Source organism: Bradyrhizobium ingae, assembly GCF_055791185.1.
In genome coordinates, this window is record NZ_JBVUBB010000015.1 from 56,482 (window position 1) to 111,679 (window position 55,198).

Below are 55,198 nucleotides of genomic sequence, written 5' to 3' on the forward strand. Positions count from 1 at the left end.
ATGATTACGTCGGCGATCTCTCGGAAACGGTTGCGCTGATGTGGCCGAAGGGAGTCGTCAACGACGACAGGCAATCTTTCCTGGGCCACCCCCCTCCCCTGCCCTCCCCCGCAAGGGGGGAGGGAGCGCAGCGGCGCGCGGGGCTGCCGACAAACAAACTAGTTGGCACCGATTCAGAAAGTGGTGGACGCGCGGTCCTCACCGTTCCCTCCCCCCTTGCGGGGGAGGGTCAGGGAGGGGGGTGCCCCGGGGGAGATGCCTCCGAGACGCTCCGCTCGCGCAACCGCAACAATCCGCCTCCTCCTACCCTCACCGAGGTCGTCACCACGCTGCGCACGCTCGGCAAGACCGAGCTGCCCGCGCAGCTTGCGCACTGGCTCGACGAGCTCGACGAGACCGGGCGCTGGGCGCTGCTAAAACTCGTCACCGGCGCGCTGCGCATCGGCATCTCCGCGCGTCTGGCAAAAACCGCGGCGGCCGCGCTCGGCGACAAGGACCCGCATGAGATCGAGCTGATCTGGCCAGGTCTTGCTCCGCCCTATCTCGACCTGTTCGCCTGGCTCGAGGGCCGCGCGGAAAAGCCCGTCAACCGCGATCCCGCGCCGTTCCGCCCCGTCATGCTCGCGCATGCGATCGAGGACTCGGATTTCCAAAGCCTCGATCCCGCCGACTACATTGCCGAGTGGAAATGGGACGGCATCCGCGTGCAGGCGGTCGCTGGCCGCGACGAACGCGGACACATTACGGTGCGGCTCTATTCACGCACCGGCGAGGACATCACGGGGAGCTTTCCAGACCTTGTCCCGTCACTGCATCTGCCCGGCGCGATCGACGGCGAGTTGCTCGTCGTGCGCGACGGTCGCGTACAGAGCTTCAACGTCCTGCAACAGCGCCTCAATCGCAAGGTCGTCTCGCCAAAGCTGATCAAGGATTTTCCGATCCACCTGCGCGCCTACGATTTGCTCGGCGACGACGAGAACGATCTGCGCGAGCTGCCCTTTGCCGAGCGGCGCGCGCATCTCGAAACCTTCATCAAGAAGCTCGGCGATGTCAGGATCGACCTGTCGCCGACCGTGCCCTTCGAGAACTGGGATGTGCTGACCGCCGCACGTGCCGACCCTGCGAGCGCAGGCGCCGGCGAGGACGCGGAGGCCGTCGAAGGCGTGATGCTGAAGCGGCGCGATGCGCCCTATCTGCCGGGCCGGCCGAAGGGGCAATGGTGGAAGTGGAAACGCGACCCGCACATCATCGATGCCGTCTTGATGTATGCGCAGCGCGGCCACGGCAAGCGCTCGTCCTATTATTCTGACTACACCTTTGGCGTCTGGACCGAAGGCCAAGGCGCCGACGAGCTGGTGCCGGTCGGCAAGGCCTATTTCGGCTTCACGGATGAGGAGTTGCTCCAGATCGACCGCTTCGTCCGCCGCAACACCACGGAGAAGTTCGGACCCGTGCGCCATGTCGTGCATGAGCCCGACAAGGGACTGGTGCTGGAAGTCGCCTTCGAAGGCCTGCAGCGCTCAGCGCGGCACAAATCCGGCGTCGCCATGCGCTTTCCCCGCATCAGCCGCCTGCGCTGGGACAAGCCGCCGCGCGAGGCCGACCGGCTGGAGACGCTGGAAAAGATGCTGAAGGCCGAGGTGGCCGAAGCCGAGGCATAGCCCGGGAAAGTGGTCCCGCCGCCGGCCAGCGCAAAGCCGGCGAGCATATATGCACAGAACCCGCAATCGGCCCCGGCGGCGGTCCCAGAACTTGCACGATGCCGGGATCGACATCGCACCGCGCTCTTATGGGTCGGGCGCATCGGGATGAGAATTGATGGGCGTTCACACATCAATGAAGATGCGCATTTACCTTACCACTTGTTGCTTTCCGGCGACGCGCGAGAAGCCTTGGGCTCACCAGCTATAGCGCACGACGCCCTTGCCGGCGTAGGAACGCGTGACGCCAGAGAACTCACCCTCGAAGCTTGTGGCGGCAGACCAGCCATTCAGCCACTTCTTCTCGGCGGATGCACTCACCAGCGCGGAGTCTGCAGCTTGTGCGGCGCCGTTGACGACGAAAGTTACGGCGGGCAGCGTCTGGAAGGTCGCGGCAACGGAGCGGTCCGGATTGAAGTCATGGGCCCAGGCGAAGCGGCTGCGCAGCGTGAGAATGCCATCTCCCATCGCAAATGATTTGTCGGTGCGAATGCCGAGTTCGCTGCGGGTGTCGGTGACGCTCTTGGCGCCATAGGCCTGCGCGAAAGTGGCGGCGCCCGAGACGACGGACTCCGCATAAGCAGGCAGATCGAACGTGGTGAATTGGCCGGCGGTATAGGGCGTGATGCCGATGCTGCCGTTCAGCCACTGCGCGACGAAACGATAACCGCCTTCGGCGCGGCCGGAATACGCGCTCGCATTGAACGCTGCGTGCAGGCGATCGACGCCGAAGACGGTGACGGTTCGGTCAGTCGTGACATCCTGCCAGCCATAGGCCAGCGCTGCTGAGACATAGGCTGGGCCTTCGACGTGGCGCAGATAGGCGCCGGCCTGGAACAGGTCGGAACGCCCGCCGCCGACACCGTTGACGCCAAAGCTTGTTCCGCCGCCGGCCAGCGCGAAGCCGACCAGCGTGTTTGCCGAGAGCCGGTAATCGGCTCCGACGGCAGTCCCAACGACGCGGCTCGTCGTGTCGCTTGATCCGACGGCCGTGTTGCCCGCGGTCGATTGCGAGCCGCCGAAACCCGTCGCCCACACGCTCCAGTGCGGATCGTGAGCGCCTTGCGGGGGCGCCTTGGTGAACATGGCGAAAGCATCGGTCAGCTTCGTCGCATTGGCGCCGGTGTTTTCGTCGGCATATCCTGGCGCTCCCGGCGACGGTGCCGCATCGTTGCGGGCAAAGGGATCGGTGAGCAGGCCCATGAACTGCGTCATGGCGGCAAATGTCGTCTGCTGCGATCCGGTCGCGCTCTCGCCGGAAGCCTGCGACAGCGCACCCACGAGGTTGCTTCCGGTCAGGCCAAACAGCGATTGAAAGCCCGATGACAGAGTGCCGCCATTGTTGAAGACATTACTGATGGAATCCGCGACCTTCTGCTGGTTGGTGCCGAGATTGCTGCCGCGGCCGAGCGAGGCGCCGATGGTCAGGAAGACGTCGGTGGCGCTGTAGCTCAGCGTTTCCGAGAAGTTCGGGTTGGTGCCGCTCGCGCCGCTGAACGTGGTGCCGCCGAAGCTCGACGCATGCAGGATGTCGTATGTGGTCTTGGTGGCGTAGGTCGCCGACGCGAAGTTCGCAAGGACCGTACCGTTGAGCGAGGCCGTCCCCGACACATTGGCTATGCTCGCGGTCGAGGGATTGAGCGCGACCTGATAGGTCGCGCCGGACTGCAGCACGAGACTGCCGCTGATGGTCATGGCGCTGCCGGGCGCACCTGGCGTTCCCGGCGCCAGCACGCCGCCGTTCGCAACGGTCACGTCGCCGAGGGTGCCGCTGCCTGCCAGCGTGCCGCCTGAATTGACCGTCGTCGCGCTGCTGGCGATCGAGCCCTCCACGTCGAGGACGCCGGCGTCGACGGTCGTTGCGCCGCTATAGCCGTTGGTTGCCGTCAGCACGGTGGTGCCGCTGAGATTGAACAGCGAGCCCGTCCCGTCGATCTCCGTCGAGAAGACGTAGTTGCTCGAGGTGTGATTGAAGACGATGCTGCCGTCGCCGGCGCCGAACTGGATGAGAGCCGCATCCACATATCCCGGAGCGGCAGCGGCGCTTCCTGCCGCGGCGCCGATGTTGATCGCTCCCGTCGATCCCGCATTGGTTGCGACATAGATACCGCCGGAGCCGTTGCCCGTCATGACGGTGCCGCCGTCGGAGAGGGTCAGGGTGCCGGTCCCGGTCGCGCCGTAGGGATCAGGATAGACGCTCCCGATCGAGATGTTGCCATCGGCCTTGAGCAGCGAATTGGCGCCGGTCACGTTGACCGTGGCGGTGCCGTTCACGCCGATGAAGACGACCCCACTGCCATTGGGATCGCAGCACGCCCGGGATTCCGACCACACCGTTCCGCCATTCGAAATGGTCATCGTCGTCACCGAACCGGCGGCGGCCGAGAGACCGAGCTGAAAGCCGGTGTCGAACAGGGAGTTCGCCCCGTCCACGGTGATGGTGCTGGTCGTGCCTGACGCAAGCCCGCTGTTGAAGTTCGAATAGACCCGGACCGTCCCGCCATTGGTCACGGAAATGACGGCATTGGCGCCGCTGACGGTCGCGATGTTGAGATCGCGATACCCCATGTAGAAGGCCGAATTTGCTCCGTCCACCGACAGTGTGCCTGTTCCCGGAACGGTCGCAACATAGCTGTAGTAGTTGGTATAGACCTCACCGCCATTGGAGATCGCAAGAGTGCCGTCGACTGTCACGCCGTAGTAGTAGTACTGCCATGTACCCGACACGGTCGTCGTGGTGCCACTAGGAATGGTCTGGGCCACGGAGGGCGCCGCGACAACGATTGAGGTTGCCAGGAATGCGGCCCCGGCCGACGCGCGCGAAATCGATTTCAATCTAACCATGCCCCCCGGCGCCCCTTGCCAAAGGTTCCGGCATCGAATTAGTTGGAACCTGTGGTTCGAAGTCCTTGGCACGGCGCCCGCCTGGAGTCCTGACGGGCCGGTGATAGCAATCTGAAATTTTTCTGATATTCGCGCGCCCCGCTAAGACATTGTGGAGACAGGGTGTTTCGTTTCGCCGGTTTTGAGCTTGATCCCCTGCGCGCGCGCCTTCAGGGATCCGATGGCGAGCCGATCCGGCTTCGGCCGAAGCCGTTCGACATGCTCGCGCTGTTCGCGGCCAATGCCGGCCGCGTGCTGAGCAAGCAGGAGCTGTTCGAGGCGATCTGGCCCGGCGTCCATGTCAGCGACGACAGCCTGTTCCAATGCATCCGCGAGCTGCGCACCGCGCTCGGCGACGACCAACGCCAATTGATCCAGTTGGTGTCGGGCCGCGGCTACCTGTTTGAGGCCAACGTTGTCACAGTGTACAATGATACCGCAGACAATGCGGAGGCGACCGGCGGGGCCGGGACCACTGACAAGGCTACTGACAACCCGGTCGTTGCATCGGTAATTGGGCTCGCGCCGGCCAACGCCCCGGTCTCGTCCTCGGACAAGAGCGAACCTGCCGGCAAGCGCTTCCGTTTCGGCCTCCGAAGCGCTGCGGCGCTGGCGATCGCGGCTGTGATTGGCGCTGCGGCCGGCATTGCCGGCGCGGCGCCGTTCTTCGCGCCCGATCTCGTGTTCGCGCGAAAGACGCCCACGGTCCTCGTGCTGCCGATCACCGCAACGGGGACGGACCGGCCGTCGGCCGAGATGGCGGCCAACGTCACCATGCGCCTCACCGAGGGCCTGGCCAGGATCGACCAGCTCCGCGTGCTGGCGCCGCAAGCGGAAGCAATATCGGAGCGGACCGCGCCGCAGTCCGTCGCCGCAAAGCCGCAGGCCGATTTCGTGGTCGGCGGCGAGTTGCATGCCGATGGCCGGAGCTGGATCTTGAAGGCGCGCCTCAGCAACGGCGCGACCGACGAGGTCCGCTGGGCCAACACGATCTCGGTCGGCATCGACGATATCGATGTGTCGCTGCAACAGTCGCGGCTCGCTGCAGGCATCGGCTATCCGCTCGCGCTGCGCCTCAACGCCATGTTCAATTCCGGCACGGCACGCACCATGACGGCCGGCGAGCTGCCCTCCGGCCGGGCCAAGGTCGTGATCGAGCAGGCGATGGCCGCGATCAACCAGACCACGCCGGAGCGCTTTCACACCGCGCAGGCGATGCTAGAGCAGGCGCTGGCCGCCGATCCCGACAATGTCGATCTCGAAGCAGCGCTCGCCGCGCACTGGCTACGCGGCATCCAGATGGCCTGGTACAGTCCGGTCGATGTCCCCGCGGCGAAGCGCAACGCGCAGGTCGCACTCGAGCGCGCGCTGAAGGCGAAGCCGAGCTACATCCCGGTGCTCGACGGCTATTGCCGCTTCCTCACCGCGACCAACCGCTTCATCGAAAGCCTCGTCGCCTGCGCGCGTGCCCTGAGCTTCGATCCCTGGGATGGATTTGCGCTCTACAACATGGGTCTCGGCCAAATGCAGCTCGGGCGCTTCGATGACGCGCTCGCCGCGTTCAAGGAGGCCGATCGGTTCGACACGCCGCAGGTCTCGCGCTGGACCTGGCTGCTCGGGGCCGGTGTTGCATCCGCGCTGATGGATCGCAACGAGGATGCGGTGACGCATCTGAGGCGATCGATCGCGATCACGCCGGGAACGGGGCGCAGCCATGCCGTGCTGGCCGGCGCGCTCCAGCGCCTGGGCCGGACCGACGAGGCCGAGGCTGCGATGGCCAAAGCCATGGAGCTGCGGCCCGGGTCGAACGCCGCCAACATCATCCTGCCGACCGAGAATGCAAGTCCCGTCTTTCTCGACGCGATCCAGCGCCTGCTCAAGTCGGAAGTCGAGGCGGGCCTGCCGGAGCGCTGAGTACTGCGCGGCGACGTCCGGCCTTCGTTCATCTCTCATACATGCAGATTAAAATGCAGTAAGCCGATTGACGGGGGAACGCGGGTTCCCCATCTGCCTCGCCGTGCCCTATAATGGGGATCGAATCCGCCCGGGAGTTTTTTTCAGATGGCCAACGACGTCAGAGATTTGCCGGCCGGCCACAGCGATGGCCTGAACCGCTTTCTCGGTGGCTCGCCGCTGGCGGTCGCATTCCGCCTGATCCTGCTCTCGATCCTGGTCGGCGTCGTGCTGGCCGCGATCGGCTTCGATCCCTGGAATATCATCCACAGCATTCGCCTCTTGTTCCTGCGGCTGTGGGACCTCGGCTTCGACGCGGTCAACTGGTTGTGGCGCTACTTCCTGCTTGGCGCTGTCATCGTGATTCCCGTGTGGTTCCTGTCGCGCCTGTTCGGTGCGCCGCGCGGCCGCTAGGTCGGCAGAAGGAGTGCGCAGCCGATGCAACTCCGCTTCGTCGGCTGCGGTGATGCGTTCGGCTCGGGTGGCAGGGCGAACACCTGCTTTCACGTCACTGGGAAGCAGGTCAATTTCCTGATCGATTGCGGCGCCTCCTCGCTGCCGGCCTTGAAGCGGCTCGAGATCGATCGCGACGAGATCGACCTGATCCTGATCACGCATTTCCACGGCGACCATTTTGCCGGCCTGCCGTTCTTTCTGCTCGATGCACAGTTCTCCAGGCGGACGCGACCACTGGTGGTTGCCGGCCCGCAAGGGATCGAGATGCGGCTCGCGCAGGTGATGGAGGCGCTGTTCGAGCACTCATCGAAAACCAGGCAGCGCTTCGAGCTTTCCATCGTTGCACTCGCGCCGAACGAGAGCCGCAGCCTCGGTGGCGTGACGGTGACGCCCTATCCGGTCGTGCATGGCGAGTCCGGCGGGCCGTTCCTCGGCTATCGCATCGAGGCGGAAGGACGCGTGCTCGGCTACAGCGCCGATACCGAATGGACGGAGGCGCTCATTCCGCTGGCGCATGGCGCGGACCTTTTCATCGCGGAAGCCTATATGTACGAGAAGGTGGTGAAGAACCATCTCAGCCTGAAGACCCTGGAACAGCATCTGCCCGAGATCGGTGCCAAGCGGCTCGTCCTCACCCATATGAGCGACGACATGCTGTCGCGCCTCGATGAGGTGCCGCATCTGGCGGCGGAGGACGGCATGGTGCTCGTGTTCTGACATGCACGCACCGGTCCATCCCAGGGTTACCACAAGGCAGGTGTTCGCCATCGCGGGCCCCGCGATGGTCGCGAACCTCACCACGCCCTTGATCGGTGTGGTCTCGACGTCAGCGATCGGGCGGCTGAACGACGCCGCGCTGCTCGGCGGCGTCGCGATGGCCTCGGTGATCTTCGACTGCCTGTTCTGGCTGTTCGGCTTCCTGCGCATGAGCACGCTCGCCTTCACGGCGCAATCGCTCGGCGCCGGCGAGACGCAGGAGACGAGCGCCATCCTGGTGCGCGGCTTCATCGTCGCGGGCTTGATCGGGGCGGCGCTGATCGCGCTGCAACTGCCGCTGACCTCCGTGCTGTTCGACCTGATGGGCGGCAGCGAAGGCGTGACGCGCGCCGCCAAGACCTATTTCATGATCCGGATCTGGTCGTCGCCGTTTGCTTTTGCCAACTATGTCGTTCTCGGCTGGCTGGTAGGGCAGGCCCGCGCCAATCCGGCACTCGCGCTCCAGGTCGTCATCAATCTCATCAACATGGTTGCGACGATCCTGCTGGTGCTGGTCTACGACACCGGCATTGTCGGCGCGGCGGTCGCCGCGCTGCTCTCCGAGACGATCGGCTTTGTTCTGGGCTTGGCCGTCTGCCGGCGCTACGCCGAAGGCGGCTTTGCCGTTCCCCGCGCTCGCCTGTTTGACCGGGCCAAGCTGATGCGGATGCTGGCGGTCAACTCCGACATCATGGTACGCACCGCAGCGCTGATCGCCGTGTTCCTGTTCTTCACCGCCAAGGGCGCGCGGGCCGGCGACGTCACGCTCGCGGCCAATGCCGTGCTCAACAATTTCCTGCTGATCAGCGCCTTCTTCCTCGACGGCCTTGCCAACGCCGCACAGCAGCTCTGCGGCCGCACCTTTGGCGCGCGCGATGAACGCGGCTTTGCCGATTCGACGCGGCTGGTGCTGCTCTGGGGCGTCGGCTTCGCGCTCGTCGTCGCGGTGCTGTTCGCGCAGTTCGGCCCGGCGCTGATCGACCTGATGACCGCGAGCGAGGAGGTCCGCCGCAGCGCGCGGGATTTCCTCATCTTCATCGTTCTCGCGCCGCTGCCGGGCGTGTTCGCGTTCGGCTTCGACGGCATCTATATCGGCGCGACCTGGGCGCGCGAAATGCGCAATCTGATGCTCGCCTCGCTCGGGATTTTTTTAGGGATGTGGTGGGCGCTGCAAGCATTCGGCAATGCCGGCCTGTGGACCGCGCTGCTCGGCTTCTACGTGGCCCGCGGCGGGTTGCAGGGAATGCGTTATCCGGCGCTTTGCAGGGCGACGTTCCTGTCTTCTCCCTCTCCCCGCTCTTCGCGGGGCCGAGACGAGCATAGCTCGCTCTGAGAGGGTTGGGGTGGGGAGCTGCCTGCGCAATAACGGTGAGAGTGGGATTCGCGGAGAGTCCCCCTCACCCGGAATCCGCGCTGCGCGCGCATTCCGACCTCTCCCCGCAAGCGGGGCGAGGTGAAGAACGCCTCACATCCCGGGCCAATCCTCGGCCGTCAGCGTCGCAGCGTCGGCGCCGACGATCTCGGACAGCGAGTCGCGCCCCGTACGCAGCAGCGTGGAGGCGAGATCGCGCTTGATCTCATCGACGAGGCCGAGACCCTTGTAGACCAGCGACGAATAGAGCTGGACCAGGCTCGCGCCGGCGCGAATCTTCGTCAGCGCCGCGCCGCCGGAATCCACGCCGCCGACGCCGATCAGCGGGAACGCGCCCTCGACCCGCACATAGGTCTCCGCGACCATGCGCGTCGAGAGCCGGAACAACGGCCGGCCGGAGAGACCGCCCTGCTCCTTTGCGCGCATCTGTTCGCGCAGCGTGCTCGGCCGCGCAATCGTCGTGTTCGACACGATCATGCCGTCGACCTTGCGCGAGCGCGCGACATGGACGACGTCGTCGAGCTGGGCGAGGCTCAGGTCCGGCGCGATCTTGAGCAGCACCGGCGTGTCGCCGGCCTTTTCGCGCACCCGTTCGCGCGCGTCGATCACGTGGGCGAGAAGATCGTCGAGCAGCGCGCCCTCCTGCAAGTTGCGCAGGCCCGGCGTGTTCGGCGAGGAGACGTTGACGGTGAAATAGCTCGCGACCGGCGCAAAGGTCTCGATCAGCTTGACGTAGTCGGCGACGCGATCGGGCGAATCCTTGTTGGCCCCGACATTGACGCCGACGATGCCGCCATTCTCTGCGCGGGCCGCAAGGCGTCGCAGCGCGATAGCTGCGCCGTCATTGTTGAAGCCCATGCGGTTGATGACGGCTTCATCGCGCTCCAGGCGAAACAGCCGCGGCCGCGGGTTGCCGCCCTGCGGGCGCGGGGTCACCGATCCGATCTCGACGAAGCCGAAGCCGAGCCGCAGCAGCGAATCCGGTACTTCCGCGCTCTTGTCGAAGCCCGCGGCCATGCCGATCGGATTGGGAAAATTCAGGCCGAAAGCCCGCACCGCCAATTTCGGATCATCGGTCCGCGGCTTGGTCGGCGGCAGGAAACGCAGGCCCTGGATCGCCAGGCGATGCGCATCTTCGGGATCGAGCCAGCGCAGGACCGGCAGCGAGAGAGCATCGAAGGCGCGGATCACGGGGCAAGCTCCGGAATGTCGTGATTGCCGTCGGAGCGCGTGGTGAGATTGATGATCGAGATCACCGCGCCCAGATCGAGCTCGCCATAGAGATGCGGAAACAGCTCGTCGTTGCGCGAGGGCTCCCAGCGCAGGGCATCGCCGAGCGCATCACCGTCAACCTCGACGAGAAACAGCGCGCGCTGCCCGAAGAAGTGCTTTCGCGCGGTCTCCGGAACCTGGGTGGCGGTGGAGAAATGGATGAAGCCGTCGCGCGTGTCGTCCGCACTGCCCCGGTACACGCCCTGCCGCTCGGCCTCCCGCCAGGCCGAAGCAGCGCAAATTTTATAGATCTTGACCACCTGTTGCGGCGTCCTGCTTGTGCTTGCTCGTTGAGTCTCTTGGGGTTTTCGTTCCCAAGGGTCCAAAACCCGGGCGCGACCGTAAAGGCCACAACTTTCGAACTCAAGACTTGCCTGCCGCCTCTTGCACCGAAAACGGAAAACCGGTTGATTTGAGGCTAGTTTTCCTAGGCGGGCCGGATCGAGGATGATCAGACAGGCCAAAGCGCAGAGGATGCTGACTCACGAGCAGATCTGGGGCGCCCTGGATCGGCTCGCGGCGCGCGCTGGCTTGTCGCCCTCGGGGCTCGCCAAGCGCGCAGGGCTCGATCCCACAACCTTCAACAAGTCCAAACGCGTGACCTCCGACGGAAGGGAACGCTGGCCCTCGACCGAATCGATCGCCAAGGCGCTCGCGGCGGCCGGCTCCTCGATCGAGAGCTTCGTGCAGCTGATCGGCGATGGCGCCCGCGACGGCCGCTCGGTACCGCTGCTCGGCTTCGCGCAGGCCGCGGCCAGCGGCCATTTCGACGAGCAGGGTTTTCCCACCGGCAAGGGCTGGACCGAAATCGCGCTGCCGCTCGCTGAGGACGACCACACCTTTGCGCTGGAGGTCTCCGGCGACGGGCTCGCGCCCGGCTATCGCGACGGTGACGTCATCCTGATCTCGCCGGGCACGCCGATCCGCAAAGGCGACCGCGTGGTGGTGAAGACGCGAGCCGGCGAGATGCTGGTGAAGGCGCTGAAGCGCCGCACGGCGAAGTCGCTGGAATTGCAGTCACTCGACGGCGCGCAGGACGAGCGCACGCTTGCGGTCGCCGATGTCGCGTGGATCGCAAGGATCGTATGGGCGAGCCAGTGACGGGGGCGCGCTTAGCCTGATAGGCCGGGGGAGCTACCGCAATCTGCATCGTCGTCCCGGCGAAGGCCGGGACGACAGTTGAGTATGCTTCACGCGCTCCTCGCCAGCGCGCCGTCGATCATGTTGACGGCGTTCTGGATGCCGTAGACGGCGACGAAGGAGCCGAAGCGCGGGCCTTTCTCCTGGCCGAGCAGGACCTGGTAGAGCATGTTGAACCAGTCCAGCGTCACGCCGGGACGGCCGTCCTTGCCCTTCTTGACCTGGTCGAGGAACGGCTCGCGGCGGCCGATCTCGTAGACGACGTTCTGGATGTCCTCGGCGGAGGCGTCCTGCGGCAATTGCGAGAGCGCATCGCGCAGGTCCTGCAACGCGGCGCGTTCTGTGTCGGTCGGCTCGCGGAACTGCTTCGTCGGCGCGACGAAATCGCGATAATAGTTGATGGCATAGCCGACCATCGCGTCCAGCTTCGGATGCGTCTGCGGGCTCACGCCGGGGCGGTAGCGGCCGATGAAGCCCCACAGCGTCTCGGCATTCTCCGCGTTCGACGACGACACCAGCGTTAAAAGAAGCTGAAAGGTGACGGGCATGTCCGCCTTCGGCGGATGGCCGTCATGGATGTGCCAGACGGGATTGCCGAGCTGCTGCTTGGCATCCTGCCGCGGAAAGCCGTCGAGGAATTGCTGATAGTCGTCGACATTGCGCGGGATGACGTCGAAATAGAGCCGCTTGGCCGCCTTCGGCTCCCGATACATGAACAGCGACAGCGATTCCGGCGGCGCATAGCGCAGCCATTCGTCGATGGTCAGGCCATTGCCCTTCGACTTCGAGATCTTCTGGCCCTTCTCGTCGAGGAACAGCTCGAAATTGAAGCCTTCGGGCGGCGTGCTGCCGAGCGTCCTCGCAATGGCGCCCGAGAGCTTGACCGAGTCGATCAGGTCCTTGCCGGCCATCTCGTAGTCGACGCCGAGCGCGACCCAGCGCATCGCCCAGTCGGCCTTCCACTGGCACTTCACATGGCCGCCTGTGACCGGCGTCTCGACCTCTTCGCCGGTATCGGGGTCGACGTAGGTGACGGTGCCGGCGGCGACGTCGCGGCGGATCATCGGCACCTGCAGGACGATGCCGGTGGTCTTGCTGATCGGGAGGAACGGCGAATAGGTCGCGCGGCGGTCCGGCCCGAGCGTCGGCAGGATGATCGCCATCACCTTGTCGTAGGCCGCAAGCATCTTGAGCAGCGTCGCATCGAACCGGCCCGAGCTGTAGTAGTCGGTTGCGCTGGCGAACTCGTAGTCGAAGCCGAAACTGTCGAGGAAGGCGCGCAGGCGGGCATTGTTGTGATGCCCGAACGACGGATACTCGTTGGAGAACGGATCCGGCACCCGCGTCAGCGGCTTGCCGAGATGCGCGGCCAGCATCTCCTTGTTGGGCACGTTGTCGGGGACCTTGCGAAACCCGTCCATGTCGTCGGAGAAGGCGATCAGCCGCGTCTTGATCCTGTCCTCGGTGAGCACGCGGAAGGCGTGACGCACCATGCTGGTGCGCGCGACTTCGCCGAAGGTACCGATATGCGGCAGGCCGGACGGGCCGTAGCCGGTCTCGAACAGCACCTCGTCCTTCGGGCTCTTCTTCAGCCGCGCGACAAGCGCCTTCGCCTGCTCGAACGGCCAGGCGTTGGATTGTTCGGCGAGCGCACGCAGATCGCTCGGGCTGGCGGCAGGATCAATAACGGACATTCAAAGGGCCTCCGGGCCGCGGAAAATAGCGATTTCCGGGCAGAATGCAAAAACGTGGATGCCGTCGCCGGCACTTACTCCCTCTCCCCGTCCTTACGGGGAGAGGGTCGGGGTGAGGGGCTATCTCCACAATGACGGTGAGAGTTGGACTCGCGGAGAGTCCCCCTCACCCGGATCGCATCTGACGACGCAATCCGGCCTCTCCCCGCACGCGGAGAGAGGCGAAGAAGCTAAAACGGGCTCACCGAGAAATACCGCAGCCACAGGTCGGTATAGCGGCCTTTTTCCCAGACGCGGAACAGCGCCCAGTTCAGGGCTTGCCGCAACAGGTCGTTGCCCTTGCGCACGGCGATGCCGACGCCTTCGCCGAAGAACCGGCTCTCGACGAAGGGGCCGCCGGAGAAAGCGCAGCAATCGCCGGAATCCGTGCCGTTGATCCAGAACGCGAGCGAGATGGCGTCGCCGAAGATGAAATCGACTTCGCCGCGGCGAAGCGCAGTGCGCAAGGCCTCGTCGTTGGGATAGCCGTGCAGCTCGGCGTCGGTGAACATCGCCTTGAGATAGGCTTCATGCGCGGAGCCTGCGATGACGCCGACCTTCTTGCCTTCGAGATATTCGGGACGGATCTCCGGCATCACCGCGTCCTTGCGCGAGGCGAAGCGGGCCGGCACGCGGTAATAGGGATCGGTGAAATCGACGCGCGCGCGAAGCTGCGGGCTCACCGCCATGGAGGCGATGATGGCATCGCCCCGGTTGGAGGAGAGCGCGTCCACCAGCGTCTCGAAGCGGCGCATCTGAACGGTGCAAGTGACCTTGATCTCGTCGCACAGCGCGCGGGCGAGATCGACGTTGAAGCCGGCCGGATTGCCGTCGGCGCCGGTATAGTTGAACGGCGGATAGTCGGTCTCGGTCAGGAAGCGGATCACGGTCAGGCGCGACAGGTCCGGCCGTTCAGGACGGCGCCGGGGATCCCAGAAGCCGGGCACGGCCTGCGGGGCCGCTTGAGGCGCGACCTGAGGGGCAGCCTGGGGCGCTGCAGGCGCCGGCTTGGCCGGGGCCTGCGCAACGGCGACGGGCGCCGCCGACAACAGGCAGGCACCGGCCGCCAGCACGATCAGGAAACGGCGGACAGTTCTGAACGATTTCGCCTGTTGCGATGGGGCCATCGGCTTAAGATCAGCGGGATTTCGTTGGGATCGGAGGCCTTATAGACCATCCCGCCGGGAACGCGAGCGCCGATTGCGGTCCGTCCGAGGCCTCAGAGATACCGCTTCAGCTCAGCGGCGGCCTCTTCGGGCGGGCGCTTCATGTTGAACGGCGCGACGAACCTGCCGTCGCGGTCCATCAGGTAGATCAGCGCGGTGTGGTCCATCGTGTAGTCGCCGTCCTTGGTCGGGACCTTCTTGGCGTAGACGCGGTAGGACGTCAGCACCTTGGTGGTCTCGGCCGGATCACCGCTGAGGCCTTCCAGATGCGGATCGAAGCTCGACAGATAGTCCTTCATCGTCGACGGCGTGTCGCGCTCGGGATCGACCGAGATGAAATAGGCGTTCACCTTGTCGGCATCCTTGCCCATCGCGCGCAGCACTTCCGAGATCTCGAACAGGGAGGTCGGGCAGACGTCCGGGCAATGGGTGTAGCCGAAGAAGATCAGGGTCGGCTTGCCGGTCAGGCTCTTGTCGGTGACGGTCTTGCCGTTCTGGTCGGTGAGCGCGAACGGCCCGCCGATCGCGGCCGGCTGTGCCACCTTGCTGACGCCGCCCATGGCCCAGAACATCACGAGCAGACCAACGGCAAGGCTTGCGGCGAAGGCGGTCGCGATCACCAACGGGCGGGCAGTCCGGCTCATCGTGGAGAGAATCCCGTTTTACGGATCAAAAGCAGGCGGACAGGCCGGCTCTGATCACTTCAAAAAACACCTGGTTGCCGTAGTGGAACCACAGCGCCAGCGTGGCGAGCACGGCAAGACCGCCAGCCCCGGCGCCTGCGAACAGCAGCACGGATGGCACCCCGCCGGCAGTGGGCGAATTGTCCGATACGGGATGTGCTGATTGCGTTGGTTGAGCCATGACAATGAGCGGGCGATACGTGCCTGTTTCTGCCACTCAAATAGGCGCTGTCCCGCGCCCGGGCAAGCGCCGTCGGCAAGCCAGGGAACGCCTGCCGGAGATCAGGATGACATCAGTGAAGCAGTTGCCCCCGGGCCGATTCGAGTTCTTCAGCTTGCGGGAGAGCCCGACGCGACGGCCGGTTGGTCGCGGCCTGCACATCCATGTAGCATGGCTTGTACATCGCCTGGAGCTGCTTGCCCCTGAGGAAGATCATGTGGGGGGTGAGACCGCCACGCTGCGAGATCCAGCGTCGCACCTGCGAGGGATACATCGCATACAGCATCTGGGTCGCTTCGGGATTGGTCACGGCGCGGCCGTTGACGCCGAAATCCCAGGCGGCGTGGAAGCCGAGCGTCGCATGCGAGGTTACGCAGATGCGGTCACGCGGGATGGCACCCAGAACGATGGTGCACGCTGAGGCACAGAGCCCGTCGATAATGACGGTCTCGCCGGACTGGCGCAGATCCTGGTATCTGTCGACATAGGTTCCGATACGGCCGCCCCGATCATCCGCGATCCGAACCACCGCGTGAGACACCCCCATACCCGCGAGCAAGAGCACCAACGCGAGCAACCCCGTCAGAACCTTCATGTCCCCCGCCCCAGTCGCATTCGAATCCGCGTGTCAGGTGATGCAAGACGGATGCTAACGTCCGTCGACTCTGTGGTTTTGTCTAGGCGCGCGAGCTGGCTCAAAACAAATTCAAATCCGGTGTTGCGCCCGCGCTGCACTTCGCCGATCACGGCCGCTCCAATCCCAAAGTGGAACAAGTTAACGGATTCTTATGCCGTTCCCCTTGATCTCAGCGACGCCGGCTGACTTCAATCCGGATGATTACAGGGGAACTCAATGGCTGAGCGGGCTGACGTCATCGTCGTCGGTGCCGGACTTGCGGGACTGGTCGCCGCAACCGAGATTGCCGATGCTGGCAAGCGCGTCATCGTCGTCGATCAGGAAGGCGAGCAATCCATCGGCGGTCAGGCGTTCTGGTCGTTCGGCGGATTGTTCCTGGTCGATTCGCCGGAACAGCGCCGGCTCGGCATCAAGGATTCCTTCGAGCTCGCCTTGCAGGACTGGCTCGGCACCGCGGGCTTCGATCGTGACGAGGATTACTGGCCGCGGAAATGGGCAGAAGCCTATGTGGCATTCGCGGCCGGCGAGAAGCGGTCATGGCTGCGCGCTATGGGCCATCGCATCTTCCCGGTGGTCGGCTGGGCTGAACGCGGAGGCTATGACGCGATGGGGCACGGCAATTCAGTGCCGCGCTTTCATGTCACCTGGGGCACGGGGCCCGGCATCGTCGAGCCGTTCGAGCGCCGTGCGCGCGAGGCGGCCAGAAGCGGCAGGCTGACTTTCAAGTTCCGTCATCGCGTCGATGCCTTGAATGTCACAAACGGCACGGTCGACGGCGTGAGTGGAAAAATTCTCGAGCCTGATCATGTCGAAAGGGGCAAGAGCTCCTCGCGCAACACGGTTGGCGACTTCGCGCTGAAGGCGCAGGCGGTGATCGTCGCCTCCGGCGGCATCGGCGGCAATCACGATCTTGTGCGGCAGAACTGGCCGAAGCGACTCGGCGAGCCACCAAAGTTCATGATTTCCGGCGTGCCCGAGCATGTCGACGGCCGCATGATCGGCATCACGGAAGACATCGGCGCACGGCTGATCAACCGCGACCGCATGTGGCATTACGTCGAGGGCATCCAGAACTGGTCGCCGATCTGGCCGCGCCACGGCATCCGCATCCTGCCCGGCCCCTCCTCGATGTGGTTCGACGCCACGGGCACGCGGCTGCCGACGCCGCTGTTTCCAGGCTCGGACACGCTCGGCCAGCTCGAGTACATCATGTCGACCGGCCATGATTATTCCTGGTTCATCCTGACACAGAGCATCATCAAGAAGGAATTTGCGCTCTCGGGCTCCGAGCAGAATCCGGATCTCACGGGAAAAAGCTGGCGCATGACATTGCGCCGCGCCACCAACAAGGGCGCTCCGGCACCTGTGGAAGCGTTCAAGAGCCATGGTGTTGACTTCATTGTGCGCGACAACCTCCACGAGCTCGTGGCTGCCATGAACAAGCTCGCCGGCAATGATCTCCTCAGGCTCGACCATGTCAGAATGCAGATCGAGGCGCGCGACCGTGAGATCGCCAATCCCTTCGTCAAGGACGCGCAGGTGATGAACATCCACAATGCGCGTCGTTATATCGGCGACAAATTGATCCGTACCGCCGCACCCCATCGCATCCTCGATCCCGAGCACGGGCCGCTGATCGCGGTCAAGCTCAACATCCTGACGCGCAAGACGCTCGGCGGCTTCGAGACCGATCTGGACTCGCGCGTGTTCGGACAAGTGGGCGAGGTCATTCCCGGCCTCTACGCGGTGGGCGAAGCCGCCGGCTTCGGCGGCGGCGGCCTGCACGGCTATCGCTCGCTGGAAGGCACCTTTCTCGGCGGCTGCCTGTTCTCGGGCCGCAATGCCGGGCGCGCGGCGGCGAAGGCCGTGGGGTAGCCAATGTTGTGGCGGGTGGGCATCGGAGTTCTTGCTGCGGTGCTGCTGTTCGCCGCCTCGGCACGGGCAGACACGATCGACGTCAACGGCGTGACGCGCACGTTCATCGTGATGCCGGCGCCGACGAAGCCGGCACCGCTCGTCATCGTGCTGCACGGCAAGACCCAGCGCGGCGCCGACATGGTGACACGGACATCCTGGCCCCTGGTTGCCCGGCGCGACTCCTTTGCCGTGGTGTTTCCCGATGGACTGAACAACGCCTGGGCCGATGCGCGACCCGACGCACGACGCGCGGGCCGCGGACCGCCCGAGGGCACCGACGACATCGCTTTCATCGCAGCCCTGGTCGACAAGCTCGTGAAGGACGGTACGGCGGACGCGCGCCGCGTCTACATCACCGGCATCTCCAATGGCGGCGCGATGACCATGACGCTGGCCTGCAACCGCGCCGATCTGTTCGCGGCCGCCGCCAGCGTGATCATGAACCTCACCGAGGAATCGGCCGCCGCCTGCCATCCATCACGTCCGCTGCCGATGCTGATCATGAACGGCACGGTCGATCCGCTGATCCCCTATGACGGCGGCCGCGGCACGAGCTATTTTGCGGCTGACGGTTTCTGGTCGACCACCAGGACGCTGGCATTCTGGCGCGGCGTCGATGGCTGCGAAGCTGGTGATGCCACGGCAACCGACCTGCCCGACAAAAATCCTCACGACGAATCCACCGTGACGCAGATCGGCTCGCGCTGCCCGAAAGGACACGACGTCGTGCTCTATCGCGTCAATGGCGGCGGCCATCGCATGCCCGGGCATTTCCCCGACGCGCATTTCCCAAAGCTCGCGAACGGCCTGCTCGGCCCGCAGAACGGCGACATCGACGGCGCCGACACGATCTGGGCGTTCTTCAGCCGCTTTCCTTGAAGCCGTCGATTTGCATCGGCCACGACGCATGCGTGCCTGGCAACGTATGCGCGCCCGGGGTGGCAGAGCACCGGGCGCTGCGCTAGACAGGGCCGCCATTCCAACAGGAGATCCACATGAGCATTCAGCGTTTTGAGACCGGCCCGCGCATGAGCCAGGCCGTCGTGCACGGCAACACCGTCTATCTCGCCGGTGTCGTCGCCAGCAACGCCGCCGGTGAAAGCGTGACGAAGCAGACCCAGGACATTCTGGCGACCATCGACGGCCATCTCGCCAAGGCCGGCACCGACAAATCGAAGCTGCTGTCGGCGACGATCTACATCACCGACATGAAGACGTTCCAGGAAATGAACGCGGTGTGGGACGCCTGGGTGTCGCCCGGCAACACGCCGGCGCGCGCCACCGTCGAAGCCAAGCTCGCCGCCCCGCAATACACCGTCGAGATCATGGTGACCGCGGCGAAGTAGCACGCGGTGAGATGACCGTTCGCCTGAAGCGCGATGAAACATCATCGCGCTTCAGTTTTTTGCTGGCGCATGACCTTCGAGGTAATCGATTGGCGCACGCAAACCTTCGATAGTCAGGGACAGCCGAACCATCCGGCGCTTTTCGAAGGAGAGCCACATGACCGACGTCACAACCATCGCCCGCCGCTATATCGATCTCTGGAACGAGCGCACGCCAGGCAAACGACGCGAGCTGCTCAGCGAGAACTGGACGGCGGATGCCAGCTACGTCGATCCCTTGATGCGCGGTGACGGCCATGACGGCGTCGACGCGTTGATCGCCGGCGTGCAGCAGCGCTTTCCCGAGTTCAGGTTCAAGCTGATCGGCGAGCCCAATGGTTATGGCGAGCATTTGCGCTTTTGCTGGGGCCTCGGCCCCGACGGCGTCGATAGCCCGATCAAGGGCACCGATTTCGCTGTGCTAAAGGACGGCCGCATCAGGAGCATCACGGGATTCCTGGATCAGGTGCCCGCGGGCGCGTGAGGGGCCGCTGCTGCCACGAGCTCGTCATGGCCGGGACAAGCCCGGCCATGACGAGGTGGAGACATTGCCGCCGAAGTCCATCGTGCTGTTGCGCGGGCGCCACAACGCAGTGGCGGGAATTGCAGGGCGTCAGGCAGCCAACAACCGATACGCCCGCTGTGCGTTCGTCCCAAACGCCTTCTCGCGCACGTTCCCACCAAGCTTCGTCAGGCAATCATCTAGCGCGCTCTTGATCTCGCCGTAGCTTCCCGCGAGCAGGCACACCGGCCAGTCCGAGCCGAAGATAAGCCGATCCTCGCCGAAACATTTGGCGGCGTGCTCGACGTAAGGAAATAGCCGCTCCGTGTCCCAGTCGTTCCATCGGGCCTCCGTCGCAAGGCCCGAGATCTTGCACCAGACGTTGCCGCAGGCCGCGAGCGCGGCGATGCGGTCGGCCCAGTCGCGACTGAAACCTTCTGCGATCGGCGGCTTGGCGGCGTGATCGAGCACAAAACGCGCTTGCGGAAACGCCTGCGCCGTCGCGATCGCGGCCGGTAGCTCGCGGGTGCGGACCAGGAGATCGTAGGTGAGGTCATGCGCGAACACTGACGCAAGACCGCGCTGCGCGTCCTCGCGCAGCAACCAGTCGGGATCGGCCTCGTCATGAACCTGGTGGCGAATGCCGACCAACCTGTCGCCCGCCGGCGCGGCGCGCAGCCGGTCGAGCGTTGCGCCGACCGCAGCGTCGGTCAGATCGACCCAGCCGACGACTCCGACGACGAAGGGTGTCGCGGCAGCAATATGCAAGAACTCCTCGGTCTCTGCGACAGAAGAGCGGCACTGCACCAAAATGCTTGCATCGATGCCGTTCTGTTTGAGAAGTGGCGCAAGATCGGCCGGGCCGAAGGCGCGGCGGATCGGCGCGAGCTCGGCCGCCGCCATCCAGGGATAGTCGGCGCGCGCTGGGTCCCAGAAATGCTGATGCCCGTCGATCACCATCATTCATCCTCCACCCATCAGTGGCGTAGCCTCTCCCGCCTGCGGGGACGCAGGCGGGAGAGCAAGCGCAGGAACGCCGGGGCTGGTAGACGTTCCTACTTCAGGAGTTGCGCGACGTTATCCTTCGTCACGAGATCGAGACCGGTGTAGACGATCTCCGGCACCTTCTGGCCCTTCTTGATGGCGAGGAGCGTATCCATGGACTTCTCGCCCATCTCGAACGGACGCTGGCCGGTGAGCGCGTTGGAATAGCCGTCGCGCAGAAGCTCAAGCTGCATCTTGAGCGTATCGGCGACGACGAGTGTCAGCTTGCCGGAGTCGATGTCCTTCTTGTTCTTGTTGACGAAAGCCTTGAAGCCTTCCGGCGCGAACATCGGCCAGCCGCCGACCGGCACGATCGCGGCGAGGTCCGGCGTCGCGGTGCGCAGGTCCGCCATCTGCTGGACCGCGAGCGTGGAGTCGTCGTTGCAGAAGGTCGGCGAGCCCGCGACCTCGACCCATTTCGAGCCCTTGAGCGCTTCGCGGACGCCATCGACGCGCTCGGCGAGGTTCTTGGCACCTGGACCGCCGGAGACCATGGCATACTTGCCACCCTCGGGCCGGAGCTGGAGCAATTGCTTGCCGAGCGCGAGGCCGAAGTCCTTGTTGTTGGTGCCGATATAGGCGATGCGCTTGGAGCCAGGCGCGTCCGCGTCAAACGTGATGACGGGAATGCCGGCCGCGGCCGCTGCCTCGATCGACTTGGTCATCGCCGCGACGTCGGCAACCGAGATCGCCAGCCCATCCACCTTCTGGGTGATGAAGTCCTGGATGATCTGCGCCTGCGTCGCCGGCTCGTGCTCGATCGGGCCCTTGTAGATGCATTCGACGTTGCCAAGCTCCTTGGCGCGCTTCATGCAGCCGTCGCGCGCGACGTCGAAGAAGGGATTGTTCATCGCCTTGGGCACGACCGCGAACTTGTAGGTTTGGGCAAACGCCGGGCTCGCCATCATCGCGATAGCCATGCCCGCGAGTAGTATCTTCCTCATTACTTCCCTCCACACTTTTAAATGCCTATCCTTTTGAAAACTCCGGAAGGCGGATAGACGATGCATTCGTTGCCCTCCCGGAGTAACTCTTGTCAGGCCATGCGCGAGCGGATCCGGTCCACCAGCACGGCCAGGATGATGATCACGCCGACCAGCGTCTGCTGCCAGTAGGAGTTGACCTGCGCGAGCACGAGGCCGTTGCGGATCACCTCGAGCAGCACGCAGCCGACGATGGCCCCCAGCGGACCGCCGATGCCGCCGGCAAGATTGGCGCCGCCGATAACGGCGGCCGCGATCACGTTGAGCTCGTAGGACGTCGCCATGTTCGCCGGCGCCGACCCAAGCCAGCCGGAGATGATGATGCCCTGAAGCCCTGCGGCGAGCGCGCAGATCACGTAGACTTCGATTTTCACGCGCACCACCGAGATGCCGGTCAATTCGGCCGCCTTCTCATTGCCGCCGAGTGCGAAGACGTGACGACCGAAGGTGGTGTGATGCAGCACCACCGCCATAATGAGGGCGAGGATCACGAGGTAGATGAACGGCGCCGGCACGCCGAACAGGTCGCCGGAGGTGAGCGCGTAGAAATAGTCGGCATCCGGCCCGCCCGGAAAGCTGCCGCGACCATTGGACACGACATAAGCGAGCCCGCGCACGATCGAGAGCATGCCGAGCGTCGTGACGAATGGCGATAGCCCCAGCATCGCGATGCAGAAGCCGTTGATGAGCCCGACGACCAGCGCAACGGCCAGTCCCGCCAGCACGGAGATCACAAGGATCAACCCCGGCACGTTGGCAAGCACCGTCTTGCCGTCCGCGGCCATGTGGACGAACATCGATCCCGGCGCCGACAGCTCCGTCATGACCATGGAAGTGATCATTGCGGAAAAGCACATCATCGAGCCGACCGAGAGGTCGATACCCCCGGTGATGATGACGAAGGTGATTCCGAGGGTCGCGATGGCGATGAAGGAGAAGTTCTTCGCCACATTCTGCATGTTGCCTTCGGTGAAGAAATAGGGGCTGGCGAAATGCATGATGGCGAGCAGCACCAGGAGCGCGAGCAGGACGTAGCCCGTCTGCGTCGCAAACAGACCGCGCTGCCACCATCTGGACTTGCCGACATTGGTGAAGGTGATCGGGGATTCGATCTGGATCGCCATTACGCCGCCTCCTTCGCGCCGGTGATGAGGGCGGTGACCTCCTCGGGACTGGTATCGTGGATCGCCTTGTCCGCACGCTTCTCGCCACGGCGCATCACGACGACGCGGTCGCAGACGGCGAACACGTCCGGCATGCGGTGGGAGATCAGCATCACGGCGACACCCTGCTCCTTGAGGCGATGAATCAGGCTCAGCACCTGCTCGACCTGCCGCACCGAGATCGCGGCGGTCGGCTCGTCCATCATCACGAGCTTTGCGTTCGACAGCCGCGTCCGCGCGATCGCGACCGCCTGGCGCTGGCCGCCCGACATCTGCTTGACGAGATCATGCGGCCGCGTCTCCGAGCGCAACTCGCCGAACAAGTCCAGCGCCCGCGCCGCCATCGCCTTGTGATCGAGCAGCGAGATGGGGCCGAATTTGCGCTTGATCTCGCGGCCGAGGAAGACGTTCGCCGCCGCCGTCAGATTGTCGGCGAGCGCGAGGTCCTGGTAGACCACTTCGATGCCGACGGCGCGGGCGTCGATCGGCCGATAGAAATGCACCGCATTGCCGTCGAAGCGGATCTCGCCGTGGCTGGGACGGAAATTGCCGGCGATGATTTTCACCAGCGTCGACTTGCCGGCGCCATTGTCGCCCATCAGGCCGACCACCTCGCCCGGATAGACCTGCATGTCGACGTCATGCAGCGCGCGGATGGCGCCGAACTCCTTGCCGATCCCGGTCAGTTCGAGGACCGGTTGCCGTGTTGCTTCAACGCTTGTCATCAGGCCTCGCTCAAACGTACCGGTTGACCAGGGATTCCAGATATTCCTGCCGGCCCGACCGCGGCTGCGGATCGAAGCCGGGGGCCAGCGCGCGATCGGCGAGATCGGCGAGCGAGCGCTGGCCGGCCAGGATGGCGCGGCCCTCATTGCCGGCCCAGCCCTGGTAGCGCTCCGCGAGCGGCGTCGTGAGCGCGCTCGCATCCAACAGGTCGGCCGCAGCGAGGAAGGCCCGCGCGCAGGCATCCATCGAGCCGACATGGGCGTGGATCAGATCGTCGGGGTCGATCGATTGTCGTCGGATCTTGGCGTCGAAATTGAGACCGCCCGTGGTGAAGCCGCCGCGGTTCAGCATCTCGTGGAACACCAGCGCGAGCTCGCCCACGTTCATTGCGAACTGGTCGGTGTCCCAGCCAAGCAGATCATCGCCACGGTTGATGTCGAGCGAGCCGAACACGCCAAGCGCCTCGGCAAGCGCAACCTCGTGCTGGAACGAATGGCCGGCGAGGATGGCGTGGTTCTGCTCGATGTTGAGCTTGACGTCCTTGAGCAGGTCATAACGCTGGAGAAAGCCGTAGCAGGTGGCGACGTCGAAATCGTACTGGTGCTTGGTCGGCTCCTTCGGCTTGGGCTCGATCAGGATCGGGCCCTTGAAACCGATCTTGTGCTTATGCTCGACGACCAGGGAGACGAAGCGGCCGAGCTGGTCGAGCTCGCGCCCGATATCGGTGTTGAGCAGCGTCTCGTAGCCCTCGCGCCCGCCCCAGAGCACGTAGTTCTGGCCGCCGAGCCGGTGCGTGACCTCGAGCGCGGCGCGCACTTGTCCGGCGGCATAGGTGAAGACATCAGGATCGGGATTGGTCGCGGCACCCGCCATGTAGCGGCGGTTCGTGAACAGATTGGCCGTGCCCCAGAGCAGGCGCACCTTGGCGGAGGCCATCTTCTGTTCGAACAGATCCGCAATCGCATTGAGGTTGGCGACGGACTCGGCGAGCGAGGCTCCTTCCGGCGCCGCATCGACATCGTGGAAGGTGAAGAAGGGCACGTCCAACAGGCGGAACAGCTCGAAGGCGACATCGGCCTTGGCGCGAGCCATTGCCATCGCATCGCTGCCGTGATGCCACGGCCGCAGGAACGTCTCGCCGCCGAAGGGATCGCCGCCCGGCCAGCAGAACGAATGCCAATAACAGACGGCAAAGCGCAGATGATCCTCCAGCCTGCGGCCGTGGACGATGCGGTCTTTGTCGTACCAGCGGAACGCGAGCGGGCTCTTTTCGTTCGTGCCGCCGTAGGCGACCGGCGCGGTCGCACCGAAGAAATTTGCGGATGCGTTCACAAGGAGAACTCCTTCAGCGCGGGATACAATTTTCGCCACTGATGATAGGCGTCGTCATAGGCGGCAGCGGTGGATGCGCGCGGCACAAAGCTCGCGAGGCGCCGCGGACGGGTGCAGACTTGCGCCGGCTCTTCACCCGTAGCTGCGAGCCGGCCGAGCCGCGCGGCGCCGAGCGCAGCCCCGACCTCACCTTCCTCGACGCGGTGGACGGGAATGCCGAGCACGTCGGCGCAGATCTGCGCCCATAAGGCCGAGCGCGATCCGCCGCCGACCAGATCGACCTCCGAAATCGCCGAGCTCGCGCTGCCGAGCGCGGCGAGATTGTCGCGCGCGGCGAAGGCGACGCCTTCGAGCACGGCCTGGACGATCTGGTCGCGTCCGCTGGCGCCGCGCAGGCCCACGAAGGCGCCGCTCGCCGCAGCATCATTGTGCGGCGTGCGCTCGCCATCGAGATAGGGAAGGAACTTGATCGGGCTCGGACCCTCGACTTTCTCCCCGAGCGGCGCAAGCAGCGTAGTCGTCGGCGTTGCCATCACGCTCGAAAGCCAGGCGAGCGAGGCAGCCGCCGAAAGCATCACACCCATCTGGTGCCAGAGGCCGGGCAGCGCATGACAGAAGGCATGCACAGCGGAGGCCGGGGCCGGCGCGAACCGGTCGGTGACGCGAAAGATGACGCCGGAAGTGCCAAGAGACAGGAAGGCATCGCCGGGCGCGATCGCACCGAGCCCGATCGCGCTCGCCGCGTTATCGCCGGCACCGCCCGCAACCACGACATTCTTCGCCATGCCCCAGCGCGTCGCATATTCCGGCGCGAGCACCGCAGCTACCTCGCTGCCTTCGACGAGGCGCGGCATGTGATGCAGATCGAGTCCCGTGGCGTGCAGCAGCAAAGCAGACCAGCGGCGCTGGCCGACATCGAGCCACAGCGTGCCGGCGGCATCCGACATGTCTTCGACCATCTCGCCGGTCAGGCGATAGCGCACATAGGCCTTTGGCAGCAGCACCTTTGCGACGCGCCTGAAGATTTCGGGCTCGTGCCCCGCGACCCACAAGAGTTTTGGCGCGGTGAAGCCGGGCATCGCCAGATTCCCCGCGATCGCATGTAACGACGGGCAGCGCCGCTCCAGCTTGGCGCATTCGGCATGCGAGCGGCCGTCGTTCCAAAGAATGGCCGGGCGCAGCGGACGGCCGTCATCGCCGAGCAGCGTCGCGCCGTGCATCTGGCCGGAGAGACCGATGCCGCACACTTGCGCGACCTCGCGCGGGTGGCTGGCCGCGAGATCGTCGACCGCGCCGATCGCGGCCTCGATCCAGGCGTCCGGATCCTGCTCGGACCACAGCGGCGCGGGATGCGACAGCGCAAGCTCGCGCGCGGCCGTCGCGACGATCGCGCCGGCTTCGCCCATGAGCACCGCTTTCACACCGGACGTGCCGATGTCCATTCCGAGAAACACTTGTCGTCCTCCCTCTCCGGCCCGGCTGGCGATCTCTGTCGCCTGTCCCGCACGGGCCGTCCTCACACATCCGTTCTGCCTGCTAAAGCGCGATGAGATCAGGATGAACCGTCATCGCGCTTTAGGTTGTTGTTTGCGCATGATCTTTTCGGAAAACCGCTTCACACTTTTCCGGATCATGCTTCAGGGCAAATTGTCCCGCATCACGATGTCGATGCGGATTTTCTCCTGTTCGCTCAAGATCGGCTCGCCGCGCGCCAACGCCAGCAGCACGCGCACGGCGGCGCGCGCCTCGTGCCCGGGGTTCTGCGAGATCGCGGCGTCCATCACGCCCTGCAGCAGCAGTTTTCGCGTGAGCACCGTGACGTCGTGTCCGACGAACACGATCTGCTTGTCCCGGCCGGACTCGACCAGCGCCCTGGCCACGCCCTGCGTGCCGGCGCCGACATTATAGAGGCCGACGATATCAGGATGCTTGGCGAGCAGCCGCGCCAATAGCTGCCAGGAGCGCTCGTCCTCGTCGCGGCCCTCCAGCACCGGCAGCACGCTGAGCTCGATGAACTCCGAGGCCATCACCTGGTTGAAGCCGAAGATACGCTCGGCATGATCGCGCAGGCCCTGCGAGCCCGCGATGATCGCGACCTTGCCGGAGCTCAAATCAGATCTCGGGCCCACGAGCCGCCCGACCAGCGCGCCGGCGGTGCGTCCGGCCGCGATATTGTCGATGCCGACATAATGGTGGCGCCGCGACGACGGCACGTCAGAGACCAGCGTCACCACCTTGGTGCCGCCATCGACGAGATCGTTGATCGCCGCCCGCACGCCGGGATGATCGAGCGCCACGACGGCGATGCCGTCATACATACCGACGAGAGCTTCGAGCGAAGACGCGAGCACGGATGCGTCGAACACGTCGGTCGCGATCATCTCGACCGCGAGGCGGCGTGCCGAGAGCCAGGCCGTCATCTCGCCGAGATAGGACTGGATCTGCTGCATGAACAGGTTCGGCCCCGACGGCATCACGAAGGCGAAGCGCCGGGCGCGGCCGCGGGCGAGCTCGGCGGCGGCGACATGCGGCTGGAAGGAATTGCGCTCGATCGCCTCCTTGACGCGCCGCACCGTATCGGGCCGCACGCCGGGCCGGTTGTGCAGGACGCGATCGACCGTGGCGAGGCTGACGCCAGCCTGGCGGGCGATGTCCCTCAATGTCAGCGCGGTGGGCGCGTCCTGCGTCATGGGCTGAAGGCTAGCAGAGGTTTTCTGAGGTACGCAACTCATTTTGAGGAACGGATTGGGGACGGGCCTGCGTCCCATGGTGGCGAGCCGCCGCGGGTCTCAGCGCCCGGACAGATAGAGCGTCAGGAACAGGCTGTTGCGATCCTCGACATAGCCCTCAAACGGATCACACGGCACAAACCCGTGCGCCCGGTAAAGCGCGTGCGCGGGCTTGAAATAATCCCACGAACCGGTTTCGAGGCTCAGCCGCGCCATGCCGCGGGAGCGGGCTTCTCCGATGATGTGGCCGAGCATGAGCGCGCCAAAGCCGCGCCGGCGCGCGGTTTGAAGCGTATGCATCGACTTCACCTCGCCATGGGAGACGGAGAGCGCCTTCAGCGCGCCGGTGGCAACCAGCGTCTCATCATCCCAGCCGGTCCAGAACGCGACGTCCGCCGCACGCAGGCCGGACAGATCGAGCGCATGCGCGCTGCCCGGCGCCGTCTGCGCCGCCGCGCTCGTCCGGTGATAGTCGAGCAGCGCGATCACGCGCGGATCATTGGTGTCGCCGGTACGGATCTGCATGGCACTTCTCTTTCTCAAGGTTCGGCGACGCTTCAGCATGAACACGCAGCGGCATCAGACTTTTCCGTAGCTTGTGCCGCGCCGGACGACGATGACGTAGCGCGCATCCTGCCGGCTTTCATTCTCGAATGTCACCGCACGCATGACATCGAAGTCGAGGCAATCGCCTTCGCGCAGCCGCAACGCCTTGGCGTCGATATGGACGCAGATCGCCCCTTCAAGCATCAGGAGCTGCTGCGTGAAAGCGTTACGGCCCCACGGGCTGTAGGACACGCGCGCGCCGGCCGGAAGGTCGACGACGATGGTCTCGATGCCGGAGGCAGCATCGGCCGGCGAGGCGTGACGGCGGCGATAGCCGCTCTCGGGATCGCGCCATTGCGGCTGGTCGGCGAGCCGCACCAACCGCTCCGGCGGCTTCTCAGCGAGTGCGACGACGTCGCTCAAGGAGACGTCGAGCGCCGCGCAGAGCTTGTTGAGCAGAGCCGCCGTGGCGCTGCTCTGCGCACGCTCCACCCGCCCGATCATCGCGCGGCTAACGCCGGAGCGTGCGGCGAGTTCGTTCAGGGTCATGCCGGCTTGCATCCTGAGCGTCTTCAATCGGCGACCGATCGCCCGGTCGAGCTTTTGCTGATCCATTGCCTCTCATCCAAACCTTGCCTGGCAACGGACCGCACCCGCCAAGGCATGAAGGAGCTTAACGGGATGCGCGGCGAGCGCCGGGATCGAGAGACTAATATATTAGAATCTTTTGTGCGCGCGAACGACGCACAGCGCGATGGCGCCGGATGGAGATCAGACGCTGGCCAAAGACAGCTTGGAGCAGGCGAAAAGGGGATCGAATCCTCGTATACAGCTTTGAGCTGAATCCCAAAGCTTTGGTCGCGTGCGGAATGCGGCCGATCAATACAAGTTTAGCAAGCTTGTGCTGTAGCAGCAGAAGCCGGCCCTGTGCGAGCACACGAGCGTCTCAGGCCGAACATGATGCACTTCTACGATGCGCGGCTCAGTTGCCGGTCGAGAAAGTGAACCAGCTCATAAACTCTGATCGAGATGTGTGATAGCTCGTTACACACGGTGTGAAGTGTCGTCTCGCCTCTTGAGGAAGCAGATGCCGACGCGATCTTCTAGTCTTCACAAAGTGCGCGCGGCCCTAGTCGTCGTTGGGCTGGTGCTGTTCTGGAATTCGACTGCAGCGCCGCAGCAGGATTCGAGCCTCCTGCAGCAGCGGGAAGCCGGAAGCCTGCAGCAGCGCAAGGCCAAGCTCGAAGTTCAAAAGCTCGAGCTCGAGGCTAAAAAGCTTGCGCTTGAGACCAGAAAACTTGACGATACGCTTGGCTTTTGGGGTCCGCCGGTTCTCACAGCTATCGTTGGGCTTTTTGCCGTTTGCGCTTCCATGTTGGTGGCTCGCCGGAGCGCTCGCGCTGCTGAGCTGGCTGCTCACCGGCAAGCTTTCGCTACTTTGAAGGCAGCCCGTCGGAATCAGAAAGCCGACCTGGATCGAACCACTCACGAAAAGAGGCTCGAAAGTTACCCAGAACTTGTGGCGGCTACTTCACCATTGGCTATCTACTTCCCTGACCTCGCCTCCCCTGTCTCGGCCAATATGAGATCACTCGATCCGCACAAATGCGAAGCTATCGGTCGCGCAATCTCGAAATGGTACTTTCATTCGGGCCTGCTCTTGAGCGGTGAGGCTCGTGATGCCTACTTTCGGGTCGCGTATGCCCTCACACTCGCGTCATGCGCGGAGAAGCTGTATGTCCCGCTCTTCCCCGATGACGCCAAAGAAATAAGTACCGTAAACGTTGATCGGTACCGTGATCTTTTGGGCATCAAGGAACCCGACGACGAGACTGTCGAGAAATGGGGTTTTGGGGCTCCGCCGACGGCAACGGTTGGCGACAGAAAGCTAGAGCCCGCGCACTACAAGTTCAAAGATTATGTGTTTCTGCAGACGTTGAGCAGCCGGCTTCGAACCGCGCTTTCGGAGGATATTGGCAGCCGTCGGCGACCTGCAGAGAAGCCCTCCAGCCGACGCCTCTCAAAAGACGCACTTGCGGCATCACCAATTTAGCACTCTTCCGTGTGGTGCGCTCTATAAGCTCCGATGTAAACCAGCGTAGCCCGGATTGCACTCCGGTGCATGCGGCTACGGCGGATGAGCAAGGCTTTGGAGCGGGCGAAGGGAATCGAACCCTCGTATGCAGCTTGGGAAGCTGCCGTTCTACCATTGAACTACGCCCGCGGAGACGCGTGGTCTGCGCCCTCCTGATTAGCCGAGACGGCGCTTCGCGCCAAGCGCTTTGGCGCCTCTGCCCTCACGCTTCTTAACGTCTTGGCAAGAATCCAGGTGCGCCGGATTGTGGCGGTGTTATGATCCCTGTCCGGGCTAAGGCGTGCATGAGTGGGGCGTGCACATGGTGGGGCGGGCTTACGCGATATTCGATACGGCGATCGGCCGCTGCGGCATCGTCTGGAGCGGCGCCGGGGTCGTGGCCGTGCAATTGCCGGAAGCGCGGGAGCTCGACACCCGCCGCCGGATTTTCCAGATCCATCCTGAGGCGCGCGAGCAGCGGCCGGACGGCAACACCGAGCTTGCGATCGAGGCCATCGCGGCGTTCCTGCATGGCGAGGCCGCCGACCTCCCCGACGTCAGCCTCGATATGAGCGGCGTTCCCGGCTTCAGCCGGCGCGTCTATGACTTCGCCCGCGCCATTCCGCGCGGAGAGACGCGCACCCATGGCGAGATCGCCAAGGCGCTGGGCGCATCCGGCGCCTTGCATTCGGTGGCGCAGGCCATCGGCAAAAATCCCTTCATGATCATCGTGCCGTGCCACCGCGTGCTCGAGGTCGGGAACTATGCCGACCGGATCTCGCCTTATGGCGGGGTGATTTCAAAACGCCGGCTGCTCTCGCTCGAGGGCGCCCATCCGGTCGCCAGCAAGACGCTGTTCGAGGTGCTCCTGCCGGTTGCCCCGCCGCGCGCACCTACCTAGATAGCCTGGATGGAAGCGACCACGCTGAAGACGACGCCTGCGATGACGGTGTCGCGGTTTCGCTGCGATGCGGGACCGGACGACAAGCCGTTTGCCGAATACCGTACCGGCCATTCGCTGGCCTATGTCCGCGAGGGCAGCTTCGGCTGCCATTGCCGGGCAGGCTTCTTCGATCTGGTGGCGGGCTCGGTGCTGGTCGGCGCTCCCGGCGAGGAATACACCTGCACGCATGAGCATGTCAGCGGCGACGAGTGCCTGTCGTTCTTCATCAGCGAAGACCTCGTCGAAGCGCTGGGCGGACGGCGCGATGTCTGGCTGGTCGGCGCCACGCCGCCACTGCCCGAGCTGATGGTGCTAGGCGAGCTGGCCCAGACGGCAGCAGATGGCAACAGCGATCTGGGCATCGACGAGATCGGACAGATCTTAGCGGGCCGCTTCGTCGAGGTGGTCTCGGGCAAGCCGCGCAAGCAGGTTTCGCCGACGGCACGCGACCGCCGCCGCGCGGTGGAGAGCGCGCTGTGGATCGATGAGAATTCGGCAGACGAAATCGACCTCGACGAGGCCGCGCGGCAGGCCGGTCTCAGCCCGTTCCACTTCCTGCGCCTGTTCTCGGGCGTGCTCGGTGTCACCCCGCATCAATATCTCGTGCGCTCGCGGCTGCGCCACGCAGCGCGCCTGTTGAGCGATGATGACATCGCGGTCACCGACATCGCCTATGACGTCGGCTTCGGCGATCTCTCCAACTTCGTCCGCACCTTCCATCGCGCCGCCGGCGTGTCGCCGACGAAGTTCCGCCAGGCCTCTCGGGGGATGCGCAAGATTTTCCAAGAGCGGTTGGCCCTCAACTGATTAGTTCGTCTCCGGCGCGTGCCACCAAGCGGCGCGCTTTTGCAATGGAGACGATTATGTATGACCACATCGGATTGCGCGTTGCCGACCTCGACGCGAGCACGCGGTTCTATACCGCGGTGCTCGGTCCCCTCGGCTATGTCCTGTGTTCGAGCGGCGACGGCTATGCCGGCTTCGGGCCCAAGGGCGAGCCGGCGCTCTGGCTGCATCTGAACAAGGGGCGCAAGGCCGACGGCGCCCATATCGCGTTTCGGGCGAAAGACCACGACGCCGTGAAGAAATTCCACAGCGAAGGCCTGAAATCCGGCGGCCGCGACAATGGCGGCGCCGGCCCGCGCAAGGACTACAGCCCGACCTATTATGCGGCGTTCTTGATCGACCCCGACGGCAACAATGTCGAGGCGGCTTGCACGTGAGGTGGCAACCACTAGCGCCCCACGCACGCTGTCATGCCCCGGCTTGACCGGGGCATCCAGCACGCTGCGGCTTCTCGATTCAATCACACCCGTCTCTGGAATACTGGATCGCCCGAACAAGTCGGGCGATGACACCTGAGAGTGTGGCATGCACCTGCCCCGGGCTCATCTCTCCCCAATCAAGGACACATCCATGGCCTCCATCCACAACGACATCCCTCTCAATGCGACTGCGCGCGACGTGTGGGATGCGGTGCGCGATTTCGGCGCGTTGCACGAGCGTCTCGTGCCGGGTTTCGTCACGGCGTGCCAGCTCGATGGCGATGCGCGCATCGTGACTTTCTCCAATGGCTCAGTCGCGCGCGAGGTCATGGTCGATTGCGACGAGGCGCGGCAGCGGCTGGTCTATGCGATCAGCAACGAGCGGCTGAAGCATTACAGCGCCTCGGTGCAGGTGATCGCCGACGGCGAGGCGAAATGCCGGCTGGTCTGGACCATCGACATGCTGCCGAACGAGCTCGCAGCTTACGTGCAGGGACAGACCAAGGAGGCCGTGCACGCCGTGCACAAAGCCTTTCCGGGCTAGCAGTTCCTCTGTGACAATTTTCACAGAGCCCTCCCCGCGGCGGCTCTAACTATGGCGCCATGCGTCCGTGTGGCTCTGTCTCCGGGCGCCACGCATGCAGGAAGCCAGCCAAGGGAGCAAGCCATGAGAGGTGCTGACAAGGTGATCTGCCAGGCAGCCGTCGTGCTGCTGCTGTTTTCCATCACGAGCACGCCCGCGCGCGCACAGTTCGCAGGTCTCGGTGGCGGCGGAGATGCCGGCGGTCAGGACATCATGACGCAGATGGCTCCGATGCTGGAGATGATGAAGGCGAAGATGGGCAAGCGCCGCTTCGCCATGCTGATGCAGACCATGGGCCCGATGATGAGCCGCATGATGGAGAACGGCGGCTTTAGTGGCATGATGGGTGGCGGTGGTTTTGGCGGCCCCGGTTTCGGCGGCGGCTATGGCGGCTACGCGCCGATGGGCGGCATGGGTGTGGGCGGCGGCGATATCATGGCCATGCTCGGCGGTTCGGGCGGCGGCGACATGATGGCGATGATCCCGCAATTGATGCGGCTCGCGAATGTCGGCGGCGGCGGCCATCGCCGGCACAGGCATCACTAATCGGCAACGCCGGACAGAGCCGGCCGAATGTCCGGCTTGCCTGCACGCGGTCCCCAGCGCGTCAGCACGACGCTGGAGCACGAGAGCGTCCCAAGTACGACCATCGAGCTCGCCGCGAGCCAGAAGAAACTCTGCGCGGTCGCCGCTTGCGTTGACAGCCACCAGCCGCAGACCGAAATGAACAGGAGGCGCACAGTCTGTGCCAGCACCGGCCCCAGCACTTTGGCCGCGCCCTGAGATGCAAAATACATCGCGGTGGCGAGGCCCATGAAGGCGTAGAACGGCGCGACGGTGGACAGATATTGATGACTGGTCGCCCGCACGGTCGCGCTGTCGGTGAAGATGTTGACCCAGAGATCGGGGAAGATGGCGACGAGGCTCGCGGGTGTGCCGACGGCGAGAAACGCGGCCACGCCGGCCGTCCAGGCAATGCGTCGCGCGCGTGCGATCTTACCGGCGCCGATCGCCATGCCGACCATCGGCACCGAGGCGATGCCGAATGCGAACGCGATCGAGATCAGCAGGAATTCGAGCCGCGCGCCGACGCCGTAGCCGGCAAGGATCGCGGTGCCGAATTTCGCCAGCATGTGGGTGAGGATCGAGACGGTCAGCACCGATTGCAGCGGCGAGAAGCAGGCGATCGCACCCACTTTCAGGATGTCGAAGAACATCGCCCACTGCACCCTCAAGCCGGCCAGCCTGGGCACCACGCGGGCACGGCCGGAAAACAGGTACCAGCCCATGACGCTGATGTTGATCGTGTAGGCGATCAGCGAGCCGGCGGCGACGCCGCGCATCCCGAATTGCGGGACCGGCCCAAGCCCGAGACCCAGCGTGCCACCCAAGATGACCTGGCACACCGCCGAATTGAGCATCAACAGCGACGGCAGCTTCATGTTGCCGGTGCCGCGCAGCACGCCGGCCAGGGTGTTGAGCAGCCATGGCAGCACCGCACCGCCGAAAAACACCTGCGTATAGGCGATCGCCTGCGTCAGCACATTGCCGCGGCCGCCAAGCAACTCGAGCAGATGCGGCCCGAAGATCAGCATGCCCAGCATGAAGACGAGACCGAAGGTGATGCCGATCAGGAGCGCATGCGCGGCAAGCGTGCCGGCACGATCGCGGTCGCCTGCACCGAGCGCTCGCGCGATCGCGGAAGCCACGGCGCCGCCCATGGCGCCGCCGGACATCGTCATCATCAGGATCACGCAGGGAAACACCAGCACCATCGCGGCGAGCGATTCAACGCCAAGGCGGCCGATATAGGAGGTTTCCGCGATCACCACGCAGGTGCCCGCAGACAGTCCGATCACGTTCGGCCAGGCGAGGTTGAGCAGCGTGCGCAGGATCGGCCCATCGACCAGCGCGCTGCGTGGCACAGCAGGCTTCGCCGGCTGCGGTGGTGGCGCCAGCTCCTGCTCATCGACCGGAAGCTCGGCGACGCCGACGTCGGACATTTCCTCTCCCGAAAAGCCTTTTGAACCGCTACGGCGATTTGGCCGCTGCGTCTGTGAGCGCGATCACGTTCACCGTCAATTGACCGGCTTCAACCCCTGAACGAACGATATGAACGGCCTGTGTTAGCACGCCACGAACTGATTCCGCCTGCGTCCGGCGCACGGCCCCTCTGCGGTAGCGCATTTCGGCGCGTGGAAAAGTGCTTCACTCCCTCTCCCCGCAAGCGGGGCGGGGCGAGGTGAAGCGCGCGGGCAGGATCTTCGCTAACCTATGCTCCGCAAGAACGGCGGCTTGCCGGCTGCACCCGCTGGCAGCCGGACACCGTGCACGAGCGCCTGCCCTGGTCCGCTTCGCGAATTCTACGGCGAGGACGCAGCCTTTGCGGCACGCTCGCGCTCGACCCGCTCTGTCACGTCGCGCGCCATCGCCACCGAACCCTGCACGGCGCCGCCCGCATCCCGCACCAGCGCAAACGTCATCTCGATGTAGAGTCTGCGTCCGCTCTTGTGCAGCGCGCGGGTCAGCGTGGGCCGGCCCGCGAGCTTCATCGTGCCGCTTGCGATCGCGGCCTCAAAGCCCTTCCAGTGCGCGGCGCGCAAATGTTCGGGAATGATGAGGTCGAGATTTTGGCCCAGCGCTTCCTGCGCCGAGAAGCCGAACAGGGCGCTCGACCCACGATTCCATCGGACGATCGTGCCCGCCCGATCCGAATAGATCAGCGCATCCGCAACGTCGTCGAGGATACGTGCGTCGAGTTGGGATTGATCTGTCATCGCGTTTCATCCGCTACAGAGCTTATCGTTATCGTGATGCCGCAACACACTACGCTGTCGTCCCGGGCAAGCGAAGCGCGACCCGGGATCCATAATCCCAGGAGCAGTTTTAGCGCATAGCCCTCAACCCGGAGTCTTCGCCAAACTACTCCCTGGGGTTATGGGTCCTCGCCCCCGTGCGCAATTGCGCAACTAGGCCAGGACGACACCGGGGAGCAAGGCTAGCAGCTACACCCGGAAATGCTTGCTCAGCTTCAGGCCCTGCGCCTGGTAGTTCGAGCCGATTCGCTGGCCATACATGGCATCGGGCCGCGCCAGCATCTTCTCGTAGACGAGGCGGCCGACGATCTGGCCGTGCTCGAGGATGAACGGCACTTCGCGCGAGCGCACTTCAAGCACGGCACGTGCCCCCTGCCCGCCGGCGCCGGCGTAGCCGAAGCCGGGATCGAAGAAGCCGGCATAGTGCACGCGGAATTCGCCGACCAGGGGATCGAACGGCACCATCTCCGCAGCGTAGTCCGGCGGCACCTGCACCGCTTCCTTGGAGGCGAGGATATAGAATTCGCCGGGATCGAGAATGAGGCTGCCGTCGGGACGCGCGGAGATCGGCTCCCAGAAATCCTCGATCGCGTAGCCGGCGCGGCGATCGACATCGACGACGCCGGTGTGGCGCTTGGCGCGATAGCCGACGAAGCCGCCGCCCTTCTCGCCGGAGAGATCGACGGAGACGGCGACGCCGCCGGTGAGATCCGCCTCGTCGATATCGACGAGACGCTCGGTCGCATGCAGCGCCTCGAGCTCCTCGATGTTGAGGACGGCATCGCCGGTACGGAAGCGCACCTGCGAAAGCCGCGAGCCCTCGCTCACCAGCACCGGGAACGTCTTTGGACTGATCTCGGCATAGAGCGGACCGTGATAGCCCGCGCCGATCATGTCGAAACGGCGGGTGCCGTCGGCGATCACGCGGGTGAAGACGTCGAGCCGGCCGGTCGAGCTTTTCGGATTGGCGGCCGCGACGATCTCCGGCGGCAGCGCGAGGCTCTCGAGCAGCGGCACGATGTAGACGCAGTTGGTCTCCAGCACCGCGCCGTCGGCGAGGCTGAACTCATGCAGCTTCAGCTCGTCGATGCGCTCGGCGACGGTGGCGCCGGGCCCGGGCAGGAAGCTCGCGCGGACGCGGTAGGCGATATCACCGAGGCGCAAATCGAGGCTCGCCGGCTGAATCTGGCTCTCGACGAAGTCGTAGGCGGGCAGGATGAGCCCGCCATCCGCCATCGCCGCGATCATGCGGTCGGGCAGGATACCATTGGCGTTGGCGGCGACCGTGAACGTCAACCGGTGGTCCTCATCTCGGGTCAAACGCATCCAAAAATGCGAGAAAACGAACCTTTTATCGCTATCCGATGGATGCCTTGACGAAAAGGGCATGACGGAATAAGAGCATGACTTATCCCGTGGTGATTTGAGCCGGCCGGCTTGCAGCCACGTTAAATAAGTCGCTAAACAGGCCGGGGACCTCTGTGATCCCGGCCAGTGGAGATATCCAGGCCGGTTTTTTTGTGACCATTTTCGCATCAATGGTCATGTCGGAGGTACCTATGTCGAAGTCGCCTGCCAACTATCGCCCCGAAACCCGGCTGGTTCATTCCGGCACCCTGCGCTCGCAATATGGCGAGACGTCCGAGGCGCTATTCCTGACTCAGGGCTACGTCTACAACAGCGCCGAGGAATGCGAGGCGCGGTTCAAGGGCGAAGATCCCGGCTTTATCTATTCGCGCTATTCCAATCCGACGATCGCGATGTTCGAGCAACGCATGATCGAGCTCGAGGGCGCGGAAGCGGCGCGGTCGGCGGCGACCGGCATGGCGGCGGTGACGACCGCAATCCTGGCACCGCTGAAGGCTGGCGACCACCTGGTGGCATCAAAGGCGCTGTTCGGCTCGTGTCTCTACGTGGTGCAGGATCTGTTGCCGCGCTACGGCATCGAGACCACGCTGGTCGACGGACTCGATCTCGATCAGTGGCAGCGTGCGGTCAAGCCGAACACCAAGACGTTCTTCCTGGAAAGCCCGACCAATCCGACGCTCGACGTGCTCGACATTCCCGCCATCGCCGAGATCGCACACAAGGCCGGCGCGCGGCTCGTCGTCGACAACGTGTTCGCGACGCCGATCTGGCAGAGCCCGCTCGCGCTCGGTGCCGATGTCGTGGTCTATTCCGCGACGAAGCATATCGACGGCCAGGGCCGGTGCCTCGGCGGCGTCATCCTGTCCTCGGAAGCCTTCATCGCCGAACACCTCCATAACTTCATGCGCCAGACCGGCCCGTCGATCTCGCCGTTCAACGCCTGGGTTTTGCTCAAGGGACTGGAGACGCTGGGCGTGCGCGTGCGCGCGCAGACCGACACCGCTGGCCGCATTGCCGAGGTGCTCGCCAGCCATCCCAAAATCTCGCGGCTGGTCTATCCCGGCCGCGCCGACCATCCGCAGGCGGCGTTGGTGAAGAAGCAGATGCGCGGCGGCTCGACGCTCGTCGGCTTCGAGGTCAAGGGCGGCAAGCAGGCCGCGTTCCGCGTGCTCAACGCGCTCAGGCTCGCCAAGATTTCCAACAATCTCGGCGACGCCAAGAGCCTGGTGACGCATCCGGCCACCACGACGCATCAGCGCCTGAAGCCGGAAGACCGCGCCGCGCTCGGCATCAGTGAGGGCTTTATCCGCTTCTCCGCAGGGCTCGAGCATTGCGATGATCTGATCGAGGATCTCACCGCGGCGCTGGAGAAGGCGTGAGGCAGCGAAGCGCGATGAGATTGGGATGAATCGTCATCGCGCTTCAGGTTATTGTTTGAGCATGATCTCCGCGCAGACGCGTTCCGCGTTTGTCGCGAGGGAAAACCGCTTCACGCGTTTCCGGATCATCTCAGGCCTGACATGACCGATACATCGCCTTTAACGGCCTTCCGCGCAGGAAGATCGTTCGGGGCGTCAGGCCGCCGCGGTCGGTGATCCACCGTCGTACCGGCATCGGATACATCCAGTAGAGCATTCGGGTCGCGCCGGGATTTGTGACGGGGCGTCCACGCGGGCCGAAATCCCACGCTGCGTGGAAGGCGAGTTCCGCCTGCGACGTCACGCAAATTCTGTCCGCGGGGATGGTCGCCAGGACGATGGTACAAGCCGAGGCACAGAAACCATCGATGATGACAGACTGGCCCGAAGCGCGCAGTCTTTCATATCGGTATACATATTTCCCAATTCGCCCGCCGGGATCATCCGTAATCCGCACGGCGGCATCACTTGCGCGCGATCCGAGCAGCAATAGCGCAGCGGCCACCAGCCTCGCCCAGCACTTCATCGCATCGCCCCGACAGGTTGCACCACCCCGCGCTGCGTCATCAGCCTGTTGGATCAGCCTCGATCCGGACTTGATCTAGATCAACGAGGCGCCCCGTCAGCGCGAACGCACCTTGATCCAGATCATGGCTTGTCGACGCGCCCCCTCATCACACTACCGCAGCAAGCGAGGCCCGACGATTTCGTCGGCGCCGCCCGTCGCATGCGCACGTGGAGCAAGCCGATGTGGATTTTGATGTACGTCTTCTCCTACTCAGTCAGTCCGGCCGCGACAAGCGACAGGGCGGAATGGAGGCTCCTCCCAACAGTGGTGTTTCAGGAATTCTCGAGTGAAGAGCGATGCAAGGCAGCCAAGTCGACGCTCGAAGCCAGCTTGAGAGACGCGGGAGCCAAGCTGAGGAGCGGCTTGGAAGATCTGCGAAGCATAGGCAAGGCTGACCCGGAGCAGATCATCATTGCCTTCAATGTGGAATGCCTTCCGAAATAAGGTCGGCGCAGGGTCGTGGATGTCGAGAACGGCGCGAGCGAGCCGGTCGCGCCGCGAAGCCTCCGCGAAGGGCCAGGCATCTCGAACGATAGCTCTCCCCCTGCGAGAGAGAGGCAAGATTGCTACATCGGCCGGTACGTCCGCACGTCCGCAGGCACATTGACGCCGAGCTTGATCTGGCCGACTGAGCGGATGATGTCATCGCCGAGGAGCTGCGCGAAGCAGGCGTAGCCCCAATCATTCATGTGCAGGCCGTCGGAGATGACGAAACTCTCGACCGGAATGGCCTGCTTCTCGTGCCAGTCGCGCATCACCTCGAAGCGAGGGAAGATGCCGACGTGGCGGAGCTCGGCAACGCGGCCGAGCAGCTTCACCATCTTGCCGGCGCTCTCGGGACGCTCGGTGACACGCGGCGAATATTGCGGATCGACCAGCACGACGTCGGCATCGCCGGCTGCCTGGATGCGCGTGATGCCGTCCTCGACGAGCTTTGCGGTATCGCCGGGATCGAGATTGCGCAGAACCGCATTGGTGCCGACCTGCCAGATCACGAGATCCGGATGTACATCGATCACCTCTTTCTGGAGGCGCTTCATCATCTCGGGTGCGTCCTCGCCACCGACACCGGCATTGATGACGGCAATGTTGGCGCTCGGATATTGCCGGTGGAGCTGCGCAGCGAGGCGGTTCGGATAATTGAAATCAGGCGAGCTTGCACCGAAGCCCGCGGTCGACGACGATCCGAACGCAACGATCACCACCGGCTTGCCCGCGATCAGCTTGCTCGCGACATGCGGCAGCGAGCCCATCGATTTCGCGCCGTCTTTGGGCGGCAGGCACGGCACGCGGCTGAAGATGTCGCCGGCCGACTTGGCGACCTGCTTGACCTTGTCGATGGCCCGCGCTGTGAGGCCGCGCTGCTGGGAAGATTCTTGCTGGCTGGCGGTCGCTGTTTGCGGCCCCGGCGCCGGATTGGCGGCTTGCGATGCCGTCGGCGCGGCGGCCACGGCCTGCGCGCGCGCGGACGACAGTGGCACGGGCATCAGCAGCGCGGCCGCCATGGGCGCAGCCAGCCATGCCGTCAGGCGAAAAGGGCGGAAAGAACTCATTTACGCTAAACCTCAATTTTGCTGCTGGGCCGGACCGAGATGGGCGGCATCGACGACGAACTGCGCCAGCGCCCGGCCAAGGCAATCATGGACCTGTTTCGCCAACTCCGGTCCGCGCGCCGGATTGAACAGGTCGAACTGACCCTGATCATTCCATTGACGCATGATCGCGAAACGATCGAACAGCGGGATATCATGCTCCTGCGCCACCACGCGCATATTGTCGAGATAGGGCGGCACCGAGATCATGGTTTCGGTCCGCGGGCTGTACTGCAAGTTCATCAATATAACGTCGGCCCCCGCGTTTTGCAGCGCAGTAACGCCATCGGTGACGGCACCGCGGAACTCATCGGGATCGACAGATCGGATAGCATCCACGGTCCCGGTCTGCCAGATGACCAAAGTAGGCCTTTTCGCTTCCATAAGCTTAACGAAGGTCGATGCGGCCTCTTCTGCGGTCTTCTTGCTCTGTAGTTCTACGGAGACGTGCAGCGGTTCCGACGGCAGCTTCTCCTTCAAGATCGCCTGAAGCCGGGCCGGATAGGAGCTCTCTTCCGACGACGGGATGGTGGTCGACCGGCTGCCGATGACCAGGATTTCGAGCGGTTTTGCACTGCTCACAGCCTCGGCGACCTTCGGAAGCTTGCTTTCGGTGGCGAGCAGATAGGACGGCACCTCGCACGCCGCAGGCCCTGCGGGTGCTTGAGGCGCAGCATTATCCTCGGCGCGCGCGGAAGGCGCGGCGAGTGCACCGCATAGCAGGATCAGGCTCAGGAGAACCTTCGCCTTCATCAGCCCCCTCCCGCCAGATCGGCGTTGCCGACGGCGTTTTTGGTTTTAGAACCGCTCTTGTCAGCCACCTGCTTGTACCACGAAATCACCCAGGCCATGGCCCACATGATCAGGATTCCGCAGAGACTAATCAGCGCATGCATGCCCGGGCCGCCGGACACCTCGGCCAGGATGAAATGGCCGGCAAAGGCCAGGAACACGCCGAGGCAGAAAATCTCCAGAGAATGCTGGCCGCAGATGATCAGCGGCCTCAGGAGCGGCGATTTCAGACCCGGCCAATCCCGCGGCAGGAAACGGACGGTGAGCGCGGCCAGCGCCAGGAAATGCGTGAAACGCAGCACGTCCAGATCGGTCTTGTCGATCGGATACATCCACTGCTCGATCCGCTTCGGCATGAAGTGGGAAAGTTGCGGCACGTACCACGTCAGCGTCACGTAGAATGCCGCGGCCAGATAGGCGATCGAGATCCACATCGTCACGGGAGATGCCAGGATGCGCGACATGCGCCGCGCCCCGCCGAGCGCGCACCAGGCACCGAATACGAACAGCAATTGCCAGGCGAGCGGGTTGAAGGCCCAGAAGCCATTCGGATAGGCCGAAAAATAGAGATCGAACTGCCAGGTCACCGCATAGAGCACGACCGACAGGCCGAGCGTGAGATCCGGCCTCCATTTCATCAGCCAGAGGATCAGCGGCAGCGCCAGCATCAACACGATATAGAGCGGCAGCACGTCCATGTTGACGGGCCGGAAGCGCAGCAGCAGCGCCTGCACGATGGTGACGTCGGGCTGCTTGAGGAAATCCATGATCCCCATCTCTTCCGTGTAGAGCGGGTTCTCGAAGCTGGTCGCGACGTAGGAGATTTCCGCGAGGAAGATCGTGAACAGGAAGACGTGGGCGACGTAGATCTGCCAGACCCGGCGCAGGATCCGCGCGGTGGCGATGACGAAGCCGTTTTCCAGCATCGCGCGGCCGTAGACGAAGGCCGCGGTGTAACCCGAGATGAAGATGAAGATCTCGGTGGCGTCGCTGAAGCCGTAGTTGCGGATGGTGAACCAGGTCAGCAGGTTCGGCGGCAAGTGGTCGATGAAGATCAGCCACAACGCCAGCCCGCGGAACAGGTCGAGCCGCAGCTCGCGCTCGCCGATGACGGGCAGCGTGATGGCGGGCGCCGCCGCGCGCGGCTTCTTCTCCACGGAGGACTTCGCGTCCGCGGTTCCGGCGACCGGCGATCCCGTCACTTGGTCGGCAATGGTCATCGGGGCCAAAACCCTTGCGCAAATCGCAGCGTTTGAGGAGTGTACCGGGCCAGTGGCCTGCTCGCAAAGCGACCGGATCACATTGGAGTGTAACTAGGGTGCCAATTCGGGCGGCACGATGTCGCTGACGTCGCGGACCACGATTGGTTCCCGGCAAGCTTTTCGTTATGATGGCAACATGTACCGTGCTGTGACCCGCCAGATCGAAGTGACCGTCGAGCCGAACTTTGTGCCGGAGCAGTCGTCGGGCTCGCGGTACTTCTGGTCCTACACCATCGTGATCACCAATTCCGGCGATGAGACCGTGCAGCTCAAAACGCGGCACTGGATCATCACCGACGCGACGGGGCGGCAGCAGGAGGTCAAGGGCGAAGGCGTGATCGGCGAGCAGCCGATCCTCGCGCCCGGCGAACGCTACGAATACACCTCCGGCGTCCCGCTCTCGACTGCCTCGGGCTTCATGACCGGCCGCTACCAGATGGTCAACGAAAGCGGCGAGCGTTTTGAGATCGACGTGCCGACGTTCTCGCTGGACAGCCCGGACAACAAGCGCGTTTTGAACTGACCGTCCCTGCTCTGCTCGCACGGCGCAAGAGAAAGGTTCAGCGCCTCGCGCAGTTACATCACCCGGATTGGCAGAGTGACTCTGACAGCACGTCCAGCAGGATACAGAACATCGAGCACGACCATGTCCGAGCCAAGATAGCCGCGCTGCGAGACGTAGGTGGCCTCAACTCCGGGCACGCGACGGCGATTGCAGACGTTCCGGACATTGCCTTCTGGAAAGTTCGGAAATACGCCGGAATGCCGAATCGAGACACGGCCGTGCTCGGGCGCTTGAGCGACCCGCAACACCACCGCGCCCGCAGAGGTGCAATCGGGATTGGTAGACCAGGCTCGGTAAAGCATCAGCGGATGTCCCGAAGCGACGATCTTTTCCGCCTGTGCGATCCCAGCCGACAGCAACAACGCCACCACGCTCAACGTAAACCGCATTCCATCCCCCACCCCACAATTGGCGAGGGAACCATACACGCTATAATTGCCCTGCGTCGAGCGAGCACGCGCGCCTCCAACGTATTTTTCGGTCAATTGCGCAAAACGGAAGCAATGGCGCTAAGCGTTCTCCACGCCCGCCTCGTGCGGCGTGAATTGATACACCGAGCTGCAGAATTCGCAGGTCACGACGACCTTGTCTTCCTTGACCATCGCGGCACGGTCATCCGGCGAAAAGCTCTTCAGCATCGCCGCCACCGCATCGCGCGAGCATGAGCATTGCGCTTTCAGGCTCTGCGGATTGAACACGCGCACGCCGCGCTCGTGAAAAAGGCGGTAGAGCAGCCGCTCGCCTGAGAGATCGGGATCGATCAGTTCGACGTCCTCCACCGTGCCGATCAGCGAGCGCGCTTCGGCCCACGCATCGTCCTCGGCAACGGTATGCGGCGTGGTGCCTTCGGGCGCGTCGCCGGGATGCAGGTCGGCCTGCCGCGCACGCTCCGGCGCCTTCGGCAGGAATTGCATCAAGAGGCCGCCGGCGCGCCAGCGGTGCTTGCCGCCGTCGCTCGAGCGCCATTCCTCGCCGACGGCGAGGCGCACCTTCGTCGGGATCTGCTCGGAGCGCAGGAAGTATTCATGCGCGGCGTCTTCCAGGCTGCCGCCGTCGAGTGCGACGAGGCCCTGGTAACGGCTCATATCCGCGCCCTGGTCGATTGTCATGGCGAGATGGCCGCGGCCGAGCAGCGAGCCGGAGTCCTTGGCCTCGCCAAGCCGCGAGGCGTCATAGCGGGCATAGGCGCGCAGGCGGTCGGGAGCCTTGAAGTCGACCACCAGGAACGACACCGGGCCGTCCGTCTGGGCCTGGAGGATGAAGCGGCCTTCGAATTTCAGCGCCGAGCCGAGCAGCGTGGTCAGCACGATGGCCTCGCCGAGCAGCTTGCCGACCGGCGCGGGGTAATCATGCTTGGTGAGGATATCGTCGAGCTCGGGCCCAAGCCGGGTCAGGCGTCCGCGCACGTCGAGCGCATCGACCTCAAAGGGCAGCACTGCATCGTCGACGGGAACGGAAGATGGCGCGCGAACCGGGCTTTCGAGCCCGGCCTTGATATCAGGGGATTGGGAGACCATGGCGCTCTATCTGGGGTCGGAGGGGGTGAAATGGAAGGGGGCGGGGCAACCCAACCCGGACGCTGTTTTGATCGCAAACGATACCGCAAATTCGGTGTTGCCCCGGGGCGCGCATAGCGCGAGCCCGGGGCCCATAACCACAGGATTGTGTTGTGGCGCGAGATGACAACTCCGGGTCGTCACCAAACCACCCCTGTTGGCTGTGGATCCCGGATCTGCGCTCCGCTTCGCTGCGCTTGTCCGGGACGACGACCGAACATGAGGCGAAAGCAACTCCATACTGCCGTCGTCACGGATTTCTCACTATCGTCCGCCGGACGACAACCAATCACTTCACCGCGTCAAAGCACCAGGCCAGAATGCCCTTCTGCGCGTGCAGGCGGTTTTCGGCCTCGTCGAACACGACCGACTGCGGACCGTCGATCACCTCGTCGGTGACCTCCTCGCCGCGATGGGCGGGCAGGCAGTGCATGAACAGCGCATCGGGCTTGGCGAGCGACATCAGCTTGGCGTTGACCTGGTAGGGCTTGAGCACGTTGTGGCGGTGCTCGCCTTCCTTGTCCCCCATCGAGACCCAGGTATCGGTGACGACGCAATCGGCGCCGCGGACAGCCGCCTCCGGATCGGTGCCGAGCATGATCGGGGCGCCCGTCGCCTTGACCCAATCGCGCATCGGCTTTTTCGGCGCGAGCTCCGGCGGGGTCGCGATATTGAGGTTGAACTTGAAGCGCTCGGCGGCGTGCGCCCAGGAGGCAAGCACGTTGTTGTCGTCGCCGGTCCAGGCCACCGTCTTGCCCTCGATCGGACCGCGATGCTCCTCATAGGTCATGAGGTCGGCCATCACCTGGCAGGGATGGGAGCGCCGCGTCAGCCCGTTGATGACGGGCACGGTCGCGTTCGCGGCAAGCTCGAGCAACGCATCGTGATTGAGGATGCGGATCATGATGGCATCGACATAGCGCGACAGCACGCGCGCTGTGTCGGCGATGGTCTCGCCGCGGCCGAGCTGCATCTCGGCACCCGTGAGCATGATGGGCTCGCCGCCGAGCTGTCGCATGGCGACATCGAACGACACGCGCGTCCGCGTCGATGGGCGCTCGAAGATCATCGCCAGCGTCTTGCCCTCGAGTGGCTTGACCGGCTGATGCGCCTTCTGCTTCGCCTTCATCGCGGAGGAGGCGGCGAGCATGCTCCTGAGCTCGGATAGCGGCAGCTCGTTAATGTCGAGAAAGTGCTTGGGCGTCTTGCTCATCAGCTTGCCGCCCGTGCCTTGAGATTCGATTCAATCGCCGTGCAGGCGCGCTCGAGCCGTGTGACGCCCTCCTCGATCTCCGCTTCCGTGACGATCAGAGGCGGCAGGAAGCGCACGACATTGTCGCCGGCGCCGACAGTCAGAAGTTTTTCCTCGCGCAGCGCCGTGACGAGATCGCCAGAAGGCACCACGGCCTTGATGCCGACCAACAACCCCTCGCCGCGCACCTCGCTGACGACGTCGGGGTGACGGTCGATCACGGCGGCGAGCTTCTGTTTGAGCAGCAGCGACATCTTCTGCACGTGATCGAAGAAGCCGGGCTTGAGCATGACGTCGAGCACGGCGTTCGCTGCCGATACGGCGAGCGGATTGCCGCCGAAGGTCGAGCCGTGCGAACCGGGCGTCATGCCGGAAGCAGCCTCGGCCGTCGCAAGGCAGGCGCCGATCGGAAAGCCGCCGCCGAGTGCCTTCGCAAGCGACATCACGTCCGGGGTCACGCCGAGGCGGCGATGCGCAAAGAGATCGCCGGTGCGGCCCATTCCGGTCTGCACCTCGTCGAACGCGAGCAACAAGCCATGTTCGTCGCAGAGCTGGCGCAGCGCGCGATAGAAGGCAGGAGGCGCCGAGCGCACGCCGCCCTCGCCCTGGATCGGCTCGATCAGGATGCCCGCGGTCTGTGGGCCGATCGCCTTCTTGACGGCTTCCAGATCGCCATGCGGCACCTGGTCGAACCCGTCCATCGGCGGACCAAAGCCTTCGAGATATTTCGCGGACCCCGTGGCGGCGAGCGTTGCCAGCGTGCGGCCGTGGAAGGCGCCCTCGAAGGTGATCATGCGGTAGCGCTCGGGATGGCCCTTGGTGGCGTGATAGCGGCGCACCACCTTGATCACGCATTCCATCGCCTCGGCGCCGGAATTGCAGAAGAACACGAAGTCCGCAAAGCTCTCGTTGCAGAGCCGGATGGCGAGCTTCTCGCCATCCGGGCTCTGAAACAGGTTCGACATGTGCCAGAGCTTCGTGGCCTGCTCCTGCAGAGCCTTGACCAGGGCGGGGTGCGCATGGCCCAGCGCATTCACAGCGACACCCGATGTAAAATCGAGATAGCGCTCCCCGTTTGTCGCGACCAGCCAGCAGCCTTCGCCGCGCTCGAAGCCGAGCTCGGCCCTGGCGAAAACGGGAAGCAGATGCGTCGCGGCGCTCTTGTTCATGGCGGTCACTTGGATGTTGAGGCCGGCTCACGAGACTGCCTTGCGCAGCGCATCATTGACCTGCCCGGAAAACGAAACGTGCCGCCTTTTAAGGGCGGCACGTGTCACTATTTTATGCCTGGAAAAACCGCTGTCAATGCCGCCAGAAGGCCCTGCAAGGCACGCGATCCGTAGTCTTGCGGTGGCGATTTTAAGTTCTTTTAGCGACGGAACATGTGGACGCGGAGCCGCAGACTCTTGCGCGGGAGTCACGCCATATTGTAGCGTTTCCCCCGTCAGATACGACATCTCGTGCAGCAGTTCTGATCCTCTGAGTCCTCTTGTACCGGCGTAACGTTCAGGTGCGTTTTTCGCGCCCGGCGAGCCTTAAGGGATTCTGATGGCACGGGTTTTTCGAAGCTTAGACATCGCCACGCGGCCCCAAGGATTGAGGGTGCGCGGCGAGGGGAAGGGTGCAATGACGGTTTTGACCTGGTCCGACGATCGCGTCGAGCAATTGAAAAAGCTCTGGGAAGCCGGGCTTTCGGCCAGCCAGATCGCTGCCGAGCTCGGGAACGTGACGCGCAACGCCGTAATCGGCAAGGTGCACCGGCTGGGCCTGTCCGGCCGCGCCAAGAGCCCGTCCTCGGCGGCTCCCCGGCCGCGCAAGGCGCGCCCCGCACAGCACATGATGCGGGTGAGCCGCCCGATCTCCCGCGGCAACACCGCCCTCGCCCAGGCCTTCGAGGTCGAGGTCGAGCCCGATCCGATCACCTACGACAACGTCGTTCCGATGAGCCAGCGCCTGTCGCTGCTCGAGCTCAACGAGGCGACCTGCCACTGGCCGGTCGGCGATCCCTCGAGCCCGGATTTCTTCTTCTGCGGCGGCAAATCGCTCTCGGGCCTGCCCTATTGCGCGCAGCATTCGCGCGTTGCCTACCAGCCGGCCGCCGACCGCCGCCGCGCACCGGCCAAGCCGGGCACGCGCTGAGCTCAGCCACAAACGACAACGTCCCGGCGCAAGGCCGGGACGCCTGGTCGAGGAATGTCAGCGCGCTATCCGGCGCGTTTTTTTTACGTCTGTTCCGCCTTCGCAAACCGATCATCCAGCGCGTAGCCGGCGCCGCGGACGGTGCGGATCGGGTCCTGCTCGCGGCCGAGATTGAGCAGCTTGCGCAGGCGCCCGATGTGGACGTCGACGGTGCGCTCGTCGATATAGATGTCGCGGCCCCAGACACTGTCGAGCAGCTGCTCGCGCGAGAACACGCGGCCGGGATGCTCCAGGAAGAACTCCAGGAGGCGATATTCGGTCGGACCGAGGTCGATCGGCCGCCCGGAGCGCGCGACGCGGCGCTTCTCGCGGTCGAGCTCGATGTCGCCATAGGCGAGGATGGACGCAAGCCGCTCTGGGCTCGCACGCCGCAAAAGGCCTTTCACGCGTGCCAAGAGCTCCGGCACCGAGAACGGCTTGACGATGTAGTCGTCCGCACCGGTCGCAAGTCCCCTCACCCGCTCGCTCTCTTCGCCGCGTGCGGTAAGCATGATGATCGGGAGCTGCTTGGTGTCGGGACGGGTGCGCAGGCGGCGGCACAGCTCGATGCCGGACAACCCCGGCAGCATCCAGTCGAGCACGATCAGGTCCGGAATGTGCTCCTTGAGGCGGGTGTCGGCGTCGTCGCCGCGCATCACCGTCTCGACATCGTAGCCGTCGCCTTCGAGGTTGTAGCGCAACAGCTCGGTCAGCGCTTCCTCGTCCTCAACAACCAGAATGCGTGCGCCCATGGCGTCGTCGCTCCTTAAGTGTTCGGCACAGTCGTGGCGAAGGTGGTCATGTCGCCCTTCGGACGCTTGTCCGCGATGGCCTGACCTTCGATCATGTAGAAGACGGTTTCGGCGATGTTGGTCGCATGATCGCCGATCCGCTCGATGTTCTTGGCGCAGAACATCAGGTGGATGCAGAACGAGATGTTACGCGGATCCTCCATCATGTAGGTGAGGAGCTCGCGGAACAGCGAGGTGCAGATCGCGTCGACTTCCTCGTCGCCCTTCCACACCATCATCGCCGCCGGCAGGTCATGCGCGGCATAGGCGTCGAGGACCGACTTGACCTGCTGCTGCACGAGGTCGGTCATGTGTTCCAGGCCGCGGAACAGCTTCAGCGGATGGAAATCGGTCTCGAGCGCGGCCACGCGCTTGCCCATGTTCTTGGCGAGATCGCCGATCCGCTCCAGATCGGTCGCGACGCGCATGGCGCCGACGATCTCGCGCAGGTCGACCGCCATCGGCTGGCGGCGCGCGATCGTGAGCACGGCGCGCTCCTCGATCTTCTTCTGCAGCGCGTCGATCTCGGCGTCGGTCGCCACCACGCGCTGGCCGAGCGCGACGTCACGGCGGATCAGCGCATCGACGGAATCGACGATCATGCGCTCGGCAAGGCCGCCCATCTCCGCAACGAGCCGCGTGAGCTCCTGCAGGTCGGTGTCGAAGGCCTTTGCGGTATGTTCAGAAGCCATTTCCTGTCTCCTCAGCCGAAGCGGCCGGTGATGTAGTCTTGGGTACGCCGGTCGCTGGGCGACGTGAAGATCTTGCTGGTCTCGTCGAACTCGATCAACTCGCCGAGATACATGAAGGCGGTCTTGTCGGAGACGCGCGCCGCCTGCTGCATGTTGTGGGTGACGATCGCGATCGTGTAGTTCTCGGCAAGCTCCTGGATCAGTTCCTCAACCTTGGCGGTCGAGATCGGATCGAGCGCCGAGCACGGCTCGTCGAACAGGATCACCTCGGGACGGACCGCCACGGTGCGGGCGATGCAGAGACGCTGCTGCTGGCCGCCGGAGAGCGACAGGCCGGAGGCGTTGAGCTTGTCCTTGACCTCGTTCCACAGCGCGCCGCCGCGCAGCGCCTTCTCGACCCGGTCGTCCATCTCCGACTTGGAGATCTTCTCGTAAAGGCGGATGCCGAAGGCAATGTTCTCGTAGATCGTCATCGGGAACGGCGTCGGCTTCTGGAACACCATGCCGACCCGGGCTCGCAGCAGGTTGAGGTCGAGCTTGGAGTCGAGGATATTGGTCTGGTCGAGCATGAGTTGACCGGTGGCGCGCTGGCCCGGATAGAGGTCATACATCCGGTTGAAGATGCGCAGCAGGGTCGACTTGCCGCAGCCGGACGGGCCGATGAACGCCGTGACGCGGTTGGTGCCGAGCGTCATGTTGATGTTCTTCAGCGCGTGGTGCTCGCCGTAATAGAAATTGAGGTTGCGCACCGTCACCTTGGCCGGAGCCTCGGGCAGTATCGGCGAGGCCTGACGCCCTGTGGAACTTACGGAAACGGACAGATCGCTCATTTTGCAGTCCTCTCGGCGCCTAGAATGCGCGCGCCAATGTTCAGGGCAAGCACGGTCAGGGTGATCAGCAGCGCCCCACTCCAGGCCAGCTGCTTCCAGTAGGCGTAGGGGCTCTGCACGAAATTGTTGATGGTCACCGGCAGGTTCGCCATCGTCTTGTTCAGGCTGAGGCTGAAGAACTGGTTCGAGAGCGCGGTGAAGAGCAGCGGCGCGGTCTCGCCGGCGACGCGGGCAGTCGCCAGCAGCACGCCGGTGATGAGGCCGGAGCGCGCCGCGCGGTAGGCGATCCGCTTGATCACCAGCGAGCGCGGCAGGCCGAGCGCGGAAGCCGCTTCGCGCAGCGCGTTCGGCACCAGCAGCAGCATGTCCTCGGTCGTGCGCAGCACCACCGGGATCACGATGACGGCGAGCGCCAGCGCGCCGGCGATTGCCGAGAAGCCGCGCATCGGCACCACCACCGCGCCATAGATGAACAAGCCGATGATGATCGAGGGCGCAGACAAAAGGATGTCGTTGATGAAGCGGATCACCGAGGTCAGCTTGTCGTTGCGGCCGTATTCGGCGAGATAGGTGCCGGCGAACAGGCCGAGCGGCGCGCCGATGCCGACGCCGATCACGGTCATGATGATCGAGCCGACGATGGCGTTGCGCAGGCCGCCCTCGGTCGAGCCCGGAGGCGGAGTGTCCGCGGCGAAGATCTGAAGGTTCAGACCGGTGAGGCCGTTGTAGAGCAGCGTGATCAGAATCAGCGCGAGCCAGGTGACGCCGAAGGCGGCGGCACCGATGCAGAGACCGCGGATGACGATGTCCTTGCGGCGGCGGCGTGCATAGATCGGGTTCATGTTAGTTCCCCGCCTTCTTTTCCAGCCGCAGCAGCATCAGCCGCGCGCCTGCGAGCACGAAGAACGTCAACACGAACAGAAGCAGGCCGAGCAGGATCAGGCCGGACTGATGCAGGCCGTCGCTCTCGGCGAACTCGGATGCGATCGCCGCCGAGATCGTGGTGCCCGGCGCGAAGATCGAGGACGAGATGCGGAAGGAGTTGCCGATGATGAAGGTCACCGCCATGGTCTCGCCAAGCGCGCGGCCCAGCGCCAGCATGACGCCGCCGATAATGCCGACGCGGGTATAGGGGATCACCACGCTGCGCACGACCTCCCAGGTGGTGCAGCCGACGCCGTAGGCAGCCTCTTTGAGCACCGGCGGCACGGTCTTGAACACGTCGACCGAGATCGAGGTGATGAAGGGCAGCACCATGATCGCGAGGATCAGCGAGGCGTTGAACAGGCTGAGATAGGATGGTGGGCCGGCGAAGATCGCTCCCAGCACCGGAACGCCGTCGAACAGCTTGATCATGAAGGGCTGGAAAGTGTTGGCCAGGAACGGGCCCAGCACGAAGAAGCCCCACATACCGTAGATGATCGAGGGAATGCCGGCGAGCAGTTCGACCGCCATGCCGATCGGGCGGCGCAGCCATTGCGGGCAGAGCTCGGTGAGGAAGATCGCAATGCCGAGTCCGACGGGAATGGCGATCAGCATCGCAATGAAGGAGGTGACGAGCGTGCCGTACATCGGCCCGAGCGCGCCGAGCACCGGCGGATCGGCCGACGGCGCCCAGCGCTGCGTCCACAGGAAGGAGAGGCCGTATTCTTTCATCGCCGGGAAGGCACCGACGATCAGCGACAGGATGATGCCTCCCAAGATCAGGAGCACCGAGATCGCGCTGAGCCGCGTGATCCAGTAGAAGGTCACGTCGCCGAGCTTGAACGCGCTCAGGGCCTTGGCGCGATCATACGGTCCGGCGTCGTCGACGATATCGCTCTGAACGGCCATCTCTGCCACGCCGATCCCCTGTACCAGTTTACTTACGCTTATTGTCGGTCTCGTGCCCCGGATGCGGCGCAACGCGAAAGCGGCACGACGCTGATCCGGGGCATCAAGGTCTACCGGGTCCCGGCTTAGCGGTGCGTCATTTCATGCCGCACCGCATCCGGGACACGAGAGCCGTTTCGATCAGCTCTTGATCTCAGCAGCCCAGGTCTTCTCGATCAGCTGGACGACGCTGTCGGGCATCGGGATGTAGTCGAGCTCCTCGGCCGCCTTGCCGCCGTTCTTGAACGCCCAGCGGAAGAACTTGATGGCTTCCTGCGAGGCGGCCTTGTCGGTCGCATCCTTGTGCATGAGGATGAAGGTCGCCGCGGTGATCGGCCAGGACTTGTCGCCGGGCTGGTCGGTCAGGATCACGTAGTAGCCGGGCGCCTTGGACCAATCGGCGTTGGAAGCGGCCGCCTGGAACGCCTCGACCGTCGGCTGCACCGGCTTGCCGGCCTTGTTGACGAGGCCGGTGTAGGTCAGCTTATTCTGCTTGGCATAGGCGTACTCGACATAGCCGATCGAGTTCTTGGTCTGGCTGATGTTGCCCGACACGCCTTCGTTGCCCTTGGCGCCGACGCCGACCGGCCATTCGACCGCCGTGCCCTCGCCGACCTTGCTCTTCCAGTCCGCGCTGGCCTTGGAGAGGTAGTTGGTGAAGTTGAAGGTGGTGCCCGAACCGTCGGAGCGGCGCACGACCGTGATCGCCTCGGAAGGCAGCTTCACGTTCGGATTGAGCTTCTTGATCGCGGCATCATCCCACTTGGTGATCTTGCCGAGATAGACGTTGGCGAGCGTCTCGCCGTCGAACACCAGCTCACCGGCCTTCACGCCCTCGATGTTGACCACGGGAACGATCGCGCCCATCACCATCGGCCACTGCGCGAGGCCATCCTTGTCGAGCTGCTCGGCCTTGAGCGGAGCGTCGGTCGCACCGAAGGTCACGGTCTTGGCCTGGATCTGCTTGATGCCGCCGCCGGAGCCGATCGACTGGTAGTTCAGGCCGTTGCCGGTCTCCTTCTTGTAGGCGTCAGCCCACTTCGAATAGATCGGGAACGGGAAGGTCGCGCCGGCGCCGGTGATGTCGGCAGCGAAGGCCGACGTCGATGCGGCCATCAAGCCAGCAGCGACGATGGTTTTGATGAAATTCATGCTGGTCTCCATAGTGGGGAGCGAAGCGCCATGCGCGCCCGATCGCGCTCCCGCGCCGCCCCTTTAGGAGCAGTCGGTAGTGCTTTTACGAAGGTTTCATGACAGTCGGATGACAGGCTCAAGCGACTGAAAAGGCTTGCTTTTCAGCTTGAGGCGGGGGGCCTGACCTGGGGAAAACAGGCGGTGAAAGTGGCGCCCTGCTTGAGCACGCTTTCGATCAAAAGCCGGCCGCGATGCCGGTTAACAATATGTTTCACCAGCGATAATCCAAGGCCCGTCCCGCCCTGCGAGCGGCTATCGCCGACGTCGACCCGGTAGAAGCGCTCGGTCAGCCGCGGCAGATGTTCCGGCGCAATTCCGGGTCCGAAGTCACGCACCATGACGCGGATTTCCGGCGAGCCGTCGGCTGCCGTGACCATGGTGAGCGAGACGATCACCCGCCCGCCCGAGGCGCCGTATTTCAGTGCGTTCTCGATCAGGTTCTCGAACAGACGCAACAGTTCCTCGCGGTCGCCCGCGATCATCACCGCCGTATCCGGCAAATCGATCTCGACGACCACCTGCCGCTCGCGCGCCAGCGGTTCGAGCCCATCGGCGACCTGGCGGATGATCGGCACGACATCGACGAGCGTATCGGGCCGGACATGCGCCGACAATTCGACCCGCGACAGCGACAACAGGTCGTCGATCAGCCGGGCCATGCGGGTCGCCTGGGTGTGCATGATGCCGAGGAAGCGCTCGCGCGCCTTCGGATCGTCCTTGGCCTGGCCCTGGAGCGTATCGATGAAGCCGGAGAGCGCAGCGAGCGGCGTGCGCAGCTCGTGGCTGGCATTGGCGACGAAATCGGCGCGCATCTCCTCGACCCGGCGCAGCGGCGTCTGGTCGTGGAAGGTCATCAGCATGCATTTGTCGGCGCCGCCGAACGTGGTCGGCACCGGCACCGGCGTGATGATCAGCTCCATCCAGCGGTCGACCGGCACATGGTCGAGATAGTCGGCGCGGCGCGGCTCGCTGGTTGCGATCGCCTCGCGCAGCGCGGTGATGATCTCCGGCGAGCGCAGCGCGAACTGGGCGAGCTCGTTCTTGCGCAACGCCGGCGCGAGCTGGGCTGCAGCGGCATTGAGATGGATGACACGCCCTGCGCGGTCGAGCAGCACGGCCGGGTCCGGCATGCCCGAGACCACCGCGGCGACTGCCGCGCTTTCCACGGGGTTGATGCGCCGAACATCGTCGCGCGAGGCTGCGGTGTCGTGCAGCCGCCAAGGGATCAGCGCCGCCGCCGCGATGCAGAGAAACACCGCCACAGCCCGCGTGACCGACAGCTCCCCGAG

At 64.5% G+C, this 55,198-nt stretch carries 55 protein-coding genes, 1 tRNA gene and 1 riboswitch (2 of these 57 running past the window's edge); of the genes, 20 read left to right on the forward strand and 36 right to left on the reverse strand.

From position 1 onward, the window contains the following. Positions 1–1,661, forward strand: partial view of a cisplatin damage response ATP-dependent DNA ligase gene (locus ACV1FX_RS21745; protein ID WP_473119600.1) — the 3' portion only. 220 nt of this gene lie to the left of the window's left edge; only the last 1,661 of its 1,881 coding nucleotides appear in the window; the start codon falls outside the window, past its left edge; the stop codon is at positions 1,659–1,661. A 237-nt stretch (positions 1,662–1,898) separates the two neighbouring features. On the opposite strand, the gene ACV1FX_RS21750 is transcribed toward ACV1FX_RS21745, so the two are convergent. Next, complete coding sequence (locus ACV1FX_RS21750) at positions 1,899–4,463, reverse strand: autotransporter outer membrane beta-barrel domain-containing protein (protein WP_473119601.1); 2,565 nt, start codon at positions 4,461–4,463, stop codon at positions 1,899–1,901. A gap of 243 nt (positions 4,464–4,706) precedes the next feature. Here ACV1FX_RS21750 and ACV1FX_RS21755 point away from each other — a divergent pair, with 243 nt between their 5' ends. The 4 genes from ACV1FX_RS21755 (at position 4,707) to ACV1FX_RS21770 (ending at position 9,081) form a co-directional block, all read left to right on the forward strand. Continuing rightward, positions 4,707–6,497: a winged helix-turn-helix domain-containing protein gene (locus ACV1FX_RS21755; RefSeq protein WP_473119602.1), complete on the forward strand. Its 1,791-nt coding sequence runs from the start codon at positions 4,707–4,709 to the stop codon at positions 6,495–6,497. A 147-nt stretch (positions 6,498–6,644) separates the two neighbouring features. Next, positions 6,645–6,950 (forward strand): DUF6460 domain-containing protein, encoded by a 306-nt coding sequence (locus ACV1FX_RS21760; RefSeq protein ID WP_473119603.1) that lies wholly within the window; start codon positions 6,645–6,647, stop codon positions 6,948–6,950. 24 nt (positions 6,951–6,974) lie between these two features. Beyond that, a complete protein-coding gene (locus ACV1FX_RS21765; RefSeq protein ID WP_473119604.1) occupies positions 6,975–7,709 on the forward strand; it encodes an MBL fold metallo-hydrolase in 735 nt (244 codons plus the stop codon). 1 nt (position 7,710) lies between these two features. Further along, positions 7,711–9,081 carry an MATE family efflux transporter gene (locus ACV1FX_RS21770; RefSeq protein ID WP_473119605.1) on the forward strand — a complete coding sequence of 457 codons (1,371 nt, stop codon included), beginning with the start codon at positions 7,711–7,713 and terminating at the stop codon, positions 9,079–9,081. A 132-nt stretch (positions 9,082–9,213) separates the two neighbouring features. On the opposite strand, the gene ACV1FX_RS21775 is transcribed toward ACV1FX_RS21770, so the two are convergent. Both ACV1FX_RS21775 and ACV1FX_RS21780 read right to left on the reverse strand, forming a co-directional pair. Then, complete coding sequence (locus tag ACV1FX_RS21775) at positions 9,214–10,311, reverse strand: quinone-dependent dihydroorotate dehydrogenase (protein ID WP_473119606.1); 1,098 nt, start codon at positions 10,309–10,311, stop codon at positions 9,214–9,216. Beyond that, positions 10,308–10,652 carry a DUF952 domain-containing protein gene (locus ACV1FX_RS21780; protein WP_473119607.1) on the reverse strand — a complete coding sequence of 115 codons (345 nt, stop codon included), beginning with the start codon at positions 10,650–10,652 and terminating at the stop codon, positions 10,308–10,310. Before ACV1FX_RS21780 ends, ACV1FX_RS21775 begins: the two co-directional genes overlap by 4 nt. Before the next feature lie 187 nt (positions 10,653–10,839). Between ACV1FX_RS21780 and ACV1FX_RS21785 the strand changes: the two genes are divergently transcribed. Further along, positions 10,840–11,493 (forward strand): S24 family peptidase, encoded by a 654-nt coding sequence (locus ACV1FX_RS21785; protein ID WP_473119608.1) that lies wholly within the window; start codon positions 10,840–10,842, stop codon positions 11,491–11,493. Between the two features lie 89 nt (positions 11,494–11,582). Here the strand turns inward: ACV1FX_RS21785 and ACV1FX_RS21790 are convergent, their stop codons facing one another. The 5 genes from ACV1FX_RS21790 to ACV1FX_RS21810 all read right to left on the reverse strand — a co-directional run bounded on the left by ACV1FX_RS21790 (position 11,583) and on the right by ACV1FX_RS21810 (position 15,929). Next, positions 11,583–13,226 carry a lysine--tRNA ligase gene (locus ACV1FX_RS21790; protein WP_473119609.1) on the reverse strand — a complete coding sequence of 548 codons (1,644 nt, stop codon included), beginning with the start codon at positions 13,224–13,226 and terminating at the stop codon, positions 11,583–11,585. A gap of 230 nt (positions 13,227–13,456) precedes the next feature. Further along, positions 13,457–14,392, reverse strand: a complete 936-nt coding sequence (locus ACV1FX_RS21795) for a transporter substrate-binding domain-containing protein (RefSeq protein WP_473119610.1) — start codon at positions 14,390–14,392, stop codon at positions 13,457–13,459. Between the two features lie 92 nt (positions 14,393–14,484). Beyond that, the gene (locus tag ACV1FX_RS21800; protein ID WP_473119611.1) at positions 14,485–15,075 is read right to left on the reverse strand and encodes an SCO family protein; all 591 of its coding nucleotides are present in this window, start codon (positions 15,073–15,075) and stop codon (positions 14,485–14,487) included. A 25-nt stretch (positions 15,076–15,100) separates the two neighbouring features. Next, on the reverse strand, positions 15,101–15,226 hold the full coding sequence (locus ACV1FX_RS21805) for a hypothetical protein (RefSeq protein WP_473119612.1): 126 nt from the start codon (positions 15,224–15,226) through the stop codon (positions 15,101–15,103). Positions 15,227–15,407: 181 nt separating this feature from the next. Further along, positions 15,408–15,929, reverse strand: coding sequence for a hypothetical protein (locus tag ACV1FX_RS21810; RefSeq protein WP_473119613.1), 522 nt, complete (start codon positions 15,927–15,929; stop codon positions 15,408–15,410). Between the two features lie 258 nt (positions 15,930–16,187). On the opposite strand from ACV1FX_RS21810, the gene ACV1FX_RS21815 reads away from it, so the two are divergent. The 4 genes from ACV1FX_RS21815 (at position 16,188) to ACV1FX_RS21830 (ending at position 19,757) form a co-directional block, all read left to right on the forward strand. After that, positions 16,188–17,846 (forward strand): FAD-binding dehydrogenase, encoded by a 1,659-nt coding sequence (locus ACV1FX_RS21815; RefSeq protein WP_473119614.1) that lies wholly within the window; start codon positions 16,188–16,190, stop codon positions 17,844–17,846. Between the two features lie 3 nt (positions 17,847–17,849). Beyond that, a complete protein-coding gene (locus ACV1FX_RS21820) occupies positions 17,850–18,767 on the forward strand; it encodes a CE1 family esterase (RefSeq protein ID WP_473119615.1) in 918 nt (305 codons plus the stop codon). A gap of 116 nt (positions 18,768–18,883) precedes the next feature. Further along, positions 18,884–19,234: a RidA family protein gene (locus ACV1FX_RS21825; protein ID WP_473119616.1), complete on the forward strand. Its 351-nt coding sequence runs from the start codon at positions 18,884–18,886 to the stop codon at positions 19,232–19,234. 157 nt (positions 19,235–19,391) lie between these two features. Then, a complete protein-coding gene (locus ACV1FX_RS21830; RefSeq protein ID WP_473119617.1) occupies positions 19,392–19,757 on the forward strand; it encodes a nuclear transport factor 2 family protein in 366 nt (121 codons plus the stop codon). A 129-nt stretch (positions 19,758–19,886) separates the two neighbouring features. Here the strand turns inward: ACV1FX_RS21830 and ACV1FX_RS21835 are convergent, their stop codons facing one another. The 9 genes from ACV1FX_RS21835 to ACV1FX_RS21875 form a co-directional block, all read right to left on the reverse strand. Then, complete coding sequence (locus tag ACV1FX_RS21835) at positions 19,887–20,735, reverse strand: amidohydrolase family protein (RefSeq protein ID WP_473119709.1); 849 nt, start codon at positions 20,733–20,735, stop codon at positions 19,887–19,889. 95 nt (positions 20,736–20,830) lie between these two features. Further along, on the reverse strand, positions 20,831–21,763 hold the full coding sequence (locus ACV1FX_RS21840; protein WP_473119618.1) for a sugar-binding protein: 933 nt from the start codon (positions 21,761–21,763) through the stop codon (positions 20,831–20,833). Between the two features lie 92 nt (positions 21,764–21,855). Continuing rightward, a complete protein-coding gene (locus ACV1FX_RS21845) occupies positions 21,856–22,926 on the reverse strand; it encodes an ABC transporter permease (RefSeq protein ID WP_473119619.1) in 1,071 nt (356 codons plus the stop codon). Next, positions 22,926–23,690, reverse strand: a complete 765-nt coding sequence (locus tag ACV1FX_RS21850) for an ATP-binding cassette domain-containing protein (protein ID WP_473119620.1) — start codon at positions 23,688–23,690, stop codon at positions 22,926–22,928. Before ACV1FX_RS21850 ends, ACV1FX_RS21845 begins: the two co-directional genes overlap by 1 nt. A 10-nt stretch (positions 23,691–23,700) precedes the next feature. Next, on the reverse strand, positions 23,701–25,023 hold the full coding sequence (gene xylA / locus ACV1FX_RS21855) for a xylose isomerase (protein WP_473119621.1): 1,323 nt from the start codon (positions 25,021–25,023) through the stop codon (positions 23,701–23,703). Beyond that, entirely contained in the window at positions 25,020–26,477 is a 1,458-nt protein-coding gene (xylB, locus tag ACV1FX_RS21860; RefSeq protein ID WP_473119622.1) for a xylulokinase, read from the reverse strand. Before xylB ends, xylA begins: the two co-directional genes overlap by 4 nt. Positions 26,478–26,660: 183 nt before the next feature. Continuing rightward, complete coding sequence (locus ACV1FX_RS21865) at positions 26,661–27,713, reverse strand: LacI family DNA-binding transcriptional regulator (RefSeq protein ID WP_473119623.1); 1,053 nt, start codon at positions 27,711–27,713, stop codon at positions 26,661–26,663. A 99-nt stretch (positions 27,714–27,812) separates the two neighbouring features. Continuing rightward, positions 27,813–28,277 (reverse strand): GNAT family N-acetyltransferase, encoded by a 465-nt coding sequence (locus ACV1FX_RS21870; protein WP_473119624.1) that lies wholly within the window; start codon positions 28,275–28,277, stop codon positions 27,813–27,815. A gap of 54 nt (positions 28,278–28,331) precedes the next feature. After that, a complete protein-coding gene (locus tag ACV1FX_RS21875) occupies positions 28,332–28,913 on the reverse strand; it encodes a helix-turn-helix domain-containing protein (protein WP_473119625.1) in 582 nt (193 codons plus the stop codon). Between the two features lie 472 nt (positions 28,914–29,385). Between ACV1FX_RS21875 and ACV1FX_RS21880 the strand changes: the two genes are divergently transcribed. Further along, the gene (locus ACV1FX_RS21880; RefSeq protein WP_473119626.1) at positions 29,386–30,351 is read left to right on the forward strand and encodes a hypothetical protein; all 966 of its coding nucleotides are present in this window, start codon (positions 29,386–29,388) and stop codon (positions 30,349–30,351) included. A 97-nt stretch (positions 30,352–30,448) separates the two neighbouring features. Here ACV1FX_RS21880 and ACV1FX_RS21885 read toward each other — a convergent pair. Continuing rightward, a tRNA-Gly gene (locus ACV1FX_RS21885) sits at positions 30,449–30,522 on the reverse strand. Positions 30,523–30,694: 172 nt separating this feature from the next. On the opposite strand from ACV1FX_RS21885, the gene ACV1FX_RS21890 reads away from it, so the two are divergent. From ACV1FX_RS21890 to ACV1FX_RS21910, 5 genes are all read left to right on the forward strand, one after another. After that, on the forward strand, positions 30,695–31,273 hold the full coding sequence (locus ACV1FX_RS21890) for a methylated-DNA--[protein]-cysteine S-methyltransferase (RefSeq protein ID WP_473119627.1): 579 nt from the start codon (positions 30,695–30,697) through the stop codon (positions 31,271–31,273). A gap of 9 nt (positions 31,274–31,282) precedes the next feature. Next, complete coding sequence (locus tag ACV1FX_RS21895; protein WP_473119628.1) at positions 31,283–32,122, forward strand: helix-turn-helix transcriptional regulator; 840 nt, start codon at positions 31,283–31,285, stop codon at positions 32,120–32,122. A 56-nt stretch (positions 32,123–32,178) separates the two neighbouring features. Beyond that, the gene (locus tag ACV1FX_RS21900; protein WP_473119629.1) at positions 32,179–32,538 is read left to right on the forward strand and encodes a VOC family protein; all 360 of its coding nucleotides are present in this window, start codon (positions 32,179–32,181) and stop codon (positions 32,536–32,538) included. Positions 32,539–32,731: 193 nt separating this feature from the next. Next, positions 32,732–33,124: an SRPBCC family protein gene (locus tag ACV1FX_RS21905; RefSeq protein ID WP_473119630.1), complete on the forward strand. Its 393-nt coding sequence runs from the start codon at positions 32,732–32,734 to the stop codon at positions 33,122–33,124. Positions 33,125–33,247: 123 nt separating this feature from the next. Further along, positions 33,248–33,709 carry a hypothetical protein gene (locus ACV1FX_RS21910; protein ID WP_473119631.1) on the forward strand — a complete coding sequence of 154 codons (462 nt, stop codon included), beginning with the start codon at positions 33,248–33,250 and terminating at the stop codon, positions 33,707–33,709. On the opposite strand, the gene ACV1FX_RS21915 is transcribed toward ACV1FX_RS21910, so the two are convergent. The 3 genes from ACV1FX_RS21915 to ACV1FX_RS21925 form a co-directional block, all read right to left on the reverse strand. Then, positions 33,706–35,166: an MATE family efflux transporter gene (locus ACV1FX_RS21915; RefSeq protein WP_473119632.1), complete on the reverse strand. Its 1,461-nt coding sequence runs from the start codon at positions 35,164–35,166 to the stop codon at positions 33,706–33,708. The two genes, ACV1FX_RS21910 and ACV1FX_RS21915, sit on opposite strands and share 4 nt — an antisense overlap. A gap of 360 nt (positions 35,167–35,526) precedes the next feature. Beyond that, positions 35,527–35,940 (reverse strand): PAS domain-containing protein, encoded by a 414-nt coding sequence (locus ACV1FX_RS21920; protein WP_473119633.1) that lies wholly within the window; start codon positions 35,938–35,940, stop codon positions 35,527–35,529. 228 nt (positions 35,941–36,168) lie between these two features. Continuing rightward, complete coding sequence (locus ACV1FX_RS21925; protein ID WP_473119634.1) at positions 36,169–37,305, reverse strand: 2'-deoxycytidine 5'-triphosphate deaminase; 1,137 nt, start codon at positions 37,303–37,305, stop codon at positions 36,169–36,171. Positions 37,306–37,384: 79 nt separating this feature from the next. Then, positions 37,385–37,464: riboswitch (SAM riboswitch) on the forward strand. A gap of 74 nt (positions 37,465–37,538) precedes the next feature. Here ACV1FX_RS21925 and ACV1FX_RS21930 point away from each other — a divergent pair. Further along, complete coding sequence (locus ACV1FX_RS21930; protein WP_473119635.1) at positions 37,539–38,726, forward strand: O-succinylhomoserine sulfhydrylase; 1,188 nt, start codon at positions 37,539–37,541, stop codon at positions 38,724–38,726. 130 nt (positions 38,727–38,856) lie between these two features. On the opposite strand, the gene ACV1FX_RS21935 is transcribed toward ACV1FX_RS21930, so the two are convergent. Further along, positions 38,857–39,291: a hypothetical protein gene (locus ACV1FX_RS21935; RefSeq protein WP_473119636.1), complete on the reverse strand. Its 435-nt coding sequence runs from the start codon at positions 39,289–39,291 to the stop codon at positions 38,857–38,859. A gap of 129 nt (positions 39,292–39,420) precedes the next feature. Between ACV1FX_RS21935 and ACV1FX_RS21940 the strand changes: the two genes are divergently transcribed. Next, on the forward strand, positions 39,421–39,777 hold the full coding sequence (locus ACV1FX_RS21940; RefSeq protein ID WP_473119637.1) for a hypothetical protein: 357 nt from the start codon (positions 39,421–39,423) through the stop codon (positions 39,775–39,777). A gap of 122 nt (positions 39,778–39,899) precedes the next feature. On the opposite strand, the gene ACV1FX_RS21945 is transcribed toward ACV1FX_RS21940, so the two are convergent. Genes ACV1FX_RS21945 through ACV1FX_RS21955 form a run of 3 tightly spaced genes read right to left on the reverse strand, consistent with a single transcriptional unit; the run spans position 39,900 to position 42,937 of the window. Further along, positions 39,900–40,886, reverse strand: coding sequence for an SGNH/GDSL hydrolase family protein (locus tag ACV1FX_RS21945; protein WP_473119638.1), 987 nt, complete (start codon positions 40,884–40,886; stop codon positions 39,900–39,902). Between the two features lie 12 nt (positions 40,887–40,898). Further along, positions 40,899–41,678, reverse strand: coding sequence for an SGNH/GDSL hydrolase family protein (locus ACV1FX_RS21950; RefSeq protein WP_473119639.1), 780 nt, complete (start codon positions 41,676–41,678; stop codon positions 40,899–40,901). Then, on the reverse strand, positions 41,678–42,937 hold the full coding sequence (locus ACV1FX_RS21955) for an OpgC domain-containing protein (RefSeq protein ID WP_473119640.1): 1,260 nt from the start codon (positions 42,935–42,937) through the stop codon (positions 41,678–41,680). The genes ACV1FX_RS21950 and ACV1FX_RS21955 overlap by 1 nt, the downstream gene beginning before the upstream one ends. A 178-nt stretch (positions 42,938–43,115) precedes the next feature. On the opposite strand from ACV1FX_RS21955, the gene apaG reads away from it, so the two are divergent. Then, positions 43,116–43,502, forward strand: a complete 387-nt coding sequence (gene apaG, locus ACV1FX_RS21960; RefSeq protein WP_473119641.1) for a Co2+/Mg2+ efflux protein ApaG — start codon at positions 43,116–43,118, stop codon at positions 43,500–43,502. Between the two features lie 53 nt (positions 43,503–43,555). Here the strand turns inward: apaG and ACV1FX_RS21965 are convergent, their stop codons facing one another. From ACV1FX_RS21965 to ACV1FX_RS21980, 4 genes are all read right to left on the reverse strand, one after another. Then, positions 43,556–43,915, reverse strand: coding sequence for a hypothetical protein (locus ACV1FX_RS21965; RefSeq protein WP_473119710.1), 360 nt, complete (start codon positions 43,913–43,915; stop codon positions 43,556–43,558). Between the two features lie 138 nt (positions 43,916–44,053). Then, positions 44,054–45,061 carry an Hsp33 family molecular chaperone gene (locus tag ACV1FX_RS21970; RefSeq protein ID WP_473119642.1) on the reverse strand — a complete coding sequence of 336 codons (1,008 nt, stop codon included), beginning with the start codon at positions 45,059–45,061 and terminating at the stop codon, positions 44,054–44,056. A gap of 328 nt (positions 45,062–45,389) precedes the next feature. Continuing rightward, positions 45,390–46,313 carry an ornithine carbamoyltransferase gene (gene argF, locus ACV1FX_RS21975; RefSeq protein WP_473119643.1) on the reverse strand — a complete coding sequence of 308 codons (924 nt, stop codon included), beginning with the start codon at positions 46,311–46,313 and terminating at the stop codon, positions 45,390–45,392. Then, positions 46,313–47,521 carry an acetylornithine transaminase gene (locus ACV1FX_RS21980; RefSeq protein ID WP_473119644.1) on the reverse strand — a complete coding sequence of 403 codons (1,209 nt, stop codon included), beginning with the start codon at positions 47,519–47,521 and terminating at the stop codon, positions 46,313–46,315. The genes argF and ACV1FX_RS21980 overlap by 1 nt, the downstream gene beginning before the upstream one ends. Before the next feature lie 457 nt (positions 47,522–47,978). Here ACV1FX_RS21980 and ACV1FX_RS21985 point away from each other — a divergent pair, with 457 nt between their 5' ends. After that, a complete protein-coding gene (locus tag ACV1FX_RS21985) occupies positions 47,979–48,491 on the forward strand; it encodes a GcrA family cell cycle regulator (RefSeq protein WP_027521514.1) in 513 nt (170 codons plus the stop codon). 83 nt (positions 48,492–48,574) lie between these two features. Here the strand turns inward: ACV1FX_RS21985 and phoB are convergent, their stop codons facing one another. The 7 genes from phoB to ACV1FX_RS22020 form a co-directional block, all read right to left on the reverse strand. Continuing rightward, complete coding sequence (phoB, locus tag ACV1FX_RS21990; RefSeq protein WP_473119645.1) at positions 48,575–49,282, reverse strand: phosphate regulon transcriptional regulator PhoB; 708 nt, start codon at positions 49,280–49,282, stop codon at positions 48,575–48,577. 14 nt (positions 49,283–49,296) lie between these two features. Further along, complete coding sequence (phoU, locus tag ACV1FX_RS21995; RefSeq protein WP_027521516.1) at positions 49,297–50,013, reverse strand: phosphate signaling complex protein PhoU; 717 nt, start codon at positions 50,011–50,013, stop codon at positions 49,297–49,299. 11 nt (positions 50,014–50,024) lie between these two features. Next, positions 50,025–50,843 (reverse strand): phosphate ABC transporter ATP-binding protein PstB, encoded by an 819-nt coding sequence (gene pstB / locus ACV1FX_RS22000; RefSeq protein ID WP_473119646.1) that lies wholly within the window; start codon positions 50,841–50,843, stop codon positions 50,025–50,027. Further along, positions 50,840–51,685 carry a phosphate ABC transporter permease PstA gene (pstA, locus tag ACV1FX_RS22005; RefSeq protein ID WP_473119647.1) on the reverse strand — a complete coding sequence of 282 codons (846 nt, stop codon included), beginning with the start codon at positions 51,683–51,685 and terminating at the stop codon, positions 50,840–50,842. The genes pstB and pstA overlap by 4 nt, the downstream gene beginning before the upstream one ends. A gap of 1 nt (position 51,686) precedes the next feature. Beyond that, on the reverse strand, positions 51,687–52,676 hold the full coding sequence (gene pstC / locus ACV1FX_RS22010) for a phosphate ABC transporter permease subunit PstC (RefSeq protein ID WP_473119711.1): 990 nt from the start codon (positions 52,674–52,676) through the stop codon (positions 51,687–51,689). Positions 52,677–52,856: 180 nt separating this feature from the next. Further along, positions 52,857–53,867 (reverse strand): phosphate ABC transporter substrate-binding protein PstS, encoded by a 1,011-nt coding sequence (gene pstS / locus ACV1FX_RS22015; protein ID WP_473119648.1) that lies wholly within the window; start codon positions 53,865–53,867, stop codon positions 52,857–52,859. 143 nt (positions 53,868–54,010) lie between these two features. Further along, positions 54,011–55,198, reverse strand: the 3' portion of a protein-coding gene (locus ACV1FX_RS22020) for an ATP-binding protein (protein WP_473119649.1). It continues 111 nt past the right edge of the window; only the last 1,188 of its 1,299 coding nucleotides appear in the window; the start codon falls outside the window, past its right edge — the gene reads right to left on this strand; its stop codon occupies positions 54,011–54,013.

What these genes read in the sequence shown, in the direction of transcription:
- pstA (WP_473119647.1), bottom strand. Translation starts at nt 51,685, where the DNA reads ATGAACCCGATCTATGCACGCCGCCGCCGCAAGGACATCGTCATCCGC.
- ACV1FX_RS21985 (WP_027521514.1), top strand. Translation starts at nt 47,979, where the DNA reads ATGACGGTTTTGACCTGGTCCGACGATCGCGTCGAGCAATTGAAAAAG.
- ACV1FX_RS21915 (WP_473119632.1), bottom strand. Translation starts at nt 35,166, where the DNA reads ATGTCCGACGTCGGCGTCGCCGAGCTTCCGGTCGATGAGCAGGAGCTG.
- apaG (WP_473119641.1), top strand. Translation starts at nt 43,116, where the DNA reads ATGTACCGTGCTGTGACCCGCCAGATCGAAGTGACCGTCGAGCCGAAC.
- ACV1FX_RS21900 (WP_473119629.1), top strand. Translation starts at nt 32,179, where the DNA reads ATGTATGACCACATCGGATTGCGCGTTGCCGACCTCGACGCGAGCACG.
- ACV1FX_RS21850 (WP_473119620.1), bottom strand. Translation starts at nt 23,690, where the DNA reads ATGACAAGCGTTGAAGCAACACGGCAACCGGTCCTCGAACTGACCGGG.
- pstC (WP_473119711.1), bottom strand. Translation starts at nt 52,676, where the DNA reads ATGGCCGTTCAGAGCGATATCGTCGACGACGCCGGACCGTATGATCGC.
- pstS (WP_473119648.1), bottom strand. Translation starts at nt 53,867, where the DNA reads ATGAATTTCATCAAAACCATCGTCGCTGCTGGCTTGATGGCCGCATCG.
- ACV1FX_RS21895 (WP_473119628.1), top strand. Translation starts at nt 31,283, where the DNA reads ATGGAAGCGACCACGCTGAAGACGACGCCTGCGATGACGGTGTCGCGG.
- ACV1FX_RS21950 (WP_473119639.1), bottom strand. Translation starts at nt 41,678, where the DNA reads ATGAAGGCGAAGGTTCTCCTGAGCCTGATCCTGCTATGCGGTGCACTC.
- ACV1FX_RS21795 (WP_473119610.1), bottom strand. Translation starts at nt 14,392, where the DNA reads ATGGCCCCATCGCAACAGGCGAAATCGTTCAGAACTGTCCGCCGTTTC.
- ACV1FX_RS21970 (WP_473119642.1), bottom strand. Translation starts at nt 45,061, where the DNA reads ATGGTCTCCCAATCCCCTGATATCAAGGCCGGGCTCGAAAGCCCGGTT.
- phoU (WP_027521516.1), bottom strand. Translation starts at nt 50,013, where the DNA reads ATGGCTTCTGAACATACCGCAAAGGCCTTCGACACCGACCTGCAGGAG.
- ACV1FX_RS21815 (WP_473119614.1), top strand. Translation starts at nt 16,188, where the DNA reads ATGGCTGAGCGGGCTGACGTCATCGTCGTCGGTGCCGGACTTGCGGGA.
- ACV1FX_RS21980 (WP_473119644.1), bottom strand. Translation starts at nt 47,521, where the DNA reads ATGAACAAGAGCGCCGCGACGCATCTGCTTCCCGTTTTCGCCAGGGCC.
- pstB (WP_473119646.1), bottom strand. Translation starts at nt 50,843, where the DNA reads ATGAGCGATCTGTCCGTTTCCGTAAGTTCCACAGGGCGTCAGGCCTCG.
- ACV1FX_RS21880 (WP_473119626.1), top strand. Translation starts at nt 29,386, where the DNA reads ATGCCGACGCGATCTTCTAGTCTTCACAAAGTGCGCGCGGCCCTAGTC.
- ACV1FX_RS21875 (WP_473119625.1), bottom strand. Translation starts at nt 28,913, where the DNA reads ATGGATCAGCAAAAGCTCGACCGGGCGATCGGTCGCCGATTGAAGACG.
- ACV1FX_RS21870 (WP_473119624.1), bottom strand. Translation starts at nt 28,277, where the DNA reads ATGCAGATCCGTACCGGCGACACCAATGATCCGCGCGTGATCGCGCTG.
- ACV1FX_RS21930 (WP_473119635.1), top strand. Translation starts at nt 37,539, where the DNA reads ATGTCGAAGTCGCCTGCCAACTATCGCCCCGAAACCCGGCTGGTTCAT.
- ACV1FX_RS21920 (WP_473119633.1), bottom strand. Translation starts at nt 35,940, where the DNA reads ATGACAGATCAATCCCAACTCGACGCACGTATCCTCGACGACGTTGCG.
- ACV1FX_RS21765 (WP_473119604.1), top strand. Translation starts at nt 6,975, where the DNA reads ATGCAACTCCGCTTCGTCGGCTGCGGTGATGCGTTCGGCTCGGGTGGC.
- ACV1FX_RS21830 (WP_473119617.1), top strand. Translation starts at nt 19,392, where the DNA reads ATGACCGACGTCACAACCATCGCCCGCCGCTATATCGATCTCTGGAAC.
- ACV1FX_RS21955 (WP_473119640.1), bottom strand. Translation starts at nt 42,937, where the DNA reads ATGACCATTGCCGACCAAGTGACGGGATCGCCGGTCGCCGGAACCGCG.
- ACV1FX_RS21790 (WP_473119609.1), bottom strand. Translation starts at nt 13,226, where the DNA reads ATGTCCGTTATTGATCCTGCCGCCAGCCCGAGCGATCTGCGTGCGCTC.
- ACV1FX_RS21945 (WP_473119638.1), bottom strand. Translation starts at nt 40,886, where the DNA reads ATGAGTTCTTTCCGCCCTTTTCGCCTGACGGCATGGCTGGCTGCGCCC.
- ACV1FX_RS21835 (WP_473119709.1), bottom strand. Translation starts at nt 20,735, where the DNA reads ATGGTGATCGACGGGCATCAGCATTTCTGGGACCCAGCGCGCGCCGAC.
- ACV1FX_RS21770 (WP_473119605.1), top strand. Translation starts at nt 7,711, where the DNA reads ATGCACGCACCGGTCCATCCCAGGGTTACCACAAGGCAGGTGTTCGCC.
- ACV1FX_RS21905 (WP_473119630.1), top strand. Translation starts at nt 32,732, where the DNA reads ATGGCCTCCATCCACAACGACATCCCTCTCAATGCGACTGCGCGCGAC.
- ACV1FX_RS21935 (WP_473119636.1), bottom strand. Translation starts at nt 39,291, where the DNA reads ATGAAGTGCTGGGCGAGGCTGGTGGCCGCTGCGCTATTGCTGCTCGGA.
- ACV1FX_RS21810 (WP_473119613.1), bottom strand. Translation starts at nt 15,929, where the DNA reads ATGAAGGTTCTGACGGGGTTGCTCGCGTTGGTGCTCTTGCTCGCGGGT.
- ACV1FX_RS21865 (WP_473119623.1), bottom strand. Translation starts at nt 27,713, where the DNA reads ATGACGCAGGACGCGCCCACCGCGCTGACATTGAGGGACATCGCCCGC.
- ACV1FX_RS21785 (WP_473119608.1), top strand. Translation starts at nt 10,840, where the DNA reads ATGATCAGACAGGCCAAAGCGCAGAGGATGCTGACTCACGAGCAGATC.
- ACV1FX_RS21760 (WP_473119603.1), top strand. Translation starts at nt 6,645, where the DNA reads ATGGCCAACGACGTCAGAGATTTGCCGGCCGGCCACAGCGATGGCCTG.
- ACV1FX_RS21890 (WP_473119627.1), top strand. Translation starts at nt 30,695, where the DNA reads ATGGTGGGGCGGGCTTACGCGATATTCGATACGGCGATCGGCCGCTGC.
- argF (WP_473119643.1), bottom strand. Translation starts at nt 46,313, where the DNA reads ATGAGCAAGACGCCCAAGCACTTTCTCGACATTAACGAGCTGCCGCTA.
- phoB (WP_473119645.1), bottom strand. Translation starts at nt 49,282, where the DNA reads ATGGGCGCACGCATTCTGGTTGTTGAGGACGAGGAAGCGCTGACCGAG.
- ACV1FX_RS21840 (WP_473119618.1), bottom strand. Translation starts at nt 21,763, where the DNA reads ATGAGGAAGATACTACTCGCGGGCATGGCTATCGCGATGATGGCGAGC.
- ACV1FX_RS21925 (WP_473119634.1), bottom strand. Translation starts at nt 37,305, where the DNA reads ATGCGTTTGACCCGAGATGAGGACCACCGGTTGACGTTCACGGTCGCC.
- ACV1FX_RS21825 (WP_473119616.1), top strand. Translation starts at nt 18,884, where the DNA reads ATGAGCATTCAGCGTTTTGAGACCGGCCCGCGCATGAGCCAGGCCGTC.
- ACV1FX_RS21820 (WP_473119615.1), top strand. Translation starts at nt 17,850, where the DNA reads ATGTTGTGGCGGGTGGGCATCGGAGTTCTTGCTGCGGTGCTGCTGTTC.
- ACV1FX_RS21845 (WP_473119619.1), bottom strand. Translation starts at nt 22,926, where the DNA reads ATGGCGATCCAGATCGAATCCCCGATCACCTTCACCAATGTCGGCAAG.
- ACV1FX_RS21910 (WP_473119631.1), top strand. Translation starts at nt 33,248, where the DNA reads ATGAGAGGTGCTGACAAGGTGATCTGCCAGGCAGCCGTCGTGCTGCTG.
- ACV1FX_RS21800 (WP_473119611.1), bottom strand. Translation starts at nt 15,075, where the DNA reads ATGAGCCGGACTGCCCGCCCGTTGGTGATCGCGACCGCCTTCGCCGCA.